This window comes from Streptomyces flaveolus (assembly GCF_000716535.1).
GTDB classification, from domain to species: domain Bacteria; phylum Actinomycetota; class Actinomycetes; order Streptomycetales; family Streptomycetaceae; genus Streptomyces; species Streptomyces flaveolus_A.
Genome location: NZ_JNWV01000055.1, coordinates 1 through 43636, shown reverse-complemented (window position 1 = coordinate 43636; position 43636 = coordinate 1). Strand labels below are relative to the sequence as shown.

Here is a 43636-nt window from a genome sequence, read left to right as displayed (position 1 = left end):
AGCCGGTGGCCGTTCTTGTATCCGGACTCTCACTCCGACGCCGGGGCAAACGCCCGGATCAGGTGGGAACCCGTACACCACTTCTCAGGACGCAACCCCGACCTGGCGGGCCGCGCTCGCGGAACCGATGCCTGGCCGAACCATCGCCGGAGCTTGATTCTCGGCCTCGCTCGGCTCAGTCGGCTGATCAGCCTGTCACTTTGGTAGGGGTCCTAAGCGCCTCGAAGTCTGCGCTTCATCCTTCGCCGCGGCACAGCACGCCACTGTACGAACGACCTTGACGCCCTGGGCCGCGGTTCTTGCGAATGCGGACGTATCCCGCAAGGTCGACGTCCTCCCAGTGCAGCCCAGAGCGAGGGCGACGACCCACCGCGCACTGTTGCGGAGCTTGGCCGCTTCGACGAGCAGGCTCCGCACCTCTTCGATCGTGTACGGCTCGATGTCCTCCTCTTCGAGCCGGGGCGCCTTGGCGATCTCCGCCGCGTTGGTCGGGACGCGCCCGCGCCGCACCGCCTCACCGAGGGCGACCCGGATCGTCCGGTGGACGTGATGGGCGGTGCCGGCGGAGCTCCCGGAGTCCTGCATCTTCCGGTAGAAGCGCTCCAGGTGCTCGGGCTCCAGGCGGTCGAGCTTGTGGGGCGCCGTCGCCGACTGCGGGCACGTTGGGGCGTGCGCGGCGTGCTCCCATCCCGACCACCGCCGACCCAGGCAGAGCCGAGCGGCTGCGCCCGAAGTACGCGCACGGCTGCGGGTCCGACCCTTGCGGCCGGAAGGCGGGCTACTGCCCCAAGCGGGAGCAGATCCGGCGCGAGCACAAGTCCACCAAGTCGCGAGCCGGGCGGCGCACCATCGGGCTGCCCGACCCGCTGATCAAGATCCTGCGCCAGCACCAGGAAGCCCAGGAGGTGGAGCGCATCGCGGCTGGCGCCGACTGGGAGGGCAAGGGCTATGTCTTCGCCTCGCCGACCGGCGGGCCGCTGAGCCCGAACACTGACTTCCACGTCTGGAAGCGCTCGATCATGGGTTGGGAGCCTGGGGGAGCGGCCCGGATGCGCGCTCGCTACATGCATGTGACGGGGATCATGCTTCGCAAAGTCGCCCAACAGGTTGGCGAAGCGCTCTGGGAGCCGCTCGGGTCCGAGGAAAAGACCGACTGAGACGGAAACTGAGACGGACAACGTCGAAGGGCCCCACTGCGAACAGTGGGGCCCTTCGACATCGTGCCCGGTGAGGCACTGGCGGAGGATACGAGATTCGAACTCGTGAGGGGTTGCCCCCAACACGCTTTCCAAGCGTGCGCCCTAGGCCTCTAGGCGAATCCTCCGCCGGAAACATTACATGACCGAGGGGAGTGCTCGCGAACTCGTTCCCGCAGGCCGTCCCCGGGTGGGGTCGCGGGCCGGATCGGGTACAGACCGCTGCCCGCCATCGGGTACTGTGGGGCACAGCCCCTCACGCGGCGCTATCTGACTGAACTCCCCCAGGGCCGGAAGGCAGCAAGGGTAGGTCGGCTCTGGCGGGTGCGTGGGGGGCGCTTGCGTTCCGGGCCCCCGGGGGGCGGGTCCGGGGCGGGGCCGGTTGTCAGTGGGCGCCATTAACCTCGTATGCGTGTCGTCTCTCGCGCTGTACCGCCGCTATCGCCCGGAGACCTTTGCCGAGGTCATCGGGCAGGAGCATGTCACCGACCCGCTGCAGCAGGCGCTGCGGAACAACCGGGTCAATCACGCGTACCTGTTCAGCGGTCCGCGCGGATGCGGCAAGACGACCAGCGCGCGCATCCTCGCCCGCTGCCTGAACTGTGAGCAAGGTCCCACCCCGACGCCGTGCGGGGAGTGCCAGTCCTGCCGCGACCTGGCCAGGAACGGCCCGGGATCGATCGACGTCATCGAGATCGACGCGGCCTCTCACGGTGGTGTGGACGACGCCCGTGAGCTGCGCGAGAAGGCCTTCTTCGGTCCCGCGAGCAGCCGGTACAAGATCTACATCATCGACGAGGCCCACATGGTCACGTCGGCCGGCTTCAACGCGCTGCTGAAGGTCGTCGAGGAGCCGCCCGAGCACCTGAAGTTCATCTTCGCGACCACGGAGCCCGAGAAGGTCATCGGGACCATCCGGTCGCGGACCCATCACTACCCGTTCCGGCTGGTGCCGCCCGGCACCCTGCGGGACTACCTCGCCGAGGTGTGCGGGAAGGAGGACATCCCGGTCGAGGACGGCGTACTGCCGCTCGTCGTGCGCGCGGGCGCCGGCTCCGTGCGTGACTCCATGTCCGTCATGGACCAGCTCCTCGCCGGCGCCGGAGCGGACGGTGTGACGTATGCCATGGCCACCTCCCTCCTCGGCTACACCGACGGCTCCCTGCTCGACTCCGTCGTGGAGGCCTTCGCCACCGGTGACGGAGCCGCCGCCTTCGAGGTGGTCGACCGGATCATCGAGGGGGGCAACGACCCGCGCCGTTTCGTCGCCGACCTGCTGGAGCGGCTGCGGGACCTGGTGATCCTCGCCGCCGTGCCCGACGCCGTGGAGAAGGGGCTCCTCGACGCCCCGGCCGACGTCCTGGAGCGCATGCAGGCCCAGGCCGAGACCTTCGGCGCCGCCGAGCTGAGCCGCGCCGCCGACCTGGTCAACGAGGGCCTGACCGAGATGCGCGGCGCCACCTCGCCCCGCCTCCAGCTCGAACTGATCTGCGCCCGCGTCCTGCTCCCCGCGGCCTACGGCGACCAGCGGTCCGTGATGGCCCGGCTCGACCGCCTGGAGCGCGGCATCAGCTTCTCCGGCGGCGCCGGTGCGCCGTCCATGGGGTACGTCCCCGGCCCCGAGGCCCACGGCGGCGCCCTCGCACCGGGCGCGGGTACCGGCCCGGGAGGCGGTGGCTCGTCCGTGCCGGCTGGCGGAGGGCCTGCGGCGGCTCGCGCGGCGGTCCGGACCGCGGGGGGTCCGGGCGGCTCCTCCGGTCCGGCGGGTCCGGGTGAGTCAGCCCCGGTCGCCCCTGTCACCCCGGTCGCCCCTGCCGCTCCTGTGGCTACGGCGCCCGCCCCCACCCCTGCTCCGGCCGCCCAGACTCCGGCCGCCCCGGCTCCCGGCGCCTGGCCGACCGCCGCCCCCGCCGGTGGCGGCCGACGCCCCGGTGGCTGGCCCACGGCCACCGCTCCGGGCGGGCAGCAGGGACAGAGTCAGGGCGCCGGGCAGGGGGAGGGCCCCGGCCGCGCGGCCCCGGCCCAGCCCCAGCCGTCGTACCAGCCGGCCCAGTCCGCGCCCCCGGCCGCCCCGGCCCCGGCGCCGCAGGTTTCCGCCCCGGCCGCCCCCACCGGCGGTCTCGACCCGCGCGCGCTCTGGCCGAACATCCTGGAGGCCGTGAAGAACCGCCGCCGCTTCACCTGGATCCTGCTCAGCCAGAACGCCCAGGTGACCGGCTTCGACGGCACGACCCTCCAGCTCGGCTTCGTGAACGCCGGCGCGCGTGACAACTTCTCCGGCAGCGGCAGCGAGGACGTGCTGCGGCAGGCGCTGGCCGAGCAGTTCAACGTGCAGTGGAAGATCGAGGCGGTCCTCGACCCGTCCGGCGGCGGCTCCGCCCCGCCGGTCGCGGGCGGCCACGGCGGAGGCGGCGGCTACGGCGGAGGCGGCGGCTACGGCGGCTCTCCCGCCGGTGGCCATGGCGGCGCCCCCGGCGGCGGTGGCTACGGCGCCCCGGCAGGACCCCGCCCCGGGGCCTCCCAGTCGTCCCCGCAGGCGCCCGCCACCCCGCAGAGCGGCACCCCGGCCGCGCCCGCCGCGTCCGCCCCGGCTCCCCGGCCGGCCGCCGCGCCCGAGCCGCCGCCCGTCTCCCCCGAGGACGACATCCCGGAGGACGACGACCCGGATCTCGACGAGTCGGCGCTCTCCGGTCATGAGCTGATCGTGCGGGAGCTGGGGGCGACGGTGGTGGAGGAGTTCTCCAACGAGTGAGGGCCCCCGGGCACGGGGACCGGCCCTCTTTGGAGGAAAGTCCAACAAACCCGGCGCCCGGCCTTCGGCAACCTTGCCATTAGGCTGACCCCGTGAAGGTCCTCGTCATCGGCAGCGGCGCCCGCGAACACGCCCTGTGCCGCTCCCTGTCCCTCGACCCCGACGTCACCGCGCTGCACTGCGCCCCCGGCAACGCCGGCATCGCCGAGGTCGCCGAGCTGCACCAGGTCGACGCCCTCGACGGCGCCGCGGTGACCGCGCTGGCCACCGGCCTCGGTGCCGAACTGGTCGTCGTCGGCCCGGAGGCCCCGCTGGTCGCCGGTGTCGCCGACGCCGTCCGCGCGGCGGGCATCCCGGTCTTCGGCCCCTCCGGGGAGGCCGCGCAGCTCGAGGGCTCCAAGGCCTTCGCCAAGGACGTCATGGCGGCGGCCGGCGTGCCGACCGCCCGCTCCTACGTCTGCACCACCGCCGAGGAGGTCGCCGAGGCCCTCGACGCCTTCGGCGCCCCCTACGTCGTCAAGGACGACGGTCTCGCCGCCGGCAAGGGCGTCGTCGTCACCTCCGACGTCGAGGCCGCCCGGGCGCACGCCGCCGGGTGCGAACGCGTGGTGATCGAGGAGTTCCTCGACGGTCCCGAGGTGTCCCTGTTCGCCGTCACCGACGGTCGGACGGTCGTCCCGCTCCAGCCCGCCCAGGACTTCAAGCGCGCCCTGGACGGCGACGAGGGCCCGAACACGGGCGGCATGGGCGCGTACTCGCCGCTGCCGTGGGCCGACCCGAAGCTGGTCGACGAGGTGCTGGAGACGGTGCTGCAGCCGACCGTGGACGAGATGCGCCGCCGGGGCACGCCGTTCTCCGGTCTGCTCTACGCCGGTCTCGCGATCACCTCGCGCGGGGTCCGGGTCATCGAGTTCAACGCCCGCTTCGGCGACCCGGAGACCCAGGTCGTGCTGGCCCGGCTGCAGACCCCGCTGGCCGGTGTCCTGATGGCCGCCGCCACCGGCAACCTCGCCGACCTCCCGCCGCTGCGCTGGAGCGAGGACGCGGCCGTCACCGTCGTCGTCGCCTCGCACAACTATCCGGGCACCCCGCGCACCGGCGACCCGATCACCGGCCTGGACGAGGTGGCCGCCGAGGACGCCCCGCACGCGTACGTGCTGCACGCCGGCACGAAGCGGGACGGCGACGCCGTCGTCAGCGCGGGCGGACGCGTGCTGTCCGTCACGGCCACCGGCAAGGACCTGACCGAGGCGCGCGAGCGGGCGTACCGGGCGGTGGGCCGGGTCCGGCTCGACGGCTCGCAGCACCGCACCGACATCGCGGCGAAGGCGGCACGGGCGGCGCAGACGCAGGCGTGAACACGGCCGGTACGGCTCCCTCGTACCGCCCCTCGCACCCCCATCAGGCCCCGGAGGCAATCCGGGGCCTGATCTTTGCTGTCTGTCACCCAGCTCTGACCAAAGCCATTCCATCGAGTGAGCAATCGCCCATATGGCTGACGGGGGCCGGGGCCGCAACTAGGGTGCCGCGCAAGCGTTCCGGCACTTGGCCCACCGGCATTGCGATGTCAGTGGCGGGTGCCACAGTGGGGGAGTGAGCAAGACCAGGGCAGCACGCGATCGCCAGGGAGGGGGCGAGATCGGCACGTGACCGGAATCGGTGTGGAGGCGGGCGCGCAGGCCGCGCGCTCCCGGGCCCTCGCCGTGCTGCGGGTCCGGGGCCGGGCGCTGGCCGTGGCCGTGCTGCCCGCGGGCACCGAGGTGATCCTGCTGACCGGCGCCTCCACCGGCCATCTCGTCGGCCCGGGCTGGGACGCTGCCCGGTGGGCGGTCGGCGTGCTCGCGGTGCTGGTGCTGCTGGCCGCGACCGGTATCGCGGTGGTCGTGTCCCGGGCCCGTCCCGCCATGAGTCCCACGGTGCCGGTCCCGGAGGAGTCCGCCCCCGACCTGTACCGGATGGTGCGCGACCTCGCCGACCGGCTGGACGTGCCGGCGCCCTCGGCCATAGCGCTGACCCCGGACTGCGACAGCTGGCTGGAGGACCGGGCCCACTCGGCCCACGGGCCGCCCCCGCGTCCGGCGGCCGACGAGATAGCGGGCCCCGGCCGCCGCCGGACCCCCCTCGCGCCGGTCCTCGTCATCGGCTCCCCGTTCCTGTGGTGGATGCGCGTCGGCGAGCTGCGCGCCGTCCTCGCCCCGGTCATCGCCGGTACGGGCCCCTCGGCGCACCCGGACATAGCCGCCGCCCGCCGCTTCGTGCGCGGGCTGGACGCGGCCGTGGCCGTCGCCTCGACCAGGGGCCGCTGCCCGCTGACCCGCGGGGTGTGCGCCGGCCTCGGCTGGGTGGCCCGTCTGCTGCTGCGCGGCTGCCGGGAGCACGCGACCCTGATGGAGCGCGGGGTGGCGGCGGCGGCGGCCGAGCGCGCCCAGGCGGTGGACTACGGCCTGCGGATCGTCGCCCAGGAGCAGGTCGGGCTCGCGTACGCCGGCTGGGACCGGCTGCTGACGAGAGTGGCGCTGCCGGCCTGGCGCATGGGGCGGTGGCCGTCCCGGCTCGACGCGGGGGTGGTGGCGGCGCTCACCGAGCTGTCCCGCCGGGACCGGCTCGCCGAGGGCTTCGCCTCCCGGCTCGGTGAGCGGCCCGCGTGCGATCTCCTGGAGGAGCCCGGCGCGATCGACGAAGCCACCTCCCTCCTCGCCGCCCGGCTCTTCCACGGGGGCCCCGCCGAATCGGGCGCCGACTGGGCTCCGGTGGACTGGCAGGCGTATCCGGAGGAGGTCGTGGACCGCACCTGGCGCGCCGACGCGGCCCGCCTGCACCGCGTCCTGGACACCCTCGGCGTCCGCCCCTCCCTCGACCCCAGCACCCCCGACCCCGGCGGCCCCACCCTGGCCCGAGTCCTGGACCACCTCACGTCTCCCCCCGACGGCGGCCTCTGGGACGCGAGAGAAACGGTGGACGCGGGGGCGCAGGGCGCCGGGACAGCCGGGGCTTCTGCTCCCGGAGCCGATGGTGCGAGCGCGGGCGTGACGGACGCCCCGGCCGCTGCGGCGGCTTCTTCGGAAGCGGCTGGAGCCGACGGCACCGCCCCCGGCACGGTGGCCACCCCGGCCTTTGGCCCCTCTGCTTCCAGAGCTGATGCTGCTGTTTCCGGGGCGACGGGCCCGTCGGCCCCTGAGGCTGCTGGTCTCGGAGCCGGCGGCACCGCCCCCGGCACGGCGGGCACCCTGGCCTTCGGCCCCTCTGCCTCCAGAGCCGATGGTGCGGGCGCGGGCGTGACGGACGACCCGGCCGCTGCGGCGGCTTCTTCGGAAGCGGCTGGAGCCGGCGGCACCGGCCCCGGCACGACGGGCACCCCGGCCTTCGGCCCCTCTGCTTCCAGAGCTGATGCTGCTGTTTCCGGGGCGACGGGCCCGTCGGCCCCTGGGGCTGCTGGTTCCGAAGCGGCTGGAGCCGACGGCACCGCCCCCGGCACGACGGGCGTCCCGGCCCCCGGCCCCACTGCCTTCGAAGCCGGTGGCGTCGGTGGCGCCGGTGGGGAGGCGGCAGGCGCCTCGGCCGCCGGGTCCTCCGACGCCCGGGCCGACGACACCGTCCCGGGAAGCACGGGCGCCCGGTCGGCGGACCCGGCTCCCCCAGCCCCCGAACCCGCCACCTCCGCCGACAGTGCCCTCCCCGGCCCGGAGTACGGGCCTCAGCTCCCCTTCGGCGAAGAAGAGGACCCCACCACCGAGCGCAGTGCCGCTCTCGCCGCCGGGCTGAGTGCCGAGCTGGCTCGGGAGGAGGCCGCCGGGGTGGACGGAAGCGACGCGGGCGGGCGGAGCCCCGAGAGCGCCCAGTGGGACGAGTTCGCCTGCGGACTGCCCCCCTTCCCGCTGCAACCCCAGCGCACCGCCCGCGAGCTGCTCGCCGACCACGTCACGGCGATGGTGTGCTGCGCGGCCGTGGACACCGCCGGTGCCGTCCCCGCCCTGGACTGGCTGGACGGCCCCTCCCTGCTGCTGGGAGGCGAGCGGGCCGCCGACCTGGCGCCCAAGGTCCTCACCCTGATCGAGGAGGGAGATCCGGGCCCGCTGCGCGACTGGCTGGCCGCGTCCGGCATACGCCCGGAGAAGCCCGTACGCCTCGTCTGACCCGAGCGTGAACCCGCCCGCCCGCTTCCGCCGGCGGCCGTCCGGAAACCCGCTCCGGAACCCGTACCGGAAAAGCGACTTCCAGTTCAGGTCAATTCGCAACGACTAGTGACCGTCCCCGTGCGTTATGTGATGTGCTGGGACCGACCACGCCTTTGGCAAAGGCACGCGACATACGACAGTACGGCCGAGCACGTACGAGCACACCGAGCACAGTGAGCACCACCGAGACAGGCACGGGGGCCTGAGGGAGGGGAGCGACCATGGCCTCGGACCACATCCGCCGCTGGGAGTCCGGAGCACTCGCGCACGCCGTCACGGACCCCTTCGGTCAGGGCCCGGTGCCCTGGCTGCGCGGCAGCGAGACGTACTTCGACGACACCGGCCACGTCGTGCCCTGGTACGTCGACCCCAGCCCGCAGCAGCTCACCGGCGGCGACCGCGCACGCGTCCCGGCGCCCCGCGCGGCCGGGTCCGGCCCCCGCTCGGCCGACGACGTGCACCGCCAGATCAAGGGCTTCACCTCCACCGGCGCGGTCGCGCCCGGCGAGGCGATCGACTTCCACATCACGGTCGACCCGCCGCAGCAGTTCAGCGTGGACATCTACCGCATCGGCCACTACGGCGGCGACGGCGCGTCCAAGATCACCACCAGCCCCCGCCTCTCCGGCATCGTCCAGCCCCCGCCGCTGACCGCCGACCGCACGGTCTCCTGCCACCACTGGTGGCTGTCCTGGCGCCTCCAGGTGCCCTCCTACTGGAGCATCGGCGCCTACGTGGCCGTCCTGACCACCGCCGACGGCTACCGCTCCCACGTGCCGTTCACGGTCCGCGACGACCACCCCGCCGACCTCCTGCTGCTGCTGCCGGACATCACCTGGCAGGCGTACAACCTCTACCCGGAGGACGGTCGCACCGGCGCCAGCCTCTACCACGCCTGGGACGAGAAGGGTCGGCTGCTGGGGGAGGCCGACGCCGCGACCACCGTCTCCTTCGACCGGCCGTACGCCGGCGCCGGCCTGCCCCTGCACGTCGGCCACGCCTACGACTTCATCCGCTGGGCCGAGCGCTACGGCTACGACCTCGCCTACGCCGAGGCCCGTGACCTGCACGCCGGCCGGATCGACCCCACCCGCTACCGGGGGCTGGTCTTCCCGGGCCACGACGAGTACTGGTCGGTGCCGATGCGCCGGGCCGTCGAGGACGCCCGCGACCGTGGCACCTCGCTGGTCTTCCTCTCCGCCAACACCATGTACTGGCAGGTGGAGCTGGGCCCGTCCCCGTCCGGTGTCCCGGACCGGCTGCTGACCTGCCGCAAGCGCAAGGGCCCCGGACGGCCGGTGCTGTGGCGGGAGATCGACCGGCCCGAGCAGCAGCTGGCCGGCATCCAGTACGCGGGCCGCGTGCCCGAGCCGCATCCGCTGATCGTCCGCAACGCCGGCCACTGGCTGTGGGAGTCGACCGGCGCGCACGAGGGCGACGAGATCGCGGGCCTGGTCGCCGGCGAGGCGGACCGTTACTTCCCGCGCACCCCGCTGCCCGAGCACGACGAGCGCATCCTCCTCGCGCACTCCCCCTACACCGACAACGACGGCGTCCTGCGCCACCAGGAGACGTCGCTCTACCGCGCCCCCTCCGGGGCCTGGGTGTTCGCCTCCGGCACCTTCGCCTGGTCCCCGGCCCTGGACCGACCGGGCCATGTCGACGCCCGTGTCCAGCGCGCCACGGCGAACCTGCTGGACCGCATCTGCAAACGCGACTGACACCACACCATCCACCCCCGGCGCCCCGACCCGCACCCCAGGGCGCGCCCTATCAGCCCCATACGGGAGAATCGAGGCATTGGACAGAACCACGGGGAGGAACCGTGTCCGGATTCGTAGAAAAGCCTGAGCCGATCGAGGTTCCGGGCCTGGTGCACCTGCACACCGGAAAGGTGCGCGACCTGTACCAGAACGAGGCGGGCGACCTCGTGATGGTCGCCAGCGACCGCATGTCCGCCTACGACTGGGTACTGCCCACGGAGATCCCCGACAAGGGCCGTGTCCTCACCCAGCTCTCCCTGTGGTGGTTCGACCAGCTCCGCGACCTCGCGAAGAACCACGTCATCAGCTCCGAGGTGCCCGAGGGCGCCCCGGCCGACTGGGCGGGCCGCACGCTGGTCTGCAAGTCCCTGAAGATGGTCCCGGTGGAGTGCGTGGCCCGCGGCTACCTCACCGGCTCCGGCCTCGCCGAGTACCAGGAGTCCCGTACGGTCTGCGGCCTCGCCCTCCCCGAAGGCCTCGTCGACGGCTCCGAACTCCCCGCCCCGATCTTCACCCCGGCCACCAAGGCCGAGGTCGGCGAGCACGACGAGAACGTCTCCTACGAGGAGGTGGCCCGCCAGGTCGGCGCCGAGACCGCCGCCCAGCTCCGCCAGGCCACGCTCGCGGTGTACTCGCGCGCCCGGGACATCGCCCGGGACCGGGGGATCATCCTGGCCGACACCAAGTTCGAGTTCGGCTTCGACGGAGACACCCTCGTCCTCGCCGACGAGGTCCTCACCCCGGACTCCTCCCGCTTCTGGCCGGCCGACCAGTGGCAGCCGGGCCGCGCCCAGCCGTCGTACGACAAGCAGTTCGTCCGGGACTGGCTGACCTCGCCGGAGTCCGGCTGGGACCGCAAGAGCGAGCAGCCCCCGCCGGCGCTGCCGGAGGAGGTCGTGGCGGCGACCCGGCAGAAGTACGTGGAGGCGTACGAGCGGCTGACGGGCACGAGCTGGTCGTAGGGCACGAAGAAGACCCCGGTCCAGCGGACCGGGGTCTTGTTCCCGAGCGGACGACGAGGCTCGAACTCGCGACCTCAACCTTGGCAAGGTTGCGCTCTACCAACTGAGCTACGTCCGCGTTGCGCCGTGGCGCGAGAGCAACTATACCCAACCTCGCTCGCGTGCGAGACGTACTGCCGCATGACGGTTCTCGGCACCGAGCTTCGTGACCGCCGAGGAGAGGTAGTTCCGCACGGTCCCCGGTGACAGGGCGGCCCGCTCGGCGATCTCCGTGACCGGCGCTCCGTCGGCGGCCAGCTCCAGCACCTCGGCTTCCCGCGCGGTCAGCGGGGAGTCCCCGGCGGAGATCGCGTCGGCGGCCAACTCGGGGTCCACGTAGCGGTTTCCGGCATGCACGGTGCGGATGATCTCGGCGAGCCGCTGGGCGCTGACGGTCTTCGGGACGAACCCCCGCACACCGGCCGCGAGCGCCCGTTTCAGATGCCCGGGCCGTCCGTGCCCGGTGACGATCAGCACCTGGCAGCCGGGCAGTTCGGCGCGCAGGGATGTGGCGACCTTCACACCGTCGGCGCCCGGCATCTGGAGGTCCAGGACGGCCACGTCGGGCCGGTGCGCCCGGGCCATCGCCAGTGCCTCGGGCCCGCTCGCCGCCTCCGCGACGACCAGCAGATCGTCCTCCAGGGACAGCAACGCGGCCAGCGCACCCCGGATCAGGTGCTCGTCGTCGGCGAGCAACAGCCGTACCGGTGCGCTCACGAGGTGACTCCCTTCACGTGGGTCACGGATTCCGCTGTGCTCAGCGGCACTTCCGCCACCAACCGGAACCGGTCCCGGTCGGCGCCGGCGAATCCGGCCTCCAACGTCCCGCCCACGGCGGCCAGCCGCTCCCGCAGCCCGGCCAGCCCCGATCCGCCGCCACCGTCCGCCGCCACGGCCCCGTCGTTCTCCACCGTCAGCACTGCCCGCCCCTCCCGCACCGACAGCCCCACCGCGCACCGGCCCGCGTCCCCGTGCCGCAGCACGTTGGTGGTGGCCTCGCGCACCACCCAGCCGAGCGCGGACTGCACCTCGGCGGGCAGTCCGCCGGGCTCCGCCCGGACCTCGCAGTCGATCCCGGCCGCCGTCAGCACGCCCTGGGCACCGGCGAGTTCGACGCCGAGGTCGGCCTCGCGGTAGCCGCGTACGACGGCCCGCACCTCCCGCTGGGACTCCTGCGCGATGCGCTGCACCTCGATCATCTGCTCCACGGCCTCCGGCCGTCCCCGCCGGGCCAGTTGCACGGCCAGCTCGCTCTTGAGGGAGATCACGGACAGGTTCCGCCCCAGCACGTCGTGCAGGTCGCGTCCGAAGCGAAGCCGTTCCTCGGCGACGGCGAGCCGGGCCTCCGCCTCCCGGGCCCGTTCCGCCTCCCACAGCACGGCCAGGGTCCAGGCGCCGCAGCGGCAGGCGAGCAGCGAGAACACCGTCTGGAAGGCCACCATCAGGAAGGTCGCGAGCAGGCCCACGGTGTCGTGGTCGGCGAGCCACACGCCACCTGTCAGCACGGCCGCGAGCACCGCCGACCGGCGCAGGAACACCCGTACCGGGACCGTGAGTCCGTACAGCAGCCCGAACGGCAGCAGGCAGGCGCCGAGCGCCAGCCGGACCGTCATCGGGTCGGCCGCGTCCAGCGCCGAGAGGGCGACGGTCAGCGCCAGGGCCAGGGCCAGCAGGACGGCCGGGGCGCGGTGGGCGTCGGCCGGCAGCCGGGCGCGCCCCAGGTAGTGGTCGAGCGCGGGCCGGGTGAGCCGGTTCGAGGCCACGCACTGCAGGGCCGCCACGAGCGCGAGCAGCACGCCCAGGACGACCGCCACGGGCCGGTGCCGCAGCCCGCCCACCAGGGGCAGCAGCAGCCAGCCGAGCGAGAAGAACCAGGTCGTGACGTACCAGGTGACGACCGTGTACAGCTCGACCCGTTCCGCCTTGCTGCGCTCCCGCCAGTGCCGCTGCTGCCACCGCCGAATCCGCCCCACCACGAGCGCCCCCCCGTCCCTCAGCGCCGGGGCTCCCACCGGAACCACCGCCCTACAGCAAACACCGCCAGCACGGTCCAGGCCAGCGCGGTCGCGAGCGCGCCGAACGCCTCGTACGTGCTCAACCCGCCGGTCCAGCCCGCCCGGACGAGCCGGATCGCGGGGGACAGCGGGAGCAGCTCGCAGACGGAGGCGAGCTTCGCCGGCATGACCTCGGTGGGGAACATGATCCCGGAGCCGATCATCGACACGAACACCAGCGGCAGCGCGGTGACCTGGCCGCTCTCCACGGTCCGGGTGAAGGACGCGGTGAGGGCGGCGAGCGCCGCGCTCAGCACCAGTCCGGCCGCCAGTCCCAGCAGGGTCAGGTACGGCGCCCTGGGCGCCCCGGCGTCCAGCAGGACCGCGCATCCGGCGCACAGCAGCAGCGCCTGTGCGAGGCCGAGGCCCAGGGCGGGCAGGGCGGTGCCGGTGAGGATCTCGGGGTCGGTGAGTTCGCCGGTGCGCAGCCGTTTGAGGACCAGTTCCTCGCGGCGGGCGACGTAGGCGTTGACGAGCGAGGTGTAGACGGCGAACAGGAGGGAGAAGCCGATCGCGGCCGTGAGCATGGCCGCGCCGATGCTGATGCCCCGCTTCTCCAGGTCCAGCTGGTCGAGGGCCGGGCGCACGCTGAACGGCAGCGCGAGCGGCACCACGAGCGCGGTGAAGACGACCCCGCGGTTGCGGCCGAGGAGGGCCAGCTCGGCCCGCGCCAGCGCCCGCAGCCGCCGTACCGAGGGCGTCAGGGCGCGCGGAGCGAGGGTGCTCATGCCGCGGCCTCCGCTTCCCGGGCGATCCCGAGGAACGCCTCCTCCAGCGAGGCCGAGCGGACGTCGAGGCCGCGCAGTTCGACACCGGCCCGCTCGGCCCAGACGAGGACGGCGGTGGCGGTCCGCTGGAGTTCGCGGGTGCGCAGCCGGACGACCCGGCCGTCGCTCTCGTGCCCGCAGACGCCGAGTTCGGCCAGGGGCGGCAGGTCGCCGAGGAAGTAGCCGTCGGGCAGTTCGAAGGACATCCGGGAGGGGCGTCCGGCGGTGACCTCGGCGGGGGTGCCGGAGGCGGCGATGCGGCCCTCGTGCAGGATGGCGAGCCGGTCGGCGAGGCCCTCTGCCTCCTCCAGGTAGTGCGTGGTGAGCAGCACGGTGGTGCCGGCGTCCCGCAGCCGGCGCACCAGCGCCCAGGTGTCCCGGCGGCCCTCTGCGTCGAGCCCGGTCGTCGGCTCGTCGAGGAACAGCACCTCGGGGTCGCCGAGCAGGGCGAGCGCCAGGTCGAGGCGCCGCCGTTCGCCGCCGGACAGCTGCTTGACCCGTACGCCCCGCTTGCCCGCGAGCCCCACCAGCTCCAGCACGTCCGCCGCTCCAGCCTTCGGCCCACCGGCGACCGGCCGGGCGCCGGTCGTGCAGCCCGCCCACATCCGGGCGGTCTCCGCGACGGTCAGCTCGGCGGGGAAGCCGCCCTCCTGGAGCATGACGCCGGTGCGGGGCCGTACGGCGGCCCGCTCGCGGTGGGGGTCGTGGCCGAGCACCCGGACCCGGCCGCCGGCCGGTGGGGCGAGTCCTTCCAGCAGTTCGACCGTGGAGGTCTTTCCGGCGCCATTGGTGCCCAGCAGGGCGAAGATCTCCCCGCGCGCCACGGAGAAGGTGATTCCGCGTACGGCCTCGAACCCGCCCCCGTAGACACGCCTGAGGTCGGTGACCTCGATCACGTGCTCGTGTCCGTCGATGTCCATGACACCAGCGTCCCGGCGGTGTGCCCCGGCCGGCAGTGCGCGGTGTCACCGCTCGGCATGACAAATGTCAGCAAGGGTCCGGCCGGACGACGAAAAGACCCCGGTCCAGTGGACCGGGGTCTCTTTCCCGAGCGGACGACGAGGCTCGAACTCGCGACCTCAACCTTGGCAAGGTTGCGCTCTACCAACTGAGCTACGTCCGCACTGCTCCCGATCGGCTCCCACCGATCGGTGCGAACACCAGCCTACCTGATCCACAAGCGTGGTCGTGTCGGCGGTGCAGAGCGGGTGACAGGAATCGCACACTGCGCCTTCCCCCTGGAAGGGGGATGTTCTACTACTGAACTACACCCGCACGGTCCTCGGGATCCGGCCCGTCGGCCTCGCCCCTCGGCGTGTCCCAGACATTAGCTGATCAGCAGGGGGGTAGCGCAAGTCGGCTCCTCCCGAGGCCCCGTTTGCCCCAAGTGCACGGTCCTCAGGGCCCGCTGACGGGCCCTGAGGACTCGCCCCTTCGCGGGCTCACTGCGCGGCGCTGAACGCCTCGTAGACCTTCTTCGGAATGCGTCCACGGGCGGGGACGTCCATCTTGTTGGCCTGGGCCCAGGCGCGGACGGCCGCCGGGTCGGGGGCGACCTCCGTCTGCTTGTACGCCTTGCCGGACCGCGACCGCTTGCGGCCGGCCTCGACGTAGGGCGCGAGCGCCTTGCGCAGTTTCTTGGCGTTGCTTTCGTTCAGGTCGATCTCGTACGACTTGCCGTCGAGTCCGAAGGCGATCGTCTCCGCCGCTTCCGAGCCGTCGATGTCGTCAAAGAGAGTGACCACGACCTTTTGCGCCACGAATATCGGTCCCTTCGTGCAGCACGTCGTTACAGCTCAACGCCGACGACGTGCCGAGTATCGGCTATTGCCAATTCATTTGTACAGTGCCCGGCAATGCAAAGTGAAGCCCGACTAAATCCGTCCGCGTGTCCGGGCGCAATAGGTGTGGTGGACGGACCGTGGAACTTTCCCAGAACTTTTCACGGGCGTGTGGCTTCGACACCCGATCGTGATGCGCCTCACGTACATTCCTCCAACTCTACTCGCGTAGAAATTTTGTGCGGGTAGTCTGAAGGAACCTGCTCAGCACCACACACCGGGAGTGCCAGTGGCACGCGTCGTAGTCGACGTCATGCTCAAGCCGGAGATCCTCGACCCCCAGGGCCAGGCGGTCCAGCGTGCGCTGCCGCGCCTGGGTTTCCAAGGGATCTCGGACGTACGTCAGGGAAAGCGTTTCGAACTGGAAGTTGACGGGCCGGTCGACGAGGCCGCGCTCGCCCGCATCCGCGATCTTGCGGAATCCTTCCTCGCCAACACCGTGATCGAGGACTTCACCGTCCGGGTCGATGAAGTCGCGGAGGCGGCCAAGTGACCGCTCGTATTGGCGTCGTCACTTTCCCGGGCAGCCTGGACGACCGGGACACCCAGCGCGCGATCCGTATCGCCGGGGCGGAGCCGGTCGCCCTCTGGCACAAGGACAAGGACCTCAAGCAGGTCGACGCCGTCGTGCTGTGCGGCGGTTTCTCCTACGGCGACTACCTGCGGGCCGGCGCCATCGCCCGCTTCTCGCCGGTGATGGAGCCGCTCGTCGAGCAGGCGAAGGCCGGACTGCCGGTCCTCGGCATCTGCAACGGCTTCCAGATCCTCACCGAGGCCCATCTCCTCCCGGGCGCGATGCTCGGCAACGACCACCTCCACTTCATCTGCCGCGACCAGAAGCTGCGGGTGGAGAACGCGGAGACCTCCTGGACCGGCGACTTTCGCCGGAGCCAGGAGATCCACATCCCGCTGAAGAACATGGACGGCCGGTACGTCGCCGACGAGTACACGCTCGACAAGCTGGAGGCGGAGGGCCGCGTCGTCTTCCGTTACCTGGACTTCAACCCGAACGGCTCGCTGCGGGACATCGCCGGCATCACCAACGAGGCCGGGAACGTCGTCGGCCTCATGCCGCACCCCGAGCACGCCGTCGAGCCGCTGATCGGTACGGGCCGTACCGACGGGCTCCCGTTCTTCACCTCGATCCTCAAGAAGCTGGTCAACGCATGAGCCGGACGCCTCTGGACACGGTCGAGCACGCGGCCGCGACCCCCGACGTCGAGCTGCCCTGGGCCGAACTCGGCCTGAAGAAGGACGAGTACGAGCGGGTGGTGGAGATCCTCGGCCGCCGCCCGACCGGCGCCGAGCTCGCCATGTACTCGGTCATGTGGTCCGAGCACTGCTCGTACAAGTCGTCGAAGGTGCACCTGCGCCAGTTCGGCGAGAAGGCGCCGCAGAGCGACGCGCTGCTCGTCGGGATCGGCGAGAACGCCGGTGTCGTCGACGTCGGCCAGGGCTACGCCGTCACCTTCAAGGTCGAGTCGCACAACCACCCGTCGTACGTCGAGCCCTACCAGGGCGCGGCCACGGGTGTCGGCGGCATCGTCCGCGACATCATCGCGATGGGCGCCCGCCCGGTGGCGGTCGTGGACCCGCTGCGGTTCGGCGCGGCCGACCACCCCGACACCAAGCGCGTCCTGCCGGGCGTGGTCGCGGGCATCGGCGGCTACGGCAACTGCCTGGGCCTGCCCAACATCGGCGGCGAGGTCGTCTTCGACGCCTGCTACCAGGGCAACCCGCTGGTCAACGCCGGTGCCATCGGTGTGATGCGGCACGAGGACATCCACCTCGCGAAGGCCTCCGGCGCGGGCAACAAGGTCATCCTGTACGGCGCCCGGACCGGCGGCGACGGCATCGGCGGCGCGTCGATCCTGGCGAGCGAGACCTTCGACGACGCCAAGCCCTCGAAGCGGCCCGCCGTGCAGGTCGGCGACCCCTTCCAGGAGAAGCTGCTCATCGAGTGCACCCTGGAGGCGTTCCGGGAGAAGCTGGTCGTCGGCATCCAGGACCTCGGCGCGGCCGGTCTGTCCTGCGCCACCTCCGAGCTGGCCTCCAACGGTTCCGGCGGCATGCGCGTCACCCTGGACGACGTCCCGCTGCGCGACTCCACGCTCTCGCCGGAGGAGATCCTCATGAGCGAGTCGCAGGAGCGCATGTGCGCCGTCGTCGAGCCGGACAAGGTCGACCGCTTCCTGGAGATCTGTGAGAAGTGGGACGTCATCGCCACCGTCATCGGTGAGGTCACCGACGGCGACCGGCTGGAGATCTTCTGGCACGGCGAGAAGATCGTCGACGTCAACCCGCGCACGGTCGCGCACGAGGGCCCGGTCTACGAGCGCCCCTACGCGCGCCCCGAGTGGCAGGACGCCCTCCAGGCCGACGACGCGAACAAGCTGCCCCGCCCGGAGACGGGCGAGGAGCTGAAGGCCCAGGTCCTGAAGCTGGTCGGCTCGCCGAACCAGGCCTCCAAGAAGTGGATCACGTCCCAGTACGACCACTTCGTGCAGGGCAACACCGTCCTCGCCCAGCCGGAGGACTCCGGCATGATCCGCGTGGACGAGGAGACCGGTCTCGGCGTCGCCATCGCGACGGACGGCAACGGCCGCTACGCCAAGCTCGACCCGTACACGGGCGCCCAGCTGGCCCTGGCCGAGGCCTACCGCAACGTGGCGACCACCGGCGCCAAGCCGCTGGCCGTCTCCGACTGCCTGAACTTCGGCTCGCCCGAGGACCCGGCGGTGATGTGGCAGTTCGCCGAGGCCGTGCGCGGTCTCGCCGACGGCTGCCAGCAGCTGGGCACCCCGGTGACCGGCGGCAACGTCTCGCTCTACAACCAGACCGGCGAGGCCGCCATCCACCCCACCCCGGTGGTGGCCGTGCTCGGTGTGATCGACGACGTCGCCCGTCGCACCCCGGTCGCCTTCCAGGAGGAGGGCCAGCTGGTCTACCTCCTCGGCGACACCCGGGAGGAGTTCGGCGGCTCGGCCTGGTCCCAGGTCATCCACGACCACCTGGGCGGCCTGCCCCCGCAGGTCGACCTGGAGCGCGAGCGGCTGCTGGCCGAGATCCTGATCTCCGCCTCCCGCGACGGCATGATCGACTCCGCGCACGACCTGTCCGACGGCGGTCTGGTGCAGGCCGTGGTCGAGTCCGCGCTGCTCGGCGGCAAGGGCGCGCGTCTGGTCGTACCCGACGGCCTGGACGCCTTCACCTTCCTGTTCTCCGAGTCGGCCGGCCGTGCGATCGTCGCCGTGCCGCGCTCGGAGGAGGTCCGCTTCAACGACATGTGCGGCGCGCGCGGCCTGCCGGCCACCCGCATCGGTGTCGTCGACGGCGACGCGGTCGAGGTGCAGGGCGAGTTCACCCTCTCCCTCGCCGAGCTGCGCGAGGCCCACGAGGGCACGATCCCGGCGCTGCTGGCGTAGCGCACACAGGGACCACGGCGCGTACGGCACGCCGGAGCCCCCGTCCGGACTCACGTTCCGGGCGGGGGCTTCCCTGTGGTGGCGGGTCGCCCCGAGGACCAGCGGAGCAGACCGGCCCCCGATCATGCGGGTGGCCGGCAGGCCGCGCGCGCCGCTCAGCGGGGCCTTTCGGGTTCGAGTCGGACACCGCATCCGAGGAGGCGGCGGCCGGCACGTCCTGGATCAGGATGATCGGCCCTGACCCGGAGGGCCCCGCGGGCGCGCGGTGAAGGTTCGGGAAGCCTCTTCGGCCGCAGGCGTAACCCGGTGCGGCCCGGGGAAGGAGGGGCTTGCCAACTCACCTGCTGCGTGGGGTGGTTGGGCAGGGCGACATCCGTGAGTGAGCCCGGGGGAGCGGCCGGATGGAGATCAGGTTCGAGGCGGCCGGAGCCGCACGCGAGGAAGAACTGCTGTCCCTGTACGACTGGCTGGCGGCCGACCGCGCCCTGCGCGGCCAGGTCCGGGTGACCCGGGTCGCCGAAGCCGGCTCGGGCACCGGGCGGATGGGCCCGGGTGTCGACCTGGTCCTCGCGGTGCTGTCCGCCGCCAGCGGCCTGGGGCAGCTCCAGCTGTCCTACCTGGCCTGGCGGCGGAGTTTCCGGCCGCGGGCCCGTGTCACCATAGACATCACCGGGGCCGACCCCGACCAGGTGGCCGAGCTGCTGCGCGGCTTCGGGCAGGCCGGCGACGACGCGGACGGGGAGCCGCGGTGACCGACGCCGAGGACCCCGGGACGGTCGAGAGTTTCGGCCGGATCGACCCGGAGCGATCCGCCTGTGTCCTGATCGGCGTGGACGACTACGCGCACCTGGACCCGCTGCGCAGCGTCAGGCTCAACCTCACGGAACTCCAGGCCGTGCTCACGGACCCGGACATCTGGGGCATCCCTGACGACGGCCGGCGGATCCGCACGGTTTCCAACCCGGCCTCACCGGCCGAGCTGGTCCGCCCGATCCGGGAGGCCGCCGCGCTCGCCGAGGACACGCTGATCGTCTACTACGCCGGTCACGGCCTGAAGGACCGCCACGAACAGCAACAACTGCTGCTCACCCTGCCCGACTCGGTCGAGGACCAGCCGGACACCTGTGTCCGGTCCGGCGACGTCCGCCGCGCCATCCGCGACACCGGTTCCGCGCTGCGCCGGGTGCTGATCCTGGACTGCTGCTACAGCGGCCAGGTGCTGACCGAGATGACGGACGGCCACCGGCACGTCGTCGAGATGGCCGTGTCGACGCTGAAGGACGTCGAAGGCTCCTACGTCATGACGTCCGGGCCGCGCGACCGGCCCTCGCACGCCCCCGACCCCAAGCGCTGCACCCTGTTCACCGGCGCCCTGGTCGACGTCATGCGCGAGGGGCTTCCCGACGGCCCGGAGATGCTGGGCCTGCACGACCTCTTCGTGGAGGTCAAGAAGCGCATCCTCACCCTCAAGCCCGAGGTGCCGCAGGAACCACAGGACCAGGACAGCAACGGCGTCGGCGCCCTCGGCTTCGTCCGCAACGCCGCCGTACGGTCCCGCTGGTCCCGGCCTGTGCAACAACCCCCGCCCACCCGCTGGCTAGCGCGTCCGCACCCCGGTCCTGTCGCTGACGGCGGGCGTCCTGGGGCTCGCCCTCGGCCTGGGCGTCCCGCCCCTCGTCGACTGGTGGCACGACATCCACCCGGCGGCCGCCGCCGGTCCCTGCGCGGTCCCCTCGCCGTCCGACCCGGCGGCCCCCCGCGCCGTGCTCCTCGACCACTCCGACGCCCTGAACAAGGAGAACGTCTACTACGAGAAGATAACGGGCCTGTCCGCCCTGGCCCTGGTCTCGCAGGGCAAGGACGTCAGGGCGCTGGCCCTCGCCGACAACTCCCCGGGCCGGGTCTGGCCGCTCACCCTCGGATCCCCCTCGAAGCTGGACCCCGTCCCCGACAAGTCGGTGCCGCTTCTCCGCGCCGACGGCACGAAGTTCCCGATCGACGGCGACTGGTACGACGGCGAGGGCATGGTCATCGAGAAGGGCGGCAGGACCATGCTGATCGCCTCCGAGACCGGCCCGGCCATCCGCCGCTTCGACATCGCCACCGGCCGGCAGGTCGGCAAGGACTTACCCATCCCGAAGGAACTGCGCTTCTGGCCCCAGGGCGCCGCGCAGACGGGCCGCAGCATCGAGTCGCTGGCCGTCTCCCCGGACGGCCGCCATCTGTACGCCGGCTGGGAGGCACCCCTGGCGAAGGACGGCGACCAGCGCGGCCGGGGCATCATCCGCATCCAGCGCTACACCGGAAGGGCCGGCGGCGCCTACGTCCCGGACGGGCAGTACGCGTTCATGGCCGATGACGGCATGTACCTGTCCGAGCTGAACGCCATCGACGACGACGGCGACCTGCTCGCGCTGGAACGCCAGTACACCGCCGGACTGGGCTCGGAGATTCGGATCGTCCAGCTCTCCCTCGCCCACGCCCAGAACGTCACGGCACTGACCTCCCTGTGGCACCAGCCGCCGAAGATCTTCGCCGCCGACGAACTGGTCGTCGACCTGGCCACCTGCCCCGTGGGCGGTCGCGGCCAGGTCGCCGTCCCGGCCTCGTCCGCCCAGTACCCGCTCCTCGACAACGTCGAGGGCATGGCCCTCGGCACCCCCTGGACGTCCGGCCGCTACAAAGGCTGGCACCCGCTTTACCTGGTCTCCGACGACAACGACAGCGACGACCAGATCACCCGTCTCTACTCGCTCGCGGTGAAGCTGCGACCGTGAATTCCGCGCCCGTGAACAGGGTCACCGAATAGGGTCACCGCCATGCCCACGGCCAAGAAGCGCACCAGGACCTACGACCCCGCGAAGACCCGTAAGGCGGTCCTCGCCCAGCTCACGCACGTACGGGACGCCGTCCGCACCCTCGGCCCCGAGCAGTTGGAGCTCCCCACCCGGCTCGGCGCCTGGACCGTACGGGACCTGATCGCACACATCGGCATGGCGGTCACCGCCGTCCACCGGGCCCTGGAGCGGCCCGCCCCGCCCCGGCAGACCGTCACCGTGGTCGAGTGGCCGTTCTCCACCGGGTCGCGCGCCGGCGCCATCGCCGACTTCACCCGGGGCCTCACCGCCGCCCACCCGGACCCCGGCGCCTACCTCGCCGACATCGACCGGAGCCTGCGCGCCCTGCTGGACGAGCACCCCGGCGGCCGGCTGCTGGACACCAGTGCGGGAGCCCTGCCGCTGGACGACTACCTCGTCACCCGCGCCCTCGAACTCGTCGTCCACACCGACGACCTGAACGCCGCCGTCCCCGGCCTGGAGGTGCCGTACGACCGGCAGGCCCTGGCCGCCACCACCCGGCTGCTCGCCGACGCCCTCGCCGTGAAGGCGCCGGGCGGCTCCACCGAGGTGCGGGTGCCGCCGTACGCGGTGGTGCAGTGCGTCGAGGGCCCCCGGCACACCCGGGGCACCCCGCCCAACGTCGTGGAGACCGACCCGCTGACCTGGATGCGGCTCGCCACCGGCCGGACCGCCTGGGCGGACGCGCTGGCCGCCGCCAAGGTCAGCGCGAGCGGGGAGCGGGCGGACATCGGGGAGCTGCTGCCGGTCATGTCGTAGCCGGAACCCGGGCCCGCCCGCGTACGTCGAATCACCATGAACCGGTACAAGCAACGCGTGACCCTGGCGGTGGCCGCCGTGCTTCTCCCGTTCACGGTGGCCTGTGGCGGCGAGAAGGCGGACAGTGGAGCGGTGAGCGTCCAGCAGCCGGTGACCGGGATCGACTGGCGGGTCGACGGCATCACCGTCGGCTCCACCACCCGGCAGGCGCCCGCCACCGCCCGCCTCCGCATCGACGAGGACGGCAAGGCGGCCGGCAACCTGGGCTGCAACCACTTCAGCGCCCGCGCCACCGTGCGCGGGGACCGCATCACCATCGGTGACCTGCGCACGACCAGGATGGCCTGCGGCCAGGAGCGCATGGACTTCGAGCGCGCCCTCGCGCGCATCCTCACCACCGGCACGCTCACCGCCAAGACCGACACCGGGAAGGCGACGCTCACCGACGGCGACGGCGACCGCGTCCACCTCAGCCGGAGCACCCCCGGCTGATGTGCGACACCTCACTCACGAATACGGCGAAGACGCCCGTGACCGGCCCGTACGACCCGTCCGGAGCCCCCGGCGGCTGGTGAAGCACCGCCGTGACCAGGGCAAACGCGGAATCACCCAAGGTGATCCAGACCGCCCGGCCGGTTACGGGCGCGCATCCCCAATTCGGACCAGTGGTCGACCTCGCCTACACTCGGTGGCGTGCCACGTGGTGACGGTCGACTCAATCACGATCTGCTTCCCGGCGAGAAGGGCCCCCAGGACGCTTGCGGCGTCTTCGGCGTCTGGGCTCCGGGTGAAGAGGTCGCAAAGCTCACGTACTTCGGGCTCTACGCCCTCCAGCACCGGGGTCAGGAATCCGCGGGAATCGCGGTCAGCAACGGCTCCCAGATCCTCGTCTTCAAGGACATGGGCCTGGTCTCCCAGGTCTTCGACGAGACCTCGCTCGGTTCGCTCCAGGGTCACATCGCGGTCGGACACGCCCGCTACTCGACCACCGGGGCCTCCGTGTGGGAGAACGCCCAGCCGACGTTCCGCGCCACCGCGCACGGTTCGATCGCGCTCGGCCACAACGGCAACCTGGTCAACACGGCGCAGCTCGCCGAGATGGTCGCCGACCTGCCCAACGACAACAACAGCCGCTCCACCCGGGTCGCGGCCACCAACGACACCGACCTGCTGACGGCCCTGCTGGCCGCCCAGGTCGACGAGGACGGCAAGCCGCTGACCATCGAGGAGGCCGCGCACGCGGTGCTCCCGCGGGTCAAGGGCGCCTTCTCGCTCGTCTTCATGGACGAGCACACCCTCTACGCCGCCCGCGACCCGCAGGGCATCCGCCCGCTGGTCCTCGGCCGGCTGGAGCGCGGCTGGGTGGTCGCCTCCGAGACCGCCGCGCTGGACATCACCGGCGCCAGCTTCGTCCGCGAGATCGAGCCGGGCGAGTTCGTCGCCATCGACGAGAACGGCCTGCGCAGCTCCCGATTCGCGGAAGCGAAGCCCAAGGGCTGTGTCTTCGAGTACGTGTACCTGGCCCGTCCGGACACCGACATCGCCGGCCGGAACGTCTACCTCTCCCGTGTGGAGATGGGCCGCCGGCTGGCCAAGGAAGCCCCCGTAGAGGCCGATCTGGTCATAGCGACCCCGGAGTCCGGCACTCCGGCCGCCATCGGGTACGCGGAGGCCTCCGGCATCCCCTTCGGCGCGGGTCTCGTGAAGAACGCCTACGTCGGCCGTACGTTCATCCAGCCCTCGCAGACCATCCGCCAGCTGGGCATCCGCCTGAAGCTGAACCCGCTGAAGGAAGTCATCAAGGGCAAGCGCCTGGTCGTCGTGGACGACTCGATCGTGCGCGGCAACACCCAGCGGGCCCTGGTGCGCATGCTCCGCGAGGCGGGCGCCGCCGAGGTCCACATCCGGATCTCCTCCCCGCCCGTGAAGTGGCCCTGCTTCTTCGGCATCGACTTCGCCACGCGCGCGGAGCTGATCGCCAACGGCATGACCATCGAGGAGATCGGCACCAGCCTTGGCGCCGACTCGCTCGCCTACATCTCCATCGACGGCATGATCGAGGCGACCACGATCGCCAAGCCGAACCTGTGCCGCGCCTGCTTCGACGGCGAGTACCCGATGGAGCTGCCGGACCCGGAGCTGCTCGGCAAGCAGCTGCTGGAGACCGAGCTGGCGGCCGGTCCGGCCGCGACCGCGGCGACCGACGCGATCCGCCGCCCGTAAGTTCTGCCGTACGACACGAAAGTTCTCACCCCATGTCTGAGACGACTGGTGCCAGCTACGCAGCCGCGGGCGTCGACATCGAAGCGGGAGACCGCGCCGTAGAGCTCATGAAGGAGTGGGTGAAGAAGACCCAGCGCCCCGAGGTGCTGGGCGGCCTCGGCGGCTTCGCCGGGCTCTTCGACGCCTCCGCCCTCAAGCGCTACGAGCGCCCGCTGCTCGCCTCCGCCACGGACGGCGTCGGCACGAAGGTCGACGTCGCGCGCCGGATGGGCGTCTACGACACCATCGGCCACGACCTGGTCGCCATGGTCATGGACGACATCGTGGTGTGCGGCGCCGAGCCGCTGTTCATGACCGACTACATCTGCGTCGGCAAGGTGCACCCCGAGCGTGTCGCGGCCATCGTCAAGGGCATCGCGGAAGGCTGTGTGCTGGCCGGATGCGCCCTGGTGGGCGGTGAGACGGCCGAACACCCCGGCCTGCTGGGCGAGGACGACTTCGACGTCGCCGGCGCCGGTACGGGCGTTGTGGAGGCGGACCGGCTGCTCGGCGCGGATCGCATCCGCACGGGTGACGCCGTGATCGCCATGGCGTCCTCCGGACTTCACTCGAACGGGTACTCCCTGGTCCGCCACGTCCTGCTGGACCGTGCCGGGATGGCCCTGGAGACCCAGGTCGCGGAGCTGGGCCGCACCCTCGGCGAGGAACTGCTGGAGCCCACGAAGATCTACTCGCTGGACTGCCTGGCGCTGACCCGCACGGCCGAGGTGCACGCGTTCAGCCACGTCACCGGTGGCGGGCTCGCCGCGAACCTGGCCCGGGTGATCCCGGACGGGCTGCACGCCGTGGTCGACCGCTCCACCTGGACCCCGGGCGCGATCTTCGACCTGGTCGGGAAGACCGGGAACGTCCAGCGCCTGGAGCTGGAGAAGACCCTCAACATGGGCGTCGGCATGATCGCGATCGTCCCGGAGGAATCCGCGGAGGTCGCCCTCGCGACGCTGGCCGACCGGGGCGTCGACGCCTGGGTCGCCGGTGAGATCACCGAGCGTGGCGAGAAGACGACCGGCGCGGAGCTGGTCGGCGACTACGCGGTCTGACCCTGCGGACAGCACAGAAGCCGGTCGGTGGCTGTGCCACCGACCGGACTGGTGCTCAATGCAAGGTCAAGCGCCTCGACGGTGCTGTGCGGGACCTTCGTCCTCGTCCTCGTCGTCGTCCTCATAGAGGTCGGCGTAGCGGGAGTACAGGTCGTCGTCGTCATGCTCATCGTCCGTGAAGCGGTCGCCGTTCGGCGACTGATTCGACGTCGATGCGCCCAGCTCCTCGGCCAGGCGTGAGAGGTCCGTCCCGCCGCTGTTGTACTTCAGCTGGCGGGCGACCTTCGTCTGCTTGGCCTTGGCCCGGCCGCGCCCCATGGCTCGACCCCCTCAACGACGGGGCTCGACGGCCCCAGAGTCTGACACGCGTTCATGATCTGGAACGGACTCTCCATGGAGAGGCCGGTCCGTAGGGCTTCCACGGTACCTGAGCCCGCGCCCATACGGTACGTCGCCCGCAGCACGCGCGTGTGCCCAGGACCTTCGAGGCGCCCTGTCCTCGCTGGTCAGTGGCGATTTTAACCACTTATCGGGGAACGACCCGCCGGTGGAAGTGAGAGTTCTCTCTAAGTTCCCGCCGACGGGTACCGCTCATGTGTGCGATCGGCTCAGCGCGCGGCGAGGGTCGCGCGGGCGTCGGCCATCCGCTGCTCGGCGATCCGGTCGGCCGCCGCGGCCGGCGGAATCCCGTCTTCCTTCGCACGTGCGAATATGGCCAGCGTGGTGTCGAAGATCTTCGCCGCCTTCGCCTTGCACCGGTCGAAGTCGAACCCGTGCAGCTCGTCGGCCACCTGGATCACCCCGCCGGCGTTCACCACGTAGTCCGGCGCGTAGAGGATCCCGCGGTCGGCGAGGTCCTTCTCCACGCCCGGGTGGGCCAGCTGGTTGTTGGCCGCGCCGCAGACCACCCTGGCGGTGAGCACCGGGACGGTGTCGTCGTTCAGGGCGCCGCCGAGGGCGCAGGGGGCGTAGATGTCGAGCCCCTCGACCCGGATCAGCTCCTCGGTGGAGGCGACGGCCGTCACCCCCGCGGGGTACTGCTCCAGGATCCGCTGGACGGCGTCCACGCGCACGTCCGTGATCACGACCTCCGCGCCCTCGTCGCGCAGGTGCTTCACCAGGTGGCGGCCGACCTTGCCGACGCCGGCGATGCCGACCTTGCGGCCGCGCAGCGAGGGGTCGCCCCACAGGTGCTGGGCGGAGGCGCGCATGCCCTGGTAGACGCCGAAGGCGGTGAGCACGGAGGAGTCGCCGGCGCCGCCGTTCTCGGGGGAGCGGCCGGTGGTCCAGCGGCACTCGCGGGCCACCACGTCCATGTCTGCCACGTACGTGCCGACGTCGCACGCGGTGACGTAGCGGCCGCCGAGGGAGGCGACCATGCGGCCGTAGGCGAGGAGCAGCTCCTCGGTCTTGTCGCGCTCCGGATCGCCGATGATCACGGCCTTGCCGCCGCCGTGGTCGAGCCCGGCCATGGCGTTCTTGTAGGACATGCCGCGCGCGAGGTTGAGGGCGTCGGCCACGGCCTCGGCCTCGTTCGCGTACGGGTAGAAGCGCGTGCCGCCGAGGGCGGGGCCCAGGGCGGTGGAGTGGATGGCGATCACGGCCTTGAGGCCGGTGGCGCGGTCCTGGCAGAGCACGACCTGCTCATGGCCGCCCTGGTCCGAATGGAACAGGGCGTGCAGGACATCAGCAGACGCGCCGGTTACGTCGGTCACTGTGGTGACTCCTGTGTACTAGCGGCGAGTGGGGTCGGTCCCCGTACGGGTGGCGGGGAGCCGTGGCATGAGCGTAGAGCCTCGGTTCCCTCACCATCCGCGCAGTGTTCAGGATCACTCTCCGGGGCCCGCTGTGCACGTATGAGCGTGGCACGATTTGCAGTGGTTTCGAGCCGGGTCCGATGGGGAGGGAGCAGGCGTGCCGAAGGTGTCCTCCGTGGTCGTCCCCTATGCCGCGTACCTGCGCGTGTACGAGCCGCTGGGCGCCTTCCCGGAGCCGGAGCGCGGGCACTGGGCGCGCTACGCCCGCCGCCCCGACCGCCCCTCCTACCAGGACGAACTGCGTCGCTCCCTGGCCGACCTGCTGCCCATCCCGCCGATCGCGGTGCCGGTGCACGAGAGCGGCGACGCCTTCGTGCTGGAGGTCGACGGGGTGGTCTGCGTGTGCCCCTGGCGGACCCGGCTGCGCGGCTGGCAGGCCCTGGAGGAGCTGGCGGAGGAGTTGCCCGCGCCGGTGCTGGACGCGGTGCTGCCCCCGGTGGTGCGCCGGCAGGCCGCCCAGGACTACGAGCGCTGGCTCGCCCGCAACCCCGACGCGCGCCCGTGGATCCGCACGGCGACCTGGCAGGTGCCGCTGAACTGGTTCGTGCTGGTCTCGGACGAGGAGCGGCGGTACGACAAGGGGACCGCCGACGTGCCCCCGGTGCTGCGCTACCGCACGCCGATGGTGCAGGCCCGGCGCCGGGTGGCGCGGGCGCTGCGCACGCTGAAGGACGCCGTCGAGGAGGGCCCGCTGATCGACGGCCTGGTGGACGTCGGCCGCTGGCTGGAGGAGTTCCACCCGCGCTCGCTGGTGGAGCTGGACTACGGCGGCCTGGTGCACGTGCTGCCGGCCGGCGAGCTGGAGGGCGACCATTCGGCGGCGGACGTGGCGGCCGGGATCGAGGCGCTGCGCCGGGGTGACGGGGCGGCCGCCGGGGAGGCGTACGGGCGGCTGGTGGAGCGGTGGCGGGCGGTACGGGACCGGCGCTCCGCGAACTGAGTGACGTACGTCACGGTCAAATCGGTGACAGAGGACGTACGTTCTACTCGCTTAGACCACCTGACGGGACGTTGGTCCCGATCTGGACGTATGTCTCAAGGGTGATGGACGGCACTTACCCGGCTCTTGCGCCTCTTGGCACCCCTCGTGCCAAAATAGGACAAGGAGTCCGGGGAGGGCTCCATCCGTCCAACTGTGCTCCATCATGGGCGGATTCTCAGCATTGCACGCTTTTGGGGGGTCTGGTGACCTCTGATCGTCCTGTGACTGATCGTCACAGTGGCGTGACTGTCCGCTATGGCATGGTCCATCGGCTTCCGTCGCTGATGAACACCTGGGAGGGCAATTCCATCGGTTTGGCCGACGCGGCTGGACAGATGGTGTAGTTGTAGTGCCGAGGACAAGCCGTTCGTCCTATAACCGACTCGACTCGCGTCCGCCATTTCGGGCAACGCGGGTCAAGGTGCAGAATTTAGAGGAAAGAACCGAGAAGGTTCGGTTCTCCCGAGGAGGCCGCTCATGACCGCTCGCACCCCTGATGCCGAGCCGCTGCTGACCCCGGCTGAGGTCGCCACCATGTTCCGCGTCGACCCCAAGACGGTCACGCGGTGGGCGAAGGCCGGCAAGCTCACGTCCATCCGTACGCTCGGCGGGCACCGCCGCTACCGCGAGGCCGAGGTCCGCGCTCTGCTCGCGGGCATCCCGCAGCAGCGCAGCGAGGCCTGAACAACTGCATAACCGGGCAAGACGGTCGGTCCCCCCACTGGCCGAGGCGCCCGGAACCCTAGCTCCAAGCGACGCGGGACCTGCCCCAACAGGCCCCTCGCCCAGGCCGAAGAGAACGTTGTAGGCAAGCGACACAGGGTGCGTCGTAGATCGCGCTGGACTCCGCCGGGTCCAGCGCGATCTTTTTTGTGCGCAGGTCGCGGAGCGTGGGCGGCGCTTGTGAGCGTCCTTGTCGGAGTCTGGGGAGGGGTGTCGGAACAGCTGTGTGCGACCCCTGGGAGCGGTGCAATTGCACATATTAAATTGACCCGTTGTATGAGGGGGGTAAGTACCGCTGTTCCAAAAACTCACGCGGTGACTCCCGTCACACCTCTGGGTGCTTGTTGCCTGCGGCTCGCATGCGTTAAAGGAGCTTTCGGGCGGGGCGCGTGCGTCAGATTCCCACGCTCGTACGGAGGTTGGGGCCGACGGGGGTCAGGGGCGGCGAGTGTCCTCGCCGTCCTCGGGGGCCTCCTGTTCGGCCTCCTGGGTCTGCGGGGCGGCATCCATCGCCAGCCGCAGCAGGCGGTGGCAGATGGGACAGTGGCGGGTGAGGTGCCCGTAGGAGGAGGCGGCCGACAGATGCGCCCTCAGGAGCGCCCGCGTCTCATGCCTGACCGACGCCGCCATACGCCACCTCCGGGGGCCGCACAGAGGGAACGAGCCCTGCTCCCTGAGTACCGAGGGAATGTGACGCCGTCAAGACGACGGGGGGCTCCGCAGGTTGGGCCGGGCTGACGGGTGCCGGCGCCGGGGGCGCCCCTCGGGGCCGTGTCCCCAGCCCCCTTCGGCCCTGCCGGGCTTCGCGCATTCAGAGGCCCGCTGTCCTCTGGGGGATGCGGGCCCGAACTTCTGGGGATATGAGTGAGGCCCGCTCTCCCTCGCGGGATGCGGGCCTCAGCCATTATGCGGTCCTGACGGGATTTGAACCCGCGGCCTCCACCTTGACAGGGTGGCGAGCACTCCAAACTGCTCCACAGGACCTTGTTTCGCGGCGCTTTTCGTGCGTTGCGCTGCGAGAAGAGACTGTACAGGAGGGTGAGGCTCCTGGTCGAACTCACCCTCCGTACGGGAGCGATTACGGGACGGCCGCGTCGATCGCCTTGATGATCCGCTTGTCGGAGACGGGGTACGCCGTGCCCAGCGCGTGGGCGAAGTAGCTGACCCGCAGCTCCTCCAGCATCCAGCGGATGTCCAGGACGGCGGGCGGCACCGGGCGGCCCTTCGGGAGCTGCTCCAGGAGCCAGGCGTACTCGTCCTGCATCTCGTGGACCTTCTCCATGCGGGTCGTGTCCCGCTGGACGTTCGTCGGCATCTGCTGCAGGCGCCGGTCCGCGGCCACCAGGTAGCGCATCAGGTCGGGCAGGCGCCGTATGCCCGCCCAGGTGACGAAACCGGGCTTCACGAGGGCGTCCAGCTGCTTGCGGACGTCGGTCAGGTTCGCGAGCAGCGCGGGGCTGCGGACGGCCTTCAGACGGCGCTCACAGGCCTGCCAGGCGGCGAGGACCTGCTGCACCTGGGCGACCGTACGGACCGTGGTGTCCACGATCTCCGCCCGCACCTTGTCGTACAGCTTCCGGTACGACTCCTCGTCCCACGCCGGCCCCCCGAAGTCCGCGATCAGCTTGTCCGCGGCGGCCATCGCGCAGTCGTCGAACAGGGCCTGGATCGAACCGTGGGGGTTGGCCGACAGGGCGAGCTTCTGGGCGTTCGTCAGCTTTTCGGACGCGAACTTCGCCGGGTTCACCGGGATGTTGCGCAGGATGAGGCGGCGGGTGCCCTTCCACATGGCCTCCGCCTGCTCCTCCTCCGTGTCGAAGAGGCGGACCGAGACCGTGTCACCGTCGTCCACCAGCGCCGGATAGGCCTTGACCGGCTGGCCGGCCCGGCGTGTCTCGAAGACGCGGGTGAGGGTGCCGATCGTCCAGTCCGTCAGGCCCTTGCGCTCCAGGGACTCCCCGCCCTCGCGGGACGCGGTCGCCGCCGCGGCCTGCGACAGGGCCTTGCGTGCCTTCGGCTTCAGCCGCAGCTTCAGCGCCTCCAGGTCCTTGTCCTCGGCCAGCTTCCGGCGCCGCTCGTCAACGATCCGGAACGTGATCTTCAGGTGGTCGGGGATCCTGGCCCAGTCGAAGTCGTCCGCCTCGAACGGAACACCGACCATCCGTTTCAGCTCGCGCGCCATCGTCACCGTCAGCGGCTCCTGGAGGGGCACCGCCTTCTCCAGGAACCTCTTCGCGTAGTTCGGCGCCGGGACGTAGTTGCGGCGGATCGGCTTCGGCAGGGAACGGATCAGCTCCGTCACCACCTCCTCGCGCAGGCCCGGGATCTGCCAGTCGAAGCCCTCGTCCGTGACCTGGTTGAGGACCTGGAGCGGGATGTGGACCGTCACACCGTCGGCGTCCGCGCCCGGCTCGAACTGGTACGTCACCCGGAACTTGAGCTGCCCCTGCCGCCAGGTGTCGGGATAGTCGGCCTTGGTGACCGCCTCCGCCGACTCCCGGATGAGCATCTCCCGCTCGAAGTCCAGGAAGTCCGGCTGCTCCTGGCGCTTGCGCTTCCACCAGGAGTCGAAGTGGGCGCCGGAGACGACGTGTTCGGGCACCCGCTGGTCGTAGAACTCGAAGAGCGTGTCGTCGTCGACCACGATGTCCCGGCGCCGGGCGCGGTGCTCCAGCTCCTCGACCTCGCTGAGCAGCTTGCGGTTGTCGGCGAAGAACTTGTGGTGGGTGCGCCAGTCGCCCTCCACGAGCGCGTTGCGGATGAACAGCTCGCGGGAGACCTCCGGGTCGATCCGGCCGTAGTTCACCTTCCGCTGGGCGACGATCGGTACGCCGTACAGCGTGACCTTCTCGTACGCCATCACGGCCGCCTGGTCCTTCTCCCAGTGCGGTTCGCTGTACGTCCGCTTGAGCAGGTGCCCGGCCAGCGGCTCGACCCACTCCGGCTCGATCTTGGCGTTCACCCGCGCCCAGAGCCGGCTCGTCTCCACCAGCTCGGCCGACATCACGAACTTCGGCTGCTTCCTGAACAGCGCGGAGCCCGGGAAGATCGCGAACTTGGCGTTGCGGGCGCCCAGGTACTCGTTCTTGTTGCCGTCCTTCACGTCCTTCATCCCGATGTGGGAGAGGAGGCCGGCGAGGAGGGAGACGTGGATCCGGTCGGCCGGGGCGTCGTCCTCGTTGGGGTGGATGCCCATCTGCTTGGCGACCGTTCGCAGCTGGGTGTAGATGTCCTGCCATTCGCGAATGCGCAGGAAGTTCAGGTACTCCTGCTTGCACATCCGGCGGAAGGACGACGAGCCGCGCTCCCGCTGCTGCTCGCGGATGTACCGCCACAGGTTGAGGTAGGCGAGGAAGTCGCTGGTCTCGTCCCTGAAGCGGGCGTGCTGCTGGTCGGCCTGGGTCTGCTTCTCGGCCGGACGCTCGCGCGGGTCCTGGATGGACAGCGCGGCGGCGATGACCATGACCTCGCGGACACAGCCGTTCTTGTCGGCCTCCAGGACCATCCGGGCCAGGCGGGGGTCGACGGGCAGCTGGGCCAGCTTGCGGCCGGTGTCCGTGAGCCGCTTGCGGGGGTCCTTCTGGGCCGGGTCCAGCGCGCCCAGCTCCTGGAGGAGTTGCACGCCGTCGCGGATGTTGCGGTGGTCCGGCGGGTCGATGAAGGGGAACTTCTCGATGTCGCCGAGGCCGGCCGCGGTCATCTGGAGGATGACGGAGGCGAGGTTCGTCCGCAGGATCTCGGCGTCCGTGAACTCCGGGCGGGCGACGAAGTCGTCCTCGGAGTACAGACGGATGCAGATGCCGTCGGACGTACGGCCGCAGCGGCCCTTGCGCTGGTTCGCGCTGGCCTGGCTGATCGGCTCGATGGGCAGCCGCTGGACCTTGGTGCGGTGGCTGTAGCGGCTGATCCGGGCGAAGCCGGGATCGATGACGTACTTGATGCCCGGCACGGTCAAGGAGGTCTCGGCGACGTTCGTCGCCAGAACGATCCTGCGCCCGGTGTGCGGCTGGAAGACGCGGTGCTGCTCGGCGTGCGAGAGCCGGGCGTAGAGGGGGAGCACCTCGGTGAAGCGGTACTTCTTCTTCTCCAGCGCGTCCGCCGTGTCCCGGATCTCCCGCTCGCCGGAGAGGAAGACGAGGATGTCGCCCGGGCCCTCGGCCTGGAGTTCCTCCACGGCGTCGCAGATGGCGGTGATCTGGTCCCGGTCGGCGTCGTCCGACTCCTCTTCGAGGAGCGGCCGGTAGCGCACCTCCACGGGGTAGGTCCGCCCGCTGACCTCGACGATCGGGGCGTCTCCGAAGTGCCGGGAGAAGCGCTCCGGATCGATGGTCGCCGAGGTGATGACGACCTTCAGGTCGGGCCGCTTCGGCAGCAGCTGGGCGAGGTAGCCCAGCAGGAAGTCGATGTTGAGGGACCGCTCGTGCGCCTCGTCGATGATGATCGTGTCGTAGGCGCGCAGCTCGCGGTCCGTCTGGATCTCGGCGAGCAGGATGCCGTCCGTCATCAGCTTGATGAAGGTGGCGTCCGGGTTCACCTGGTCGGTGAACCGCACCTTCCAGCCGACGGACTCGCCGAGGGGCGTCCTCAGCTCCTCCGCGACCCGCTCGGCGACGGTCCGGGCGGCGATCCTGCGGGGCTGGGTGTGCCCGATCATGCCGCGCACGCCCCGGCCCAGCTCCAGGCAGATCTTCGGGATCTGGGTGGTCTTCCCGGAACCGGTCTCACCGGCCACGATGACGACCTGGTGATCGCGGATGGCGGCCGCGATCTCGTCCTTCTTCTGGCTGACCGGCAGCTGCTCGGGGTAGGTGACGGCCGGCACGCGTGAGCGCCGCTCGGCCATCCGGGCCTCGGCCTTGCCGACCTCGCCGTCGATCTCGGCGAGGACGGCGGCGCGGGCCTCCGGCTTACGGATCTTGCGTGCGCCCTCCAGTCGCCGCCCGAGCCGGTGCGCGTCGCGCAGCGACAGCTCGGTCAGACGGGGTGCGAGGGTGCCGAGGGCGGGGGCGGGATGCGTAGACATACGCGGTCCAGGATCTCACCTGGGGCGAAAAACAAGCGAACGATTTGACCGGGGCGCGATGTCACGGCATGACCTAGCGTGGTCGATATGCCTGATTCCCCGCACGGAGACCACGGCCGTCCCCCGACCCGCGCGGAGCGCTGGGCGGCGTTCAAGGCATCCCCTTTCCTCCCCGCCACCGTCCTCCTGTTGATCATCGCTGTCGCGGCCGGCTTCTTCGCGGGTTCCTACACGTACGCCATGGCGAACCCGACCCCGCACAGCATCCCCACGGCGGTGACCGGCGCCTACGACCAGCCCGCGGCCCGGCGGTTCGTCGACGGCATGGAGAAGGCCCTCGGCGCCTCCTTGAAGCTCCAGCCGTACGGCGACCGGGAGGCCGCGGTGCGGGCGGTGGACCAGCAGAAGGTCTTCGCGGTGGTCGACGCGCCCGCCGGCGGCCGGACGATCAACCTCGACGTGTCCGGGGCGTCCGGGGCGACGGTGGCGCAGGTGCTGGGGGAGGCGGCGGTGAAGGTCGGCAAGGCCACCGGCCTCACCGTGGTGCTCCACGACCTGAAGCCGTTGCAGAAGGGCGACCCGAGAGGACTGGCCATCTTCTACATCTCCCTGGCCGCCGTGATCATCGGCTTCGTCGGGGCCATCCAGCTCAGCGTGCACGCGTCGGAGCTGAACCCGCTGGAACGCATCTCCTTCACCGTCGCCTACGCCCTGCTCGGCGGGTTCACGATCGCCGCGGTGGTGGACTGGTTGCTGGGGGCGCTGAGGCTGCCGTTCGTGGAGTCGTGGGCGATCCTCGCCTTCACCATGTTCACCTCGGGCATGGTGTTCACGATGTTCAACACCCTGGTCGGGCGCTGGGCCATGCTGCCGACATGGGGGCTGATGGTGCTGCTGGGCAACCCGTCGTCCGGCGGTGCCGTCTCCTGGCCCCTGCTGCCGTCCGTGCTGGGCACGATCGGCCGCTGGTTGCCGCCCGGTGCCTCGGTGAACGCCCAGCACACGGCGGTGTACTTCCGCGGCCACCAGCACGCGTTCCCGTTCCTGGTGCTGGCGGGCTGGGCGGTCGTCTCCTGCGCGGTCTTCCTGATCTGGCGGCACCGCCATCCGGGCGGCAGATCACGGCAGCCGGCCCACGCTGCCTAGGGGGTGCGCTGGGCGGGCGGAGCCGGCGGGGCGGCCTCGGTGTGCCGACGGGCCTGGCCGTCCCCGAGGGCGATCGACTTCGCGGTGTTGGAGACGGCCTTGATGCCCAGGTAGGCGGTGGTCGTGCTGCTGACGGCCGTGAACGCGGCGGTGAGGATGCCGACGATCACGGCCTTGTCCCCGTCGAGCTGCCACACGCCGAAGGCGGCGACCGAGGCGATCGACAGGTTGCTGATGACGACCGCGAGCAGCCCGTACCGGGCCCGGTCCTTCTCCAGCTCGGTGTCCTGGCTGGCTCTGTCCTGGTCCCGGCCCATGTCTCCCCCTATGCGAAGAGCCCCTCTCCAGTGACCCTGGAGAGGGGCTCAGGCCCTGGTAAGGGCGGCTGTGGCTGGGGCCGGGGTCGAACCGGCGACCTTCCGCTTTTCAGGCCGTGTCCAGGCGAGCGAGGCGCTGACCATGGAGGCTATCAGTGCTCTCACTGGGACGCGGTTGTGCGCTGGTGTTGGCGTACGGGTTGGCGTACGCCAACAGTTCCCAGTCATCAGTCCGGAGCCGTGCCCACGGCCAGAAGGTGCGAGCTGGCGGCAAGCAGCTCCGGGTACGGCTCTGCCATGCGCGCGGCGGCCAAGGCGGAGGCAATCAGATCGTCCGTGGGTCCCTCGCCCGGCTGCTGCTCTGCCGCCTTGACCAGCGACCATGCGGGCCCCTCGATACCGAAGACCTGCACGCCTGTCAGGCCAGCCGCTACAAGCTCAGCCACCAGCTCTTCGGCTCGGTGGAAGTAGGAGACAGTGAAGCCCCGTACGCCGTCGTAAGTGGCCGTCTCAAGAATCTTCGAGACGGAGTCGTGAATCCGCTCCTTATGCAGGTGGGCGTACGTGACGTGCTCGAAGAGCGAGGCATACCGGTTGATTGCGGCCGCAGCTACCAGGCCGCCCGGCTTCACGACACGGCACGCCTCCGACAGTGCCTTGGCGCGGTCGGCCGGATCGGGGAGGTGGTACAGCGGGCCCAGAAGCTGCACAACATCGAAACTGCTGTCTGGCTCACGCAGGTCACGGGCGTCACCGAGGACCGCTGAACAGACGGCCGACGCACTCTCGACGTGGCGGGGGACGGGGTCTACGAGAGTGACCTCATAGCCATCCTTCACTAGCCACTCGGCATGAACCCCCGTTGCTCCGCCCACATCGAGCACGCGAGCCGGTGCGGGGGGCAGGAAGCGGCGGAGAAGTTCCTGGGTTCGGACCAGTTCCATGCGTCCGTCTGCCGAGACTCGCAGGCGGCTGTCCTCGTTCGCTGTCTCGCCGTAGAACCGCATCACGGAGGCGTCCAATTCGAGGTTCGACATGCTCGCAGTATCCTGTGTACCGGTGGACCAGTCCAGCGGCCGGAATAGGGGAAGCCATGGCAGTCCTGAAGTACGAAGAGATCGCCGAGTCCTTGCGCGTCCGTATTGCCGCTGGTGAGTTCCCTCCTGGGGGAGTTATCCCGTCGGGGCGCGACCTGGCCGAGCAGTGGGGCGTGTCACGCGCCACTGCCATCAAGGCCGTAGATGTGCTGCGGAATGATGGCGTCGTCGTCGCCAAGCAGGGCACCGGCTTCGTGGTGACAGAAACTCCCGTCGCGCGCCCTGCCGGCGCCCGGCGCGCGGGGTCAGCGCGCATCCTGGGAGGCATGCCGTTCAAGCGCGTCGGGACACCGGACTGGGCCGAGCCTCCGTCGCGGGTCGCCGTCGCGTTGGGGCTGGCTGACGGAGTCCTGGCCCTACGGCGGGTGCGGGTCCTGCAACTCCCGGACGGCACGCCCAATAGCTGTGTAGAGGCGTGGTTTCCTCCTGAGATCGCGGAGGCCGCGCCCCGCCTAGCTGACACTGCACCGATCGCCGAAGGTACGACGCGCTACGTGCGGCGGCAGACAGGGCGGTTCCCCGTTGAGGGCGTGGACATCACGACGGTGCGCCTTGTCACGGAGGTGGAAGCCGAGCGGCTGGGTGTCCCGTTGGGAACGGCCGTTGCCGTCCTGCTCCACACGGCCAAGGACGAGCAGGGGCGCCCCCTCGTCTGCGAAGAGGGCGTGACGCCGTCCTCGCTCTTCGAGCAGATCGATACCTATGCGATGTAGTCGCCCATCCGGCAACGCCTAGCTGGACCGGTCCGCCGGTCCAGCTTTTTTCATGGCTATGCGACGTCTCTGACGTGCGGCTTTGTTGATGCTCCGTCACTTCACGACGTCTTGCCGCTTGACTGGACCGGTCCACCGGTCCAGTCTGGGTCGTGCGAAGCCGCCCCCGCTTTTCGGGCGGGGGCTGGCTGTGCTGGTTCGGGATAGCTCTGTCGTCCGCGAGGGGGCCCCGCCGCCAGTCATCGCTTGAGAACTGCATAGGTGGGCCCCGTCTCCCCGAGTTGAAAAGACGGACCGCGCGGCTACATCGCGCATCGACCTCTCCGCAGCTTGCCTGCTGCGGCCGGTTGCCTCCGCTGCTCGTCTCGCACGAGCGGTGCTGAGGGGAGCCGGATCTGCCGACTTCAACGGCGCGCGGCTCCCGGGGTGCCTCCCGGGAGCCGCTGTTCGGGCCGTTCCATCGCTGAGAGGAACACGACCCAATGAGCCACATCGTCACTGTTCAGGACGCTGTTACCGCGTTCGAGCCGTGGATGGAGCCCACGGACGCGGAGCTGGACGCCATCGACGCGGAGATGCCGGTCATCCGCGCGGAGATGGAGTTGCTGGACGCCCAGATCATCGTCATCGACCGCACCCCGTCCGAGCTGGACGAGCGGCGCATCCGCAGGGCCCGCCGGCGCGTGCTCGCCGCTCACCGCGACCACGTCAACGGCCTGGCCGGGCAGCCGGGTGGTGCCGCATGAGCGCGAACCTCTCGCCGGGCGCCCTGCCCGTGGTTGTCCTCCGTGTCGGCTCGCTGCTGATGCTGGGGGCCACGGCTTGTCTGCTGGCGCTGCGCGAACCGCTGTGGCGCCTCGCTTTGCTCGTCGGCGCCATCGTCAACGCCGTCGGGTGGCTGCGGAACCTTCGCGAGCGCTCCACCGGCGTTCCCGTTGCTCCCGGTGAGGAGAGCGACGAGGACGAGGAATTCGAGTCCTTCGCATGGGAGTACGGCGACCTGCGCGACGGCGGGGAGGCGAACCGATGAGCCTGCACCGCAAGGGGCGCGCCGCTCTCGTGTTCGCGCTGGTCGTCGTGGTCGCGATGGCCTTCCGGGTGTCCTGGAACGCGCTGCGCGACATCGCGGGCGCCATCGGCGCGGACGGTACGGCCGCGACGCTGTACCCGTTCGTTGTCGACGGCCTCATGGCTCTGGCTCTGATCGCGACGCTCGTGCTCGCCGGGCGGGACCGGGTGTTCGCGCTGCGGGTGCTGGCCGCCTACACGATCGCCTCGCTCGTGTTGAACTACGTGCACGGCCTGGTCCCGGAGCTCCACGGCCGATCGGTCGACTGGGGTCGACTGGCGGACTGGGACCCGGCGAACTGGGTGCTCGTGCTGCTCGCCACCTCGCTGCCGGTCGGGTCGATCTACTTCGGGTCCGACCTCGTGGCGAAGGTGCTGCACCACCGCCCCAGCCCGATCACAGTCTCGATCGCGAATGCGGAGGAATCGACCAATACCGAGAGGAATCGGTCCAGGTCTGACCTTGCGGTATCGATCCCGGCGCCGATCACGCCGGACGTGAAGCCGCTGCCCCGACCGGTGGCCGTCGGCTTCCTGAAGTCGACCGTCCCGGCCAAGCCGGTCCAGGCCATCGAGCAGCCGCCCGTGACACCGATCGAGCGGCGCGCGGTCGCGGTCGAGTCGACCAGGCCGCGCCGGGCAACGGGCCGCGTGCCCGAGGTGGCCCGCACTCCGCGACCGAAGCGCACCCCGGACGAGCTGCTGGCCGAGGCGCGGAACGCGACGGCCGATTGGCCGGACGCCAAGTTGACCGCCGAGGGCATCCGCCGTGAGGTCCGCACCTCGCCGGCCAACGCCCGCGCCCTGCGCGACACCCTGCGCGCCGAACGCGGCCTCCAGGCCGTGTGATGGGCGCCCTTCCCGTCTACCGGTGGCGGCTCGCCCCGGACGGCTACGCCACCTACCGCCAGCTCCGCGCCCTGGGCTTGCGTCCGGGTGGTCAGGGGGTGGCGGCGCAGGTGGAGCGGCCACGGCGCCGGCGGGGCCCGCTGGTCGCCTACCTCTACCGCATCGACCGCGCGAAGCCGGTGCGTCCGATGACCCCGGCGAAGTGGGCGGCTCTGGCCAGGGCCAACGCCGCCCGCCGCACATGCCCCGAGTGCCGCCGGGACGCGGGATACGTCATCCCGCCCTCGCTCGGCATGTGCACTGCCTGCGCTTTCCCCGACAACGCCCCGGAGGGTGCGTCATGGAACAGCTCCCCGCACACCGCCCGCTGACCGTCGTTCAGCTCCCGGACGGCAGCCACGTCTACGCCGACCCGGCCACCCTGCCCGCGCAGCAGCCCGCCGGGCCGCAGGTGGTGCACATCCACCAGGCGCCGCCGGACCGCACGGTGCAGCGCGTCGCGCTCGGCTCCGGGGTCGGTGCCGGTGCGGTCGCGGCCGGCGTCTACTTCGGCCCGCTGCTCGTCGGCGTGCTCACCGCCATCGCCGCGAACCTGGCGATGCTCGCCTTCATCGCGCTCGTGCTCGGCTGGGCCGTGGTCACCGTCGTCCGCTCCGTCACCGAGGGCGGCAAGGGCACCGGCAAGCGCGGCCGGAAGGGCCACTGAAACACCCCGAGGCCGTAGGCGGCTCTCAGGGCGCCTGAGCCCCCTTCCGGGTGGGGTTTGACTCCCGGAAGGCTGTTCGGCCGCCACAGGCCCCGTAGCGACGCGACGCCCGCGCCGCCCTGGAACGGGCCCGCGCCGTCGACCCCGAGGGCGTCACCTCCCTGCCCCACCGCGCCGAACGCGAACTGCGCACCGCCAAGCGACGCGTCCCGGACCCGATGTGGCTGTTCGCCACCAAGACGACCACGGCGTTCGGCATCGCCGGATACGTCTGGCTCCCGCAGGTGCCCACGCGTGTGTGGGTGTGGTCGGCCGTCGCCGTCGTCGCGGCCGTCACCGCGCTGTTCGTGTGGGTGGCCGTGCGCGAGCGCGACACCACCGGCCTTAAGCCCACCGCCGAGGAGTCCGCGCTGCTGAAGCGTCTTCAGCCGCAGCACTGGAAGGACCACGCCGAACAGCGCGGCCTCGCCGGGACGCTGACCGGCCGGCCCAAGCTGACCGAGGCGGGCATCGTCGTCTCCGTCCGGCTCGACGGGACGTGGACGGCGACCAAGCTCCGGGCCGCCGAGGACCACATCCGAGCCCTGCTCGGCGCTCGCACGAGCCTGCGCATGCAGATCAAGGCGGGCAAGCAGGGCGGCTGGGCCGAACTGATCCTGCGCACCCGCAGCGCGGCCGACGGTGACGACCTGAGGTGGACACCCGAGCGGCGCTCGCTCGGTGTCGACACCGTCACCGGCGAGCAGGTCACCGTGCCGCTCGGGGAGCGGCTGCTCATCGCCGGCCGGTCCGGCGCGGGCAAGTCCGTGGCGTCCCGGCCGCTGCTGTACGACGCGTCCGAGGGTGCCACGAACGCGCTCGTCATCATCGATCTCAAGCGCGTGGAAGGCAGGTTGTGGGACCACCGGGCCCGCGTTGCCTCCACCCCGCGCGAAGTCATCGACGTGGTCGATGAGCTGGAGACGGAGATGCTGGAACGGCTCAGCATCCTGCCCAAGGGCCAGGACACCTGGACCCCCACCCCCGACCGGCCGCGCATCACGGTCGTCGTGGACGAGGGCGCCGAGGTCATGACGGCCGCCGACAAGGTCCCCTACGAGGCCGAGACTGGCGACGGCAGGACCCGGACCGTGACCCGGTCCGCGCTGCCCGGCCTGGAGTCCATCGCCCGCATGGGCCGCGCCGCCTGCATCGACCTGTGGTGGATGACCCAGAAGCCCAGCATCAACGACGGCATCCCCAAGCAGATCGCCCCGCAGATCGGCGTCTCCATCTGCCTCGCGGTCCGCACCCCCGCCGAAGCCCGCGTCGTCCTCGGCGAGGACGCACAGGCCAAGGGCTGGAACGCCGACGAACTCCCCGTCCCCGGTGTCGCGCTGATCCGGGATGGCAAGCGCAAGCCGGACCCCGTCAAGGTCCGCTACATGGACAAGGCCGTCGTCATTGCCCTGCCCGACCGCACCCCGTGGTCCCGCACCATCGCGCCCACGGTGGAAGCCGCGGGCGCCTCGACGCTCACCCTCGTCACGAACACGGCGCCGGACGAGCCCGCGACGGACAGTGCCGTTGCTCGCGTTCTCAAGGCCATCGAGACCGCCGACGAACCGGTCGCGCAGAAGGACGTCGTCACCATCACGGGCCTGTCCAAGGGCGCCGTGTCCAAGGCCGTCAAAACCCTCACCACCGGCGGCACGGTCGTCCGCACCCTGGACGGCCGCCTGACCGCCACGCGCGGCGACGACACCGCCGCCGCCTGACCCACCACCCAAGACGACGGCGGCCCCCTTCCGCCAAGAACCGGGGCCGCCGCCAACCCAGCACGCTGATACCGAACTGGAGGCATCCAGGATGACCCAACCCACCGCCCTCCCGCGAGCCTTACCGGCGGGAGCTCCCGCCGTGGGCGGGATGCGGTTTTACCTGACGACCCACAAGCGGCACTGGCTGCGCCTGACCGACGTGCCCCTGTTCCTGAAATCCGAGCACTTCGACCGCGCCACCAAGTGGGACGAAGCCCGCGGCCCCTACGCCATCGACTCCGGCGGCTTCATGGAGCTGAAGAACAAGGGCACCTGGACCCGCACGCCCCGCCAGTACGTCGATGACCTGCGCCGCATCTGGGAACACGTCGGCCCCTACGACTGGGCAGCACAACAGGACTGGATGTGCGAAGACGCCATCATCAACGGCGGCACCTTCCAAGGGCAGCACTTCGTCGGAACCCACCTCAGCGTCGCCGAACACCAGCGCCGCACCGTCGCCAACTTCCTCGAACTGCGCTCCCTCGCCCCCGACCTGCGTATCGCTCCCGTCCTGCAAGGGCGAAGCATCCCCGAGTACGAGCGGTGCGTGGAGCTGTACGAGAAGGCAGGCGTCAACCTGCGGCGTGAGCCGGTGGTGGGGCTCGGTTCGGTGTGCCGGTTGCAGTCCACCCGCGAGGGCGCCGCGATCGTCACCGCCATGGCCGCCCACGGCTTCAAGCTGCACGGCTTCGGCTTCAAGATCCTCGGTCTGGAACGCGTCGGGCATCTGCTCGCTTCCGCGGACTCCGCCGCCTGGAGCTCCCACGCCCGCCGCCGGCCGCCCCTGACCGGCCACACGCACAAGAACTGCGCCAACTGCATCGACTACGCCCTCAACTGGCGCACCCGCGTGATCAGCGCCATCCCCACCCACCAGCAGACCCTGCTCATCGACAGGAGCGCAGCATGAGCGGCGACCTGCTAAGTGCCGCCCTCGCGGCAGCAGACGCGGCGTCCTTCAAGGCGCTCTGCGAGCGCCACGGGCAGCCCGTCCCCACGACGCGCACGATCCGGACCGCGAGCGGCGGAGCCCACCTGTACTTCACTTCGCCGGGCGGCACCCGCCTGTCCAACACCGTCGGAACCCTGGCCCCGCTCGTGGACACCCGCGCCCACGGCGGCTACGTCGTTGCCGCGGGCAGCGTGGTCGACGGCTTCCGCTACCGGGTCGACGGGCCTGCGCTGCTGCGGCCGGTGCCGCAGTGGCTGCTTGCCATCCTCGCCCCACCGCACCCCGTCAACCGCCCCACCACGCCCGCCCCGCTGCCGGTCGTGGCTGCGGGGCGTCGGGGTCGCTACGCGGAGGCGGCCCTGCGGCACGAGACCGCCACCGTCGCCGCCACACAGGAGGGCGGACGCAACGCCACCCTGCTGCGCGCAGCGCGGGCGCTGGGCCGGTTCGTCGCCTCCGGTGAACTGCCCCGTCCCATGGTGGAGGAGGCTCTTCAAGGGGCGGGAGAGGCGGCCGGTCTGCCGCCG

At 71.2% G+C, this 43636-nt stretch carries 37 protein-coding genes, 5 tRNA genes, 1 other RNA gene and 3 pseudogenes; 29 read left to right on the top strand and 17 right to left on the bottom strand.

Translation table 11 applies throughout. The features are described 5' to 3' along the window. Positions 1–345 precede the first annotated feature (345 nt). A pseudogene (locus OO52_RS53440) lies at positions 346–636 on the bottom strand (site-specific integrase); the annotation flags it as partial. Between the two features lie 74 nt (positions 637–710). Between OO52_RS53440 and OO52_RS41265 the strand changes: the two are divergent. Then, a pseudogene (locus OO52_RS41265) lies at positions 711–1157 on the top strand (site-specific integrase); the annotation flags it as partial. 79 nt (positions 1158–1236) lie between these two features. Here the strand turns inward: OO52_RS41265 and OO52_RS41260 are convergent. Beyond that, a tRNA-Ser gene (locus OO52_RS41260) sits at positions 1237–1324 on the bottom strand. A 119-nt stretch (positions 1325–1443) separates the two neighbouring features. Here OO52_RS41260 and ffs point away from each other — a divergent pair. The 6 genes from ffs to OO52_RS41235 all read left to right on the top strand — a co-directional run bounded on the left by ffs (position 1444) and on the right by OO52_RS41235 (position 10848). Continuing rightward, an RNA gene (gene ffs / locus OO52_RS46645) (signal recognition particle sRNA small type) lies at positions 1444–1542 on the top strand. 66 nt (positions 1543–1608) lie between these two features. Continuing rightward, positions 1609–3948 carry a DNA polymerase III subunit gamma and tau gene (locus OO52_RS41255; protein WP_030656939.1) on the top strand — a complete coding sequence of 780 codons (2340 nt, stop codon included), beginning with the start codon at positions 1609–1611 and terminating at the stop codon, positions 3946–3948. A 92-nt stretch (positions 3949–4040) separates the two neighbouring features. Beyond that, entirely contained in the window at positions 4041–5306 is a 1266-nt protein-coding gene (purD, locus tag OO52_RS41250) for a phosphoribosylamine--glycine ligase (protein WP_030656937.1), read from the top strand. A gap of 288 nt (positions 5307–5594) precedes the next feature. Continuing rightward, positions 5595–8081: a hypothetical protein gene (locus tag OO52_RS41245; RefSeq protein WP_030656935.1), complete on the top strand. Its 2487-nt coding sequence runs from the start codon at positions 5595–5597 to the stop codon at positions 8079–8081. Positions 8082–8344: 263 nt separating this feature from the next. Further along, on the top strand, positions 8345–9844 hold the full coding sequence (locus tag OO52_RS41240) for a N,N-dimethylformamidase beta subunit family domain-containing protein (protein ID WP_030656933.1): 1500 nt from the start codon (positions 8345–8347) through the stop codon (positions 9842–9844). Between the two features lie 104 nt (positions 9845–9948). Beyond that, on the top strand, positions 9949–10848 hold the full coding sequence (locus tag OO52_RS41235) for a phosphoribosylaminoimidazolesuccinocarboxamide synthase (RefSeq protein ID WP_030656931.1): 900 nt from the start codon (positions 9949–9951) through the stop codon (positions 10846–10848). Between the two features lie 45 nt (positions 10849–10893). Here the strand turns inward: OO52_RS41235 and OO52_RS41230 are convergent. From OO52_RS41230 to OO52_RS41195, 8 genes are all read right to left on the bottom strand, one after another. Then, positions 10894–10966 (bottom strand) — tRNA-Gly (locus tag OO52_RS41230). A gap of 23 nt (positions 10967–10989) precedes the next feature. Then, a complete protein-coding gene (locus tag OO52_RS41225; protein WP_030656929.1) occupies positions 10990–11604 on the bottom strand; it encodes a response regulator transcription factor in 615 nt (204 codons plus the stop codon). Then, positions 11601–12863 carry a sensor histidine kinase gene (locus tag OO52_RS41220; protein ID WP_106972157.1) on the bottom strand — a complete coding sequence of 421 codons (1263 nt, stop codon included), beginning with the start codon at positions 12861–12863 and terminating at the stop codon, positions 11601–11603. Before OO52_RS41220 ends, OO52_RS41225 begins: the two co-directional genes overlap by 4 nt. 17 nt (positions 12864–12880) lie before the next feature. Next, positions 12881–13669, bottom strand: coding sequence for an ABC transporter permease (locus tag OO52_RS41215; RefSeq protein ID WP_030656926.1), 789 nt, complete (start codon positions 13667–13669; stop codon positions 12881–12883). After that, positions 13666–14628 carry an ABC transporter ATP-binding protein gene (locus tag OO52_RS41210; protein ID WP_030656925.1) on the bottom strand — a complete coding sequence of 321 codons (963 nt, stop codon included), beginning with the start codon at positions 14626–14628 and terminating at the stop codon, positions 13666–13668. The genes OO52_RS41215 and OO52_RS41210 overlap by 4 nt, the downstream gene beginning before the upstream one ends. 130 nt (positions 14629–14758) lie before the next feature. Then, positions 14759–14831: transfer RNA gene (locus tag OO52_RS41205), tRNA-Gly, on the bottom strand. A gap of 80 nt (positions 14832–14911) precedes the next feature. Beyond that, positions 14912–14983 (bottom strand) — tRNA-Gly (locus OO52_RS41200). Between the two features lie 167 nt (positions 14984–15150). After that, positions 15151–15468 (bottom strand): histone-like nucleoid-structuring protein Lsr2, encoded by a 318-nt coding sequence (locus OO52_RS41195; protein WP_030656924.1) that lies wholly within the window; start codon positions 15466–15468, stop codon positions 15151–15153. A 310-nt stretch (positions 15469–15778) separates the two neighbouring features. On the opposite strand from OO52_RS41195, the gene purS reads away from it, so the two are divergent. From purS to purM, 10 genes and pseudogenes are all read left to right on the top strand, one after another. Next, positions 15779–16042 carry a phosphoribosylformylglycinamidine synthase subunit PurS gene (purS, locus tag OO52_RS41190; RefSeq protein WP_030656923.1) on the top strand — a complete coding sequence of 88 codons (264 nt, stop codon included), beginning with the start codon at positions 15779–15781 and terminating at the stop codon, positions 16040–16042. Beyond that, complete coding sequence (gene purQ, locus OO52_RS41185) at positions 16039–16719, top strand: phosphoribosylformylglycinamidine synthase subunit PurQ (protein ID WP_030656922.1); 681 nt, start codon at positions 16039–16041, stop codon at positions 16717–16719. The genes purS and purQ overlap by 4 nt, the downstream gene beginning before the upstream one ends. After that, positions 16716–18974 (top strand): phosphoribosylformylglycinamidine synthase subunit PurL, encoded by a 2259-nt coding sequence (gene purL / locus OO52_RS41180; RefSeq protein ID WP_030656921.1) that lies wholly within the window; start codon positions 16716–16718, stop codon positions 18972–18974. Before purQ ends, purL begins: the two co-directional genes overlap by 4 nt. Before the next feature lie 401 nt (positions 18975–19375). Further along, positions 19376–19726 carry an effector-associated constant component EACC1 gene (locus tag OO52_RS41175; protein WP_030656920.1) on the top strand — a complete coding sequence of 117 codons (351 nt, stop codon included), beginning with the start codon at positions 19376–19378 and terminating at the stop codon, positions 19724–19726. Next, a pseudogene (locus tag OO52_RS53435) lies at positions 19723–20376 on the top strand (caspase family protein); the annotation flags it as partial. The gene OO52_RS41175 and the pseudogene OO52_RS53435, both read left to right, overlap by 4 nt. Before the next feature lie 361 nt (positions 20377–20737). Beyond that, positions 20738–21751: an esterase-like activity of phytase family protein gene (locus OO52_RS53430; protein WP_234339940.1), complete on the top strand. Its 1014-nt coding sequence runs from the start codon at positions 20738–20740 to the stop codon at positions 21749–21751. A gap of 42 nt (positions 21752–21793) precedes the next feature. Then, positions 21794–22591 (top strand): maleylpyruvate isomerase family mycothiol-dependent enzyme, encoded by a 798-nt coding sequence (locus OO52_RS41165; RefSeq protein ID WP_030656919.1) that lies wholly within the window; start codon positions 21794–21796, stop codon positions 22589–22591. Positions 22592–22627: 36 nt separating this feature from the next. Further along, complete coding sequence (locus OO52_RS41160) at positions 22628–23083, top strand: META domain-containing protein (protein WP_030656918.1); 456 nt, start codon at positions 22628–22630, stop codon at positions 23081–23083. Positions 23084–23284: 201 nt separating this feature from the next. Then, positions 23285–24814 (top strand): amidophosphoribosyltransferase, encoded by a 1530-nt coding sequence (gene purF / locus OO52_RS41155; protein WP_030656916.1) that lies wholly within the window; start codon positions 23285–23287, stop codon positions 24812–24814. Positions 24815–24846: 32 nt separating this feature from the next. Then, on the top strand, positions 24847–25914 hold the full coding sequence (gene purM / locus OO52_RS41150) for a phosphoribosylformylglycinamidine cyclo-ligase (protein ID WP_030656914.1): 1068 nt from the start codon (positions 24847–24849) through the stop codon (positions 25912–25914). A gap of 66 nt (positions 25915–25980) precedes the next feature. Here purM and OO52_RS41145 read toward each other — a convergent pair whose 3' ends face one another. Beyond that, complete coding sequence (locus OO52_RS41145) at positions 25981–26232, bottom strand: DUF3073 domain-containing protein (protein WP_030656912.1); 252 nt, start codon at positions 26230–26232, stop codon at positions 25981–25983. Between the two features lie 290 nt (positions 26233–26522). Further along, complete coding sequence (locus tag OO52_RS41140) at positions 26523–27629, bottom strand: Leu/Phe/Val dehydrogenase (protein ID WP_030656909.1); 1107 nt, start codon at positions 27627–27629, stop codon at positions 26523–26525. 199 nt (positions 27630–27828) lie between these two features. On the opposite strand from OO52_RS41140, the gene OO52_RS41135 reads away from it, so the two are divergent. Continuing rightward, on the top strand, positions 27829–28671 hold the full coding sequence (locus OO52_RS41135) for a hypothetical protein (protein ID WP_030656905.1): 843 nt from the start codon (positions 27829–27831) through the stop codon (positions 28669–28671). Positions 28672–29190: 519 nt separating this feature from the next. Continuing rightward, positions 29191–29397 (top strand): developmental transcriptional regulator BldC, encoded by a 207-nt coding sequence (bldC, locus tag OO52_RS41130; RefSeq protein ID WP_003949541.1) that lies wholly within the window; start codon positions 29191–29193, stop codon positions 29395–29397. 474 nt (positions 29398–29871) lie between these two features. Here the strand turns inward: bldC and OO52_RS41125 are convergent, their stop codons facing one another. The 3 genes from OO52_RS41125 to hrpA form a co-directional block, all read right to left on the bottom strand. Further along, the gene (locus tag OO52_RS41125) at positions 29872–30066 is read right to left on the bottom strand and encodes a DUF6274 family protein (RefSeq protein ID WP_030656903.1); all 195 of its coding nucleotides are present in this window, start codon (positions 30064–30066) and stop codon (positions 29872–29874) included. Between the two features lie 279 nt (positions 30067–30345). Continuing rightward, a tRNA-Asp gene (locus OO52_RS41120) sits at positions 30346–30420 on the bottom strand. Between the two features lie 94 nt (positions 30421–30514). Continuing rightward, positions 30515–34459 (bottom strand): ATP-dependent RNA helicase HrpA, encoded by a 3945-nt coding sequence (hrpA, locus tag OO52_RS41115; protein WP_030656902.1) that lies wholly within the window; start codon positions 34457–34459, stop codon positions 30515–30517. Positions 34460–34546: 87 nt separating this feature from the next. On the opposite strand from hrpA, the gene OO52_RS41110 reads away from it, so the two are divergent. Then, positions 34547–35605, top strand: a complete 1059-nt coding sequence (locus tag OO52_RS41110) for a membrane protein (protein WP_030656900.1) — start codon at positions 34547–34549, stop codon at positions 35603–35605. Here OO52_RS41110 and OO52_RS41105 read toward each other — a convergent pair. Beyond that, entirely contained in the window at positions 35602–35922 is a 321-nt protein-coding gene (locus tag OO52_RS41105) for a hypothetical protein (RefSeq protein ID WP_030656898.1), read from the bottom strand. The two genes, OO52_RS41110 and OO52_RS41105, sit on opposite strands and share 4 nt — an antisense overlap. A 227-nt stretch (positions 35923–36149) precedes the next feature. After that, positions 36150–36959, bottom strand: a complete 810-nt coding sequence (locus OO52_RS41100) for a class I SAM-dependent methyltransferase (RefSeq protein ID WP_030656895.1) — start codon at positions 36957–36959, stop codon at positions 36150–36152. A gap of 56 nt (positions 36960–37015) precedes the next feature. Between OO52_RS41100 and OO52_RS41095 the strand changes: the two genes are divergently transcribed. The 9 genes from OO52_RS41095 to OO52_RS41055 form a co-directional block, all read left to right on the top strand. Next, positions 37016–37732 (top strand): GntR family transcriptional regulator, encoded by a 717-nt coding sequence (locus OO52_RS41095; RefSeq protein WP_030656893.1) that lies wholly within the window; start codon positions 37016–37018, stop codon positions 37730–37732. Between the two features lie 482 nt (positions 37733–38214). Next, positions 38215–38478, top strand: a complete 264-nt coding sequence (locus tag OO52_RS41090) for a DUF6284 family protein (RefSeq protein ID WP_030656891.1) — start codon at positions 38215–38217, stop codon at positions 38476–38478. Next, positions 38475–38762, top strand: a complete 288-nt coding sequence (locus OO52_RS41085; RefSeq protein ID WP_030656889.1) for a hypothetical protein — start codon at positions 38475–38477, stop codon at positions 38760–38762. The genes OO52_RS41090 and OO52_RS41085 overlap by 4 nt, the downstream gene beginning before the upstream one ends. Beyond that, the gene (locus OO52_RS41080) at positions 38759–39649 is read left to right on the top strand and encodes a DUF2637 domain-containing protein (protein ID WP_030656884.1); all 891 of its coding nucleotides are present in this window, start codon (positions 38759–38761) and stop codon (positions 39647–39649) included. Before OO52_RS41085 ends, OO52_RS41080 begins: the two co-directional genes overlap by 4 nt. Beyond that, positions 39649–40020 (top strand): RRQRL motif-containing zinc-binding protein, encoded by a 372-nt coding sequence (locus OO52_RS41075; RefSeq protein ID WP_037630859.1) that lies wholly within the window; start codon positions 39649–39651, stop codon positions 40018–40020. Before OO52_RS41080 ends, OO52_RS41075 begins: the two co-directional genes overlap by 1 nt. Continuing rightward, positions 39990–40355, top strand: coding sequence for a DUF6251 family protein (locus OO52_RS41070; RefSeq protein WP_030656873.1), 366 nt, complete (start codon positions 39990–39992; stop codon positions 40353–40355). Before OO52_RS41075 ends, OO52_RS41070 begins: the two co-directional genes overlap by 31 nt. Positions 40356–40573: 218 nt before the next feature. Then, on the top strand, positions 40574–42112 hold the full coding sequence (locus OO52_RS41065) for a MarR family transcriptional regulator (RefSeq protein ID WP_030656870.1): 1539 nt from the start codon (positions 40574–40576) through the stop codon (positions 42110–42112). 151 nt (positions 42113–42263) lie between these two features. Next, positions 42264–43067: a DUF7221 family queuine tRNA-ribosyltransferase-like protein gene (locus OO52_RS41060; RefSeq protein ID WP_030656868.1), complete on the top strand. Its 804-nt coding sequence runs from the start codon at positions 42264–42266 to the stop codon at positions 43065–43067. After that, on the top strand, positions 43064–43636 hold a 573-nt coding region (locus OO52_RS41055; protein ID WP_037671323.1), incomplete at its 3' end, for a bifunctional DNA primase/polymerase. The genes OO52_RS41060 and OO52_RS41055, both read left to right, overlap by 4 nt.

What these genes read in the sequence shown, in the direction of transcription:
- OO52_RS41240 (WP_030656933.1), top strand. Translation starts at nt 8,345, where the DNA reads ATGGCCTCGGACCACATCCGCCGCTGGGAGTCCGGAGCACTCGCGCAC.
- OO52_RS41215 (WP_030656926.1), bottom strand. Translation starts at nt 13,669, where the DNA reads ATGAGCACCCTCGCTCCGCGCGCCCTGACGCCCTCGGTACGGCGGCTG.
- OO52_RS41210 (WP_030656925.1), bottom strand. Translation starts at nt 14,628, where the DNA reads ATGGACATCGACGGACACGAGCACGTGATCGAGGTCACCGACCTCAGG.
- purL (WP_030656921.1), top strand. Translation starts at nt 16,716, where the DNA reads ATGAGCCGGACGCCTCTGGACACGGTCGAGCACGCGGCCGCGACCCCC.
- OO52_RS41175 (WP_030656920.1), top strand. Translation starts at nt 19,376, where the DNA reads ATGGAGATCAGGTTCGAGGCGGCCGGAGCCGCACGCGAGGAAGAACTG.
- OO52_RS41165 (WP_030656919.1), top strand. Translation starts at nt 21,794, where the DNA reads ATGCCCACGGCCAAGAAGCGCACCAGGACCTACGACCCCGCGAAGACC.
- OO52_RS41160 (WP_030656918.1), top strand. Translation starts at nt 22,628, where the DNA reads ATGAACCGGTACAAGCAACGCGTGACCCTGGCGGTGGCCGCCGTGCTT.
- purM (WP_030656914.1), top strand. Translation starts at nt 24,847, where the DNA reads ATGTCTGAGACGACTGGTGCCAGCTACGCAGCCGCGGGCGTCGACATC.
- OO52_RS41145 (WP_030656912.1), bottom strand. Translation starts at nt 26,232, where the DNA reads ATGGGGCGCGGCCGGGCCAAGGCCAAGCAGACGAAGGTCGCCCGCCAG.
- bldC (WP_003949541.1), top strand. Translation starts at nt 29,191, where the DNA reads ATGACCGCTCGCACCCCTGATGCCGAGCCGCTGCTGACCCCGGCTGAG.
- OO52_RS41125 (WP_030656903.1), bottom strand. Translation starts at nt 30,066, where the DNA reads ATGGCGGCGTCGGTCAGGCATGAGACGCGGGCGCTCCTGAGGGCGCAT.
- hrpA (WP_030656902.1), bottom strand. Translation starts at nt 34,459, where the DNA reads ATGTCTACGCATCCCGCCCCCGCCCTCGGCACCCTCGCACCCCGTCTG.
- OO52_RS41110 (WP_030656900.1), top strand. Translation starts at nt 34,547, where the DNA reads ATGCCTGATTCCCCGCACGGAGACCACGGCCGTCCCCCGACCCGCGCG.
- OO52_RS41105 (WP_030656898.1), bottom strand. Translation starts at nt 35,922, where the DNA reads ATGGGCCGGGACCAGGACAGAGCCAGCCAGGACACCGAGCTGGAGAAG.
- OO52_RS41100 (WP_030656895.1), bottom strand. Translation starts at nt 36,959, where the DNA reads ATGTCGAACCTCGAATTGGACGCCTCCGTGATGCGGTTCTACGGCGAG.
- OO52_RS41095 (WP_030656893.1), top strand. Translation starts at nt 37,016, where the DNA reads ATGGCAGTCCTGAAGTACGAAGAGATCGCCGAGTCCTTGCGCGTCCGT.
- OO52_RS41090 (WP_030656891.1), top strand. Translation starts at nt 38,215, where the DNA reads ATGAGCCACATCGTCACTGTTCAGGACGCTGTTACCGCGTTCGAGCCG.
- OO52_RS41085 (WP_030656889.1), top strand. Translation starts at nt 38,475, where the DNA reads ATGAGCGCGAACCTCTCGCCGGGCGCCCTGCCCGTGGTTGTCCTCCGT.
- OO52_RS41080 (WP_030656884.1), top strand. Translation starts at nt 38,759, where the DNA reads ATGAGCCTGCACCGCAAGGGGCGCGCCGCTCTCGTGTTCGCGCTGGTC.
- OO52_RS41075 (WP_037630859.1), top strand. Translation starts at nt 39,649, where the DNA reads ATGGGCGCCCTTCCCGTCTACCGGTGGCGGCTCGCCCCGGACGGCTAC.
- OO52_RS41070 (WP_030656873.1), top strand. Translation starts at nt 39,990, where the DNA reads ATGGAACAGCTCCCCGCACACCGCCCGCTGACCGTCGTTCAGCTCCCG.
- OO52_RS41065 (WP_030656870.1), top strand. Translation starts at nt 40,574, where the DNA reads ATGTGGCTGTTCGCCACCAAGACGACCACGGCGTTCGGCATCGCCGGA.
- OO52_RS41060 (WP_030656868.1), top strand. Translation starts at nt 42,264, where the DNA reads ATGCGGTTTTACCTGACGACCCACAAGCGGCACTGGCTGCGCCTGACC.